General features: G+C 65.7%; 47 protein-coding genes (1 of these 47 running past the window's edge). 16 read left to right on the forward strand and 31 right to left on the reverse strand.

What is annotated here, in order from left to right; translation table 11 throughout:
• Positions 1–191: 191 nt before the first annotated feature.
• The gene (locus AC07X4_RS09875; protein ID WP_056640097.1) at positions 192–758 is read right to left on the reverse strand and encodes a carboxymuconolactone decarboxylase family protein; all 567 of its coding nucleotides are present in this window, start codon (positions 756–758) and stop codon (positions 192–194) included.
• A gap of 131 nt (positions 759–889) precedes the next feature.
• Between AC07X4_RS09875 and AC07X4_RS09880 the strand changes: the two genes are divergently transcribed.
• Positions 890–1,783 carry an AraC family transcriptional regulator gene (locus AC07X4_RS09880; protein ID WP_494739965.1) on the forward strand — a complete coding sequence of 298 codons (894 nt, stop codon included), beginning with the start codon at positions 890–892 and terminating at the stop codon, positions 1,781–1,783.
• Between the two features lie 164 nt (positions 1,784–1,947).
• Here AC07X4_RS09880 and AC07X4_RS09885 read toward each other — a convergent pair whose 3' ends face one another.
• The 3 genes from AC07X4_RS09885 to AC07X4_RS09895 all read right to left on the reverse strand — a co-directional run bounded on the left by AC07X4_RS09885 (position 1,948) and on the right by AC07X4_RS09895 (position 6,471).
• A complete protein-coding gene (locus AC07X4_RS09885; RefSeq protein WP_440595741.1) occupies positions 1,948–3,594 on the reverse strand; it encodes an acyl-CoA synthetase in 1,647 nt (548 codons plus the stop codon).
• Between the two features lie 102 nt (positions 3,595–3,696).
• On the reverse strand, positions 3,697–5,364 hold the full coding sequence (locus AC07X4_RS09890) for a diguanylate cyclase domain-containing protein (protein ID WP_494739966.1): 1,668 nt from the start codon (positions 5,362–5,364) through the stop codon (positions 3,697–3,699).
• Between the two features lie 3 nt (positions 5,365–5,367).
• Positions 5,368–6,471, reverse strand: coding sequence for an ABC transporter substrate-binding protein (locus tag AC07X4_RS09895; RefSeq protein ID WP_369816963.1), 1,104 nt, complete (start codon positions 6,469–6,471; stop codon positions 5,368–5,370).
• Positions 6,472–6,529: 58 nt separating this feature from the next.
• On the opposite strand from AC07X4_RS09895, the gene dnaG reads away from it, so the two are divergent.
• The 4 genes from dnaG to AC07X4_RS09915 all read left to right on the forward strand — a co-directional run bounded on the left by dnaG (position 6,530) and on the right by AC07X4_RS09915 (position 14,248).
• Positions 6,530–8,587 carry a DNA primase gene (gene dnaG / locus AC07X4_RS09900; RefSeq protein WP_494739967.1) on the forward strand — a complete coding sequence of 686 codons (2,058 nt, stop codon included), beginning with the start codon at positions 6,530–6,532 and terminating at the stop codon, positions 8,585–8,587.
• Positions 8,588–8,853: 266 nt separating this feature from the next.
• Positions 8,854–11,232: an RNA polymerase sigma factor RpoD gene (rpoD, locus tag AC07X4_RS09905; protein ID WP_056061911.1), complete on the forward strand. Its 2,379-nt coding sequence runs from the start codon at positions 8,854–8,856 to the stop codon at positions 11,230–11,232.
• Positions 11,233–11,567: 335 nt separating this feature from the next.
• On the forward strand, positions 11,568–12,596 hold the full coding sequence (locus AC07X4_RS09910) for a Bug family tripartite tricarboxylate transporter substrate binding protein (RefSeq protein WP_108498251.1): 1,029 nt from the start codon (positions 11,568–11,570) through the stop codon (positions 12,594–12,596).
• A gap of 77 nt (positions 12,597–12,673) precedes the next feature.
• Entirely contained in the window at positions 12,674–14,248 is a 1,575-nt protein-coding gene (locus AC07X4_RS09915) for a methyl-accepting chemotaxis protein (protein WP_494739968.1), read from the forward strand.
• Between the two features lie 203 nt (positions 14,249–14,451).
• Here AC07X4_RS09915 and AC07X4_RS09920 read toward each other — a convergent pair whose 3' ends face one another.
• From AC07X4_RS09920 to AC07X4_RS09930, 3 genes are all read right to left on the reverse strand, one after another.
• Positions 14,452–15,462 carry a tripartite tricarboxylate transporter substrate binding protein gene (locus AC07X4_RS09920; protein ID WP_494739999.1) on the reverse strand — a complete coding sequence of 337 codons (1,011 nt, stop codon included), beginning with the start codon at positions 15,460–15,462 and terminating at the stop codon, positions 14,452–14,454.
• A gap of 105 nt (positions 15,463–15,567) precedes the next feature.
• Entirely contained in the window at positions 15,568–16,782 is a 1,215-nt protein-coding gene (locus tag AC07X4_RS09925; protein WP_056743319.1) for a CaiB/BaiF CoA transferase family protein, read from the reverse strand.
• A gap of 23 nt (positions 16,783–16,805) precedes the next feature.
• On the reverse strand, positions 16,806–17,783 hold the full coding sequence (locus tag AC07X4_RS09930) for a hydroxymethylglutaryl-CoA lyase (RefSeq protein ID WP_494739969.1): 978 nt from the start codon (positions 17,781–17,783) through the stop codon (positions 16,806–16,808).
• A gap of 118 nt (positions 17,784–17,901) precedes the next feature.
• On the opposite strand from AC07X4_RS09930, the gene AC07X4_RS09935 reads away from it, so the two are divergent.
• From AC07X4_RS09935 to AC07X4_RS09945, 3 genes are all read left to right on the forward strand, one after another.
• The gene (locus AC07X4_RS09935; RefSeq protein ID WP_494739970.1) at positions 17,902–18,804 is read left to right on the forward strand and encodes a LysR family transcriptional regulator; all 903 of its coding nucleotides are present in this window, start codon (positions 17,902–17,904) and stop codon (positions 18,802–18,804) included.
• A gap of 205 nt (positions 18,805–19,009) precedes the next feature.
• Complete coding sequence (locus tag AC07X4_RS09940) at positions 19,010–19,318, forward strand: winged helix-turn-helix transcriptional regulator (protein ID WP_015013381.1); 309 nt, start codon at positions 19,010–19,012, stop codon at positions 19,316–19,318.
• A 157-nt stretch (positions 19,319–19,475) separates the two neighbouring features.
• Complete coding sequence (locus AC07X4_RS09945; protein WP_056061897.1) at positions 19,476–19,835, forward strand: FKBP-type peptidyl-prolyl cis-trans isomerase; 360 nt, start codon at positions 19,476–19,478, stop codon at positions 19,833–19,835.
• Between the two features lie 143 nt (positions 19,836–19,978).
• Here the strand turns inward: AC07X4_RS09945 and AC07X4_RS09950 are convergent, their stop codons facing one another.
• From AC07X4_RS09950 to ppsA, 4 genes are all read right to left on the reverse strand, one after another.
• Positions 19,979–20,503: a hypothetical protein gene (locus AC07X4_RS09950; protein WP_494739971.1), complete on the reverse strand. Its 525-nt coding sequence runs from the start codon at positions 20,501–20,503 to the stop codon at positions 19,979–19,981.
• 124 nt (positions 20,504–20,627) lie between these two features.
• The gene (locus AC07X4_RS09955) at positions 20,628–22,724 is read right to left on the reverse strand and encodes a VC_2705 family sodium/solute symporter (RefSeq protein WP_056743323.1); all 2,097 of its coding nucleotides are present in this window, start codon (positions 22,722–22,724) and stop codon (positions 20,628–20,630) included.
• Positions 22,717–23,061 (reverse strand): DUF4212 domain-containing protein, encoded by a 345-nt coding sequence (locus AC07X4_RS09960; RefSeq protein WP_056061890.1) that lies wholly within the window; start codon positions 23,059–23,061, stop codon positions 22,717–22,719. Before AC07X4_RS09960 ends, AC07X4_RS09955 begins: the two co-directional genes overlap by 8 nt.
• Positions 23,062–23,128: 67 nt before the next feature.
• The gene (gene ppsA / locus AC07X4_RS09965) at positions 23,129–25,519 is read right to left on the reverse strand and encodes a phosphoenolpyruvate synthase (protein ID WP_494739972.1); all 2,391 of its coding nucleotides are present in this window, start codon (positions 25,517–25,519) and stop codon (positions 23,129–23,131) included.
• A 265-nt stretch (positions 25,520–25,784) separates the two neighbouring features.
• Here ppsA and ppsR point away from each other — a divergent pair, with 265 nt between their 5' ends.
• Positions 25,785–26,606, forward strand: a complete 822-nt coding sequence (ppsR, locus tag AC07X4_RS09970; protein ID WP_056061884.1) for a posphoenolpyruvate synthetase regulatory kinase/phosphorylase PpsR — start codon at positions 25,785–25,787, stop codon at positions 26,604–26,606.
• 185 nt (positions 26,607–26,791) lie between these two features.
• Here the strand turns inward: ppsR and AC07X4_RS09975 are convergent, their stop codons facing one another.
• Positions 26,792–27,721: a LysR family transcriptional regulator gene (locus AC07X4_RS09975; protein ID WP_494739973.1), complete on the reverse strand. Its 930-nt coding sequence runs from the start codon at positions 27,719–27,721 to the stop codon at positions 26,792–26,794.
• Between the two features lie 109 nt (positions 27,722–27,830).
• On the opposite strand from AC07X4_RS09975, the gene AC07X4_RS09980 reads away from it, so the two are divergent.
• Positions 27,831–28,817, forward strand: coding sequence for a 2Fe-2S iron-sulfur cluster-binding protein (locus AC07X4_RS09980; RefSeq protein ID WP_494739974.1), 987 nt, complete (start codon positions 27,831–27,833; stop codon positions 28,815–28,817).
• A gap of 178 nt (positions 28,818–28,995) precedes the next feature.
• On the opposite strand, the gene maiA is transcribed toward AC07X4_RS09980, so the two are convergent.
• The 16 genes from maiA to AC07X4_RS10060 all read right to left on the reverse strand — a co-directional run bounded on the left by maiA (position 28,996) and on the right by AC07X4_RS10060 (position 47,556).
• Positions 28,996–29,634 (reverse strand): maleylacetoacetate isomerase, encoded by a 639-nt coding sequence (gene maiA, locus AC07X4_RS09985; protein ID WP_494739975.1) that lies wholly within the window; start codon positions 29,632–29,634, stop codon positions 28,996–28,998.
• A gap of 14 nt (positions 29,635–29,648) precedes the next feature.
• On the reverse strand, positions 29,649–30,650 hold the full coding sequence (locus AC07X4_RS09990) for a Bug family tripartite tricarboxylate transporter substrate binding protein (protein WP_494739976.1): 1,002 nt from the start codon (positions 30,648–30,650) through the stop codon (positions 29,649–29,651).
• Between the two features lie 52 nt (positions 30,651–30,702).
• Complete coding sequence (locus AC07X4_RS09995; RefSeq protein ID WP_494739977.1) at positions 30,703–31,827, reverse strand: cupin domain-containing protein; 1,125 nt, start codon at positions 31,825–31,827, stop codon at positions 30,703–30,705.
• A gap of 31 nt (positions 31,828–31,858) precedes the next feature.
• A complete protein-coding gene (locus AC07X4_RS10000) occupies positions 31,859–32,575 on the reverse strand; it encodes a fumarylacetoacetate hydrolase family protein (RefSeq protein ID WP_494739978.1) in 717 nt (238 codons plus the stop codon).
• Positions 32,576–32,804: 229 nt separating this feature from the next.
• A complete protein-coding gene (locus AC07X4_RS10005) occupies positions 32,805–34,100 on the reverse strand; it encodes an NAD(P)/FAD-dependent oxidoreductase (RefSeq protein ID WP_494739979.1) in 1,296 nt (431 codons plus the stop codon).
• Positions 34,101–34,119: 19 nt separating this feature from the next.
• Positions 34,120–34,443 (reverse strand): non-heme iron oxygenase ferredoxin subunit, encoded by a 324-nt coding sequence (locus tag AC07X4_RS10010; RefSeq protein WP_494739980.1) that lies wholly within the window; start codon positions 34,441–34,443, stop codon positions 34,120–34,122.
• A 9-nt stretch (positions 34,444–34,452) separates the two neighbouring features.
• Positions 34,453–34,926: an aromatic-ring-hydroxylating dioxygenase subunit beta gene (locus AC07X4_RS10015; RefSeq protein ID WP_108499844.1), complete on the reverse strand. Its 474-nt coding sequence runs from the start codon at positions 34,924–34,926 to the stop codon at positions 34,453–34,455.
• Between the two features lie 2 nt (positions 34,927–34,928).
• Complete coding sequence (locus tag AC07X4_RS10020; RefSeq protein ID WP_494739981.1) at positions 34,929–36,254, reverse strand: aromatic ring-hydroxylating dioxygenase subunit alpha; 1,326 nt, start codon at positions 36,252–36,254, stop codon at positions 34,929–34,931.
• A 619-nt stretch (positions 36,255–36,873) separates the two neighbouring features.
• The gene (locus AC07X4_RS10025) at positions 36,874–38,742 is read right to left on the reverse strand and encodes a hypothetical protein (RefSeq protein ID WP_494739982.1); all 1,869 of its coding nucleotides are present in this window, start codon (positions 38,740–38,742) and stop codon (positions 36,874–36,876) included.
• Positions 38,739–39,227, reverse strand: a complete 489-nt coding sequence (locus tag AC07X4_RS10030; RefSeq protein ID WP_121729233.1) for an ABC-three component system middle component 2 — start codon at positions 39,225–39,227, stop codon at positions 38,739–38,741. The genes AC07X4_RS10025 and AC07X4_RS10030 overlap by 4 nt, the downstream gene beginning before the upstream one ends.
• Positions 39,224–40,300 (reverse strand): ABC-three component system protein, encoded by a 1,077-nt coding sequence (locus AC07X4_RS10035; protein WP_494739983.1) that lies wholly within the window; start codon positions 40,298–40,300, stop codon positions 39,224–39,226. The genes AC07X4_RS10030 and AC07X4_RS10035 overlap by 4 nt, the downstream gene beginning before the upstream one ends.
• Positions 40,301–40,868: 568 nt before the next feature.
• Entirely contained in the window at positions 40,869–41,267 is a 399-nt protein-coding gene (locus tag AC07X4_RS10040; protein ID WP_494739984.1) for a hypothetical protein, read from the reverse strand.
• Positions 41,268–41,403: 136 nt separating this feature from the next.
• Positions 41,404–44,523, reverse strand: coding sequence for an efflux RND transporter permease subunit (locus AC07X4_RS10045; RefSeq protein ID WP_494739985.1), 3,120 nt, complete (start codon positions 44,521–44,523; stop codon positions 41,404–41,406).
• A 9-nt stretch (positions 44,524–44,532) separates the two neighbouring features.
• Positions 44,533–45,654, reverse strand: coding sequence for an efflux RND transporter periplasmic adaptor subunit (locus tag AC07X4_RS10050; RefSeq protein ID WP_494739986.1), 1,122 nt, complete (start codon positions 45,652–45,654; stop codon positions 44,533–44,535).
• Positions 45,651–46,223 (reverse strand): hypothetical protein, encoded by a 573-nt coding sequence (locus AC07X4_RS10055; RefSeq protein WP_494739987.1) that lies wholly within the window; start codon positions 46,221–46,223, stop codon positions 45,651–45,653. The genes AC07X4_RS10050 and AC07X4_RS10055 overlap by 4 nt, the downstream gene beginning before the upstream one ends.
• Positions 46,224–46,260: 37 nt before the next feature.
• The gene (locus tag AC07X4_RS10060; RefSeq protein ID WP_494739988.1) at positions 46,261–47,556 is read right to left on the reverse strand and encodes a TolC family protein; all 1,296 of its coding nucleotides are present in this window, start codon (positions 47,554–47,556) and stop codon (positions 46,261–46,263) included.
• A gap of 495 nt (positions 47,557–48,051) precedes the next feature.
• Here AC07X4_RS10060 and AC07X4_RS10065 point away from each other — a divergent pair, with 495 nt between their 5' ends.
• Entirely contained in the window at positions 48,052–48,198 is a 147-nt protein-coding gene (locus AC07X4_RS10065; protein ID WP_494739989.1) for a hypothetical protein, read from the forward strand.
• A 79-nt stretch (positions 48,199–48,277) separates the two neighbouring features.
• Here AC07X4_RS10065 and ahpF read toward each other — a convergent pair whose 3' ends face one another.
• From ahpF to AC07X4_RS10080, 3 genes are all read right to left on the reverse strand, one after another.
• Positions 48,278–49,891: an alkyl hydroperoxide reductase subunit F gene (ahpF, locus tag AC07X4_RS10070; protein ID WP_494739990.1), complete on the reverse strand. Its 1,614-nt coding sequence runs from the start codon at positions 49,889–49,891 to the stop codon at positions 48,278–48,280.
• Between the two features lie 154 nt (positions 49,892–50,045).
• Complete coding sequence (gene ahpC, locus AC07X4_RS10075; protein WP_015013373.1) at positions 50,046–50,621, reverse strand: alkyl hydroperoxide reductase subunit C; 576 nt, start codon at positions 50,619–50,621, stop codon at positions 50,046–50,048.
• Between the two features lie 553 nt (positions 50,622–51,174).
• On the reverse strand, positions 51,175–52,272 hold the full coding sequence (locus tag AC07X4_RS10080; protein WP_494739991.1) for a hypothetical protein: 1,098 nt from the start codon (positions 52,270–52,272) through the stop codon (positions 51,175–51,177).
• Between the two features lie 271 nt (positions 52,273–52,543).
• Between AC07X4_RS10080 and bfr the strand changes: the two genes are divergently transcribed.
• From bfr to AC07X4_RS10105, 5 genes are all read left to right on the forward strand, one after another.
• Positions 52,544–53,020, forward strand: coding sequence for a bacterioferritin (gene bfr / locus AC07X4_RS10085; RefSeq protein WP_099729799.1), 477 nt, complete (start codon positions 52,544–52,546; stop codon positions 53,018–53,020).
• Positions 53,021–53,446: 426 nt separating this feature from the next.
• Positions 53,447–53,755, forward strand: a complete 309-nt coding sequence (locus AC07X4_RS10090) for a DUF3649 domain-containing protein (RefSeq protein ID WP_494739992.1) — start codon at positions 53,447–53,449, stop codon at positions 53,753–53,755.
• Positions 53,752–55,596: a PepSY domain-containing protein gene (locus AC07X4_RS10095; protein ID WP_494739993.1), complete on the forward strand. Its 1,845-nt coding sequence runs from the start codon at positions 53,752–53,754 to the stop codon at positions 55,594–55,596. Before AC07X4_RS10090 ends, AC07X4_RS10095 begins: the two co-directional genes overlap by 4 nt.
• 3 nt (positions 55,597–55,599) lie before the next feature.
• Complete coding sequence (locus AC07X4_RS10100) at positions 55,600–55,935, forward strand: DUF3325 domain-containing protein (RefSeq protein ID WP_306555691.1); 336 nt, start codon at positions 55,600–55,602, stop codon at positions 55,933–55,935.
• Positions 55,936–56,107: 172 nt separating this feature from the next.
• Positions 56,108–57,515, forward strand: the 5' portion of a protein-coding gene (locus AC07X4_RS10105; protein WP_494739994.1) for a TonB-dependent receptor. The gene runs 770 nt beyond the window's last position; only the first 1,408 of its 2,178 coding nucleotides appear in the window; it begins with the start codon at positions 56,108–56,110; its stop codon lies off the right edge, out of view.

Below are 57,515 nucleotides of genomic sequence, written 5' to 3' on the forward strand. Positions count from 1 at the left end.
GGGCAAGGGAGTGGCCATGGTGCAGCAGGCCTGCCGCGCTGACAAACGACTTTGCAGCCAGTCATGCGTGCAAAAAATGCACGCATGGGTTTGGCGAAGGACTGCCTGCGATGGCTTCGCCACAGGACCGCGCCAGCAAAAAGAAGCGGCGCGCACCCAGCCCATCGGCCAGACGCGCGCCGCCCCATCGTTCAGCGCGCCGGGCGCAGCTTGACGCCGGGGAAGTCCACCGGCACGGCCAGCGCCACGTTCACGTAGTTGGTGAACAGGTTGAGCGCCACATGGGCCACGATCTCTACGATCTGCTCGTCGTTCACGCCCTGGTCGCGCAGGGCCTGCACATCGGCCGCATCGACCTGGCCGCGTTCGTTGACCAGTTGCAGCACAAAGCGCAGCACGGCGGCCGTGCGCGGGTCGGCGGATTCGCCCGCCTGCGCGGCGGCCAGGGCCTCGCCACTCACGCCCGCCTTGCGGCCCAGTGCGGTGTGGGCGGCCAGGCAGTAGTCGCAGGCATTGCGGTTGGCCACGGCCACGGCGATCTGCTCGCCCAACGCGGCGCCGATCACGCCGCCGCCCAACGCGCCAAACGCACCCCACATGCTTTGCAGCGCAGCGGGCGAGTTGGCCACGGCGCGGAACATGTTGGGCGTGGCGCCAAAGGCTCCGTGGACCTGGTCGAGCACGGCGCGCACAGTGCCGGTGGCGGCAGTGCGGTCAACGAGGGGGACGCGGGCGACGGAAGAAGAAGTAGCGGACATGGTGTGTTCCTTGAAGGTCATGAAGGGTGGGTGAGAACTTGTGCCTGTTCTCGGCACCCCTGCAGTGTCCGGCGCCAGCGTGTACCATTGGGCACATAAAATCCACAATTCATACCAAATCATCCAAAACCATGCCACCAAGCGTTCCTACACCCGCGCAGGCCTCCACCCCGCTCGACCGGTTGTCGCCGCTGCTGGAGCGGTTTCGGGTGCGGGCGCACCTGTTCCACAACGGGCCGCTGTGTGGCGTGACGCACTTTGCGGCGGCGCCGGGCCGGGGCTTTTTGCATGTGCTGCGCCAGGGCGAGATGGTGGTCACGCACCAGCCCCAGGCGGGCCCGCCCGAGCGGCTTCAGGTGTGCGAGCCCAGCCTGCTGTTCTATGCCCGACCGCTGGAGCACTTCTTTCACAACGCGCCCACCGAGGGCTCGGACTTCACCTGCGCCGCACTGGACTTTGACGGCGGTGCCAGCCACCCGCTGGCCCGCGCCCTGCCCCCGCTGGTGGTGCTGCCGCTGGGCGCGGTGGACGGGCTGCAGCAGTCGCTGGACCTGCTGTTTGCCGAAACCGACCGCCTGCGCTGCGGCCACCGCGTGCTGGCCGACCGCCTGTTTGAAGTGGTGCTGCTGCAGTTGCTGCGCTGGCTGCTGGATCACCCGGAGCAGGCGCAGATGCCCCCCGGCCTGCTGACGGGTCTGGCCGACCCGCAACTGTCGCGCACGCTCACGGCCCTGCACGAGGCACCCGGCGAGCCGTGGAGCCTGGCGCAGATGGCGCAGCAGGCGGGCATGTCGCGCAGCGCGTTTGCCGCCCGCTTCAAGGCCGTGGTGGGGGACACGCCAGCCGACTACCTGGCGCACTGGCGGCTCACGCTGGCGCAGGCGCATTTGCGTGCGGGCCGGTCGCTCAAGTCCATCGCCCATGAACTGGGCTACGCCAACCCCTCGGCGCTGTCGCGCGTGTTTGCGCAAAAGCTGGGGATGTCAGCGCGGGACTGGCGGGAGGCGGTGGACGAAGGGCGTTGACACCCAGCCCGGGCAGCGCCGCAGGGGCACCCAGGAGCCCCTGGCCCCGGTTTTCAAACCAAAAGCGGCGGATGCGCTAGTGGAATATGCACCAGCAGCTATTAATTACATAGCAAATAGCCACCCACCGCGCGCGCCCCCTCCACGAGGCGCGTCACGCCTTCTCAGACGTTGATGGCCGCTGCCGACCCGGCCTGCTTGCGCAGCTCAAACTTCTGGATCTTGCCGGTGCTGGTCTTGGGCAGCTCGCCAAACACCACGGCGCGTGGCACCTTGAAGCCCGCCAGATGCTTCTTGCAGTGCGCCACGATGTCTTCGGGCGTGGTCTGCGCGCCGGCCTTCAGCTCGACAAAGGCGCAAGGCGTCTCGCCCCACTTGGGGTCGGGCTTGGCCACCACGGCGGCGGCCAGCACGTCGGGATGGCGGTAGAGCACGTCTTCTACCTCGATGGACGAGATGTTCTCACCGCCCGAGATGATGATGTCCTTGCTGCGGTCCTTGATCTTGATGTAGCCGTCGGGGTACTGCACGGCCAGATCGCCGCTGTGGAACCAGCCGCCCGCAAAGGCCTCGTCGGTGGCCTTGGGGTTCTTGAGGTAGCCCTTCATGGCGATGTTGCCCTTGAACATGATCTCGCCCATGGTTTCGCCGTCCTGCGGCACGGGCAGCATGGTCTCGGGGTCGAGCACGCGCACGTCGCGCTCCAGGTGGTAGCGCACGCCCTGGCGGGCGTTGAGGCGGGCACGCTCGCCGATGTCCAGGGCATCCCAGGCCTCGTGTTTGGCGCACACGGTGGCCGGGCCGTACACCTCGGTCAGGCCGTACACATGGGTCAGGTCAAACCCCATTTTTTCCATGCCTTCGATCATCGACGCCGGTGGCGCCGCGCCTGCCACCATGGCCTTGACGCCAGATGGCACACCCGCCTTCATCGCCTCGGGCGCGTTGACCAGCAGCCCGTGCACGATGGGCGCGCCGCAGTAGTGCGTGACGCCGTGCGTGCGAATGGCGTCGAAGATGGCCTGCGCGTCCACGCGGCGCAGGCACACGTTGACACCCGCACGCGCTGCGATGGTCCACGGAAAGCACCAGCCGTTGCAGTGGAACATGGGCAGCGTCCACAGGTACACCGCGTGCTTGGGCATGTCCCACTCCAACACGTTGCTGATGGCGTTGGTGGCGGCGCCCCGGTGGTGGTAGACCACGCCTTTGGGGTTGCCGGTGGTGCCGCTGGTGTAGTTGAGCGCAATCGCATCCCACTCATCGGCGGGCAGGCTCCAGGCAAAGGCCGCGTCGCCGCTGGCCACAAAGGCTTCGTAGTCGGTGCCGCCCAGGCTTTGAACGGCGGGGCCATAAAGCGCGTCCTGCACCTCGATCACGCGGATGGGCGTGGTGCCCGTGCGCAGGGCCAGTGCCTTGGCCATGGTGCCGGTGAACTCCGGGTCCACGATCACGGCCTTGGCCTCGCCGTGGTCGAGCATGAAGGCGATGGCCTCCGGGTCGAGCCGGGTGTTGAGGGTGTTGAGCACCGCGCCCGCCATGGGCACGCCAAAGTGCGCCTCCACCATCGGCGGCGTGTTGGGCAGCATCACGGCCACGGTGTCGTTCTTGCCGATGCCGGCCTGGGTCAGCGCGCTGGCCAGCTGGCGGCAGCGCGCGTAGGTCTGGGCCCAGGTCTGGCGCAGCGTGCCGTGCACGATGGCCAGGCGGTCGGGGTAGACCTCGGCCGTGCGTTCGATGAACGACAGGGGCGACAGGGCGGCAAAGTTGGCTTCGTTGCGGGGCAGGTGCTGGTCAAAGATGGAGGTCATGGGTCGGTGCAAGAAGGTGAACTACACACAGCCTAGCGCCGCAGGCTGACACGAAAGCAACACGGGCCGGCGCAGGCGCGGTGTGGACTGCGGTGCGCAGCCTCACAACCTTCGCTTGTGGCTCTGCTTGATGCGGTACATGGCCGCGTCGGCGCTGGCCATGAGTGTGCGCGCATCCTGCGCGTCGCGGGGGAACAGGCTCAGGCCGATGCTGGCGCGCACGGCCAGGGGTTCGCCGTCGATGTCCAGTGGCGGCTCGAACGCGTGCTGCAGCTTGGTCACGATCTGCAGCGCGGCCTCTTCGGAATCCACGTTTTCGCACAGCACCGTGAACTCGTCCCCGGCGAGCCGGGCCACGGTGTCCACCTGCCGCACGGCGCCGACGATGGTGCGTGCCACCGCCTGCAGCACCAGGTCGCCCACAGCATGCCCGCGCGCGTCGTTGATGGCTTTGAACTCATCCAGGTCCACGAACAAGAGGGCACAGCTGCGGCCGCTGCGGCGCGACAGCTCCAGCACCTGGGCCAGGCGCTGCTCGAACATGCGGCGGTTAGGCAGGCCGGTGAGTGCGTCGTGGTGCGCCAGGTGGGCCATGGCGTCACGGCTCAGGTTCAGCTCGGCCAGCTGGCGGCTGATCTGCTGCTCCATGTCCTGGAAGCTGCGGGCCAGCTCGCCCACCTCGTCGCCCCGGTGCACCGGCAGCGCGCCGTGGGCCTCCCCACGCGAAAACGCCTGCGCCGCCTTCACCATGGCCTGCAGCGGCTGAGTCACCAGGCGCGATACCCCGGCCGCCAGGGCCACACCCACCACGCTGAGCACCAGCAGGATCTTGAGGATGCTGCGGCCCAGGTCCAGCACCTCGCCCTGCACCACGGCCAGCGGCTGCGAGAGCCCCACGACCATGAAACGCCCCTCGTCCGCGTTGCCAAAGGGCATGCGCACAAAGGCGAAAACACGCGCCTCCTCGTCGTCGGTGCCGGACTGGCTGAGTACCGCCTCTTCGGCACGGCCGTCGACCAGCGCGGCCACCTGCGGGAACGACTCCTGGATCAGGATGCGCTGGCCCCGGTCAAAGCCAAAGGTCTGCGCGGCGTCCGGGTGCACCAGAAAGTCACCCCAACGGTTGCTCAGATAAAACCCGTAAGGGGTCGGCAGCGCCGCATTGAAGTTGTGCAGGAACGGCGCGGCCGCCACCCGCACCACCACCACGCCCCGCAGCTGGCCCCCCTGCACCACAGGCGACGCCATGTTGAACACGGGCACGGCCGCCTCCTGCGCGGCGTCTTCATGGTTGATGCCGAACTCGGACACATACACCTCCCCATCGGGCAGGCTGAGGGCCTCGAACACAAACGGAAAGTGCGACTTCTCCTGCAGCTGGTCATCGGGCACGCGCACCAGCTTGTCGCCCTGGCGGTCGATGCGCACCAGCTCCAGCCCGTAGTCGCTGGCGCTGATGAAGCGGATCTGCAAATAGGCGGGATGGGCCTGCAGGTTGGCCTTGAACAGGTCGGCCAGCCGTCCCTGGTCTTGTTCGACGGCAGCGGCGTCGGCCAGAAAGGCTGTGTCGCGCGCCACCGTGCCAAAGCCCGCCTGCATGTGGCGCGCCAGCACCTGCGTGGTGGCCAGCAGCGAGCGCTCGGCCCGCCCCTGCAGGCGTTCGCGGCTCGAGTCAAAGGTGTAGTAGCCCGCCAGAATGGCCGCGAACACACTGAACGAGGCCAGCAGGGCCCCCAGCCTCAGCGCGATGCTCCATTTCACGCGTGCCATCGGTCAGAACCGGTTGGGTCGGTCGCCCGACACGATGCGTTGCCAGAGGCGGGCGCGCAGGGCTTCGTCTTCCACCGGCTCCAGCCACACAATGGGGCCCATGGTCCCCCCGGGCACATCGCCCGCCAGCGCCGGCGGCTCGTCCAGGGTGTTGGCCAAACCCTGGCGCCGCGTGAACTCGCGGCTCACGGCCGGGTCGAGCATGTAGTTGATCCACTCGGCAGCCAGCGCGACCTGGGTGGAGCGGCGGGTGATGGCCCAGCAATCCAGCCAGGCCAGCGCGCCCTCCTTGGGCACCACGTAGCCCACATCCAGCCCCGCATCGCGCAGCTGCTTGAGCTGCTGCTGGCCGTAGTTGGCGTGCATTACCGCCACCTTGTGCTTGCGAAACAGCTCCACCGACTCCTCGGGCAGGCTGTAGAACGACCGCACATTGCGCCGCAGGGCCACCAGGTCCTTGGCCAGCGGGCTGAAACGGGCGGGGTCGATGCGAAACGGCGGCAGGCCCCGGCGCATGGCGGCCAGCGAAAAACCGTGGCTGCTGCCGTCAAACGCCAGCACCTTGCCCTGCCAGCGTGGGTCCCACAGCACGGCGATCGACTGCGGTGGCGTGCTGAACTGCTGGCGGTCGTACACCAGCCCCATCTCGGAATAGGTGAAGGGCATGGCATAGACCTCGCCCCGCCAGCCAATGCCCGAGATGGTGTGCAGCTGGCGAAACCGGGGCAACTGCCCAGCAGTGTTGCGGATGTTGCCGAGCGGCAACGGCGCGAGCTTGTCATGGAGGATCAGCCGCGCAATTTCCGCCGTGTTGGCAGCCACCAGGTCAAAACCCGGCCCGTCGGTGCTGTCCATCTTGGCGCGCAAGACGTCGTCCGATGCCACGATGGTGATCTCCACCTTGACCCCATGGCGCTTCTCGAACACCGCGACAAAGTCCGGGTCGGCATAACCCGGCCAGGCCAGCACCCTGAGGACCGTCGCGGCCTGCGAGGCCCCCGGCAGCCATGCGAGCCCCGCCAGCGCGAACAGCAGCACGGGCAGGCTGGCGCGCCACCCGTGCAGCGCCCTACCCGCCAACGCCCGCCCACATGCCGCGAACCCCATGCCAAAAGCCTTTCCAGCAATAACTGGTTACAAAGAGTTTACGCGGACAATAGGGCGCGTGACGATCCCTCAGTCTTTCATTCAGGAACTGCTCACCCGTGTGGACGTGGTGGACATCGTGGGGCGCTACGTCCAGCTGAAAAAAGGTGGCGCCAATTTCATGGGGCTGTGCCCCTTTCACGGAGAGAAGTCGCCCTCTTTCAGCGTCAGCCCCGCCAAGCAGTTCTATCACTGCTTTGGCTGCGGCAAGAACGGCAATGCCATCAGCTTTCTGATGGACCACGCGGGCATGGGGTTTGTCGAGGCCGTCCAGGACCTGGCCCAGAGCGTGGGCCTGCAGGTGCCCGATGACGACATCTCCCCGCAGGAAAAGGAACGCGCCGCCGCCGCGCGACAGAAACAAGCCACGCTGAACGAGGTGCTGGAGAAAGCCGCCGACGCCTACCGCCGCCACCTGCGCGAGTCGCAGCGCGCCATTGGGTATTTCAAGGGCCGGGGTGTCTCGGGCGCAGTGGCCAAGCGCTACGGCCTGGGCTACGCGCCCGAAGGCTGGCGCAGCCTGGCCAGCGTGTTTCCGAGCTACGACGACCCGCTGCTGGAGGAAAGCGGCCTGGTCATCGTCAACGACGAAGACGGTGGCAAGCGCTATGACCGGTTCCGCGACCGGGTGATGTTCCCCATCCGCAACGTCAAGGGCGAGTACATCGGCTTTGGTGGCCGGGTGCTGGGGGACGACAAGCCCAAGTACCTCAACTCCCCCGAAACCCCGGTGTTCCACAAGGGGCGCGAGCTGTACGGCCTGTTCGAGGCCCGCACGCCCATCCGGGAGGCAGGCTACGCGCTGGTCACCGAGGGCTATATGGACGTGGTGGCCCTGGCGCAGCTGGGTTTTCCGAACGCGGTGGCCACACTGGGCACGGCGTGCACGCCAGAGCATGTGCAAAAGCTGCTGCGGTTTACCGACGCGGTGGTGTTCAGCTTTGACGGCGACAACGCCGGGCGGCGCGCCGCGCGCAAGGCCCTGGACGGCGCCCTGCCCCACGCTACCGACACGCGCAGCATCAAGTTTTTGTTCCTGCCCGCAGAGCACGACCCGGACAGCTTCATCCGCGATCATGGCACCGACGCCTTTGCGCGCCATGTGAGCGACGCCATGCCGCTGAGCCGCTTCCTGGTCGAGTCGGCCAGCGAGGGCTGCGACCTGGCCACCGCCGAAGGCCGCGCGCACATGGCCAGCAATGCACGCCCGCTGTGGACGGCGCTGCCCGACGGCGTGCTCAAGCGCCAGCTGCTGGGCGAGCTGGCCGAGCTGACCCAGCTCAATTCCCGCGACCTGTCCGACCTGTGGGGCCAGGCCGCCGCCCGCGACGGCCTGCGCGCTGCACACCATGCCCCCCCGCAGCGCCACCCGCCCCGTACCGCCCCTGATGACGCCCCCAGTTGGGATGCCCCGCCCGACACCGATGGCTGGCAACCCCACAGCGAGTCGACAGGCACGGCCTACGACCCCGGCTACGGCAGTTACGGCAACCAGGGAGGCTACGGAGGCCAAAATGGCTATGGCAGCGGCGGCAAGCCTCCGTTCCGCAAGGGAGGCGACTGGAAAAGCGGCGGGGGCTGGAAAAAACGCGACAAGGACGCTCCCTGGCCGCCCCAGCCCCGTTTGCCCCGCACGCCGGCCATGGGCCGGGCGGACCACGCGGCGCGGCTGCTGCTGTCGCACATGGCGTTTCTGGAAGAGCTGACGCACGACGACCACACCACACTGGCGGCCCAGCCTGCGCCCCATGGGCCACTGTTTGCGTGGCTGGAGGCGCAGTTCCACGAACATGGCCCCCTGGCCTGGGCCGTGCTGCGCGAAAGCCTGCGCGATCACGAGTGCGAAGAGCTGGCCGTCAAGGTGATGACCGGCTCGCATGCGCAGACCGAGGGCGAACTGCACGAATTGCGGCTGGAGCTGCGCGACCTGCTCACCCGCATGCAGATCGAAGAGATCAAGGAGCAGCAAAAAGTGCTGGTGCTGCAGGTGGCACAAGACCCCTCTGCCCTGGAGCGTTACCGGGCGCTGGCCGAAAAGCGCAAGGAACTGGAGCAAATAGCGCCAAAAACCACTTGAATAGGGTCTGGGCGGTATAATATAAGGTTAGTTATTGGCAAGAGCGACAGCAGCACCTCCGAGCCGGGCCACCGTGACAAACGCGCACCTATGCGCTGATGGGCCCACTTATCGCAAGGACTGCACACCAAATGATCGCCCAGACATCTTGCCGCTGAGGGCTCCCCCTCAAGCGCAAAGCCCTCGTTGCTTTGCGTTGCCACCCGCGCCGGGATCTGAGGCGCTTGCGTTTTCTTTGTGTCCGTTTTTGATTCTGAGGTTGCTCCATGCCCGCTCAAAAGTCCGCGAAGTCGCCCAAGTCTGCCTCAGGCACCGCCGCAAAGGCTGTCTCCAAAACCGCGGCCAAAGCGCCGGCCAAGGCGGCCCCCAAAAAGGCCGCTGCCGCCGCGCCCGCCCCGGTCGCCAAGAAAGTGAAAACTGTGCCCGTGAAAAGTACCGCCGAGCTGATCAAAGCTGCCGATGAGTTGCTGAAGAAGAAACCTGCCCGCGCAAAGGCCGTCGCCGCAGCCGCCGACGACGAAGAAGCGCCCAAGAAAAAGCCTGGCCGCCCCGCCAAGGCCGCTGGTGCCGCCGAAGCCAAAGCCCCCGCCAAGCGCGGCCGCAAGCCCAAGGCAGCCGCCGGCGGTGATGAGAGCGTGGACGACACCGACCTGTCGGACATCGAAGCCGACCTCGAAGGCGAGATCGAAGAGACCCCTGAGGCAGCCGCCACGGTCGAGAAGGTCAAGCCCCTGCGCATGAAGATCAGCAAGGCGAAGGAACGCGCCTTGATGAAGGAATTCGGCCTGGACGAAACCGTCCTGTCCGAAGAAGACATGCAAAAGCGCCGCCAGCGCCTCAAGGCCCTGATCAAGCTGGGCAAGACCCGCGGCTACCTCACGCACGTGGAAATCAACGACCACTTGCCCGACAAGCTGGTCGATGCCGAAACCCTCGAAGCCGTCATCACCACCCTGAACGACCTGGGCGTGGCGGTGTACGAGCAGACGCCCGATGCCGAAGCGCTGATCATCACGGACAACGCTCCCGCTGGCGCCACCGAGGAAGAAGCCGAAGAAGCCGCCGAAGCCGCGCTGTCCACCGTGGACTCGGAATTCGGCCGTACCACCGACCCCGTGCGCATGTACATGCGCGAAATGGGCACCGTGGAGCTGCTGACCCGCGAAGGCGAAATCGAAATCGCTAAGCGCATCGAAGGCGGCCTGATGGCCATGATGGAGGCGATCAGCGCATCGCCCGCCACCATCGCCGAGATCCTCAACATGGGCGAGGAGATCCGCGAAGGCAAGGTCGTCATCTCGACCATCGTGGACGGCTTCTCCAACCCCAACGAGGCCGACGACTATGTGGCCGAAGAAGACTTTGATGAATTCGACGAGGCCGATGACGACGACGGCAAGGGCGGCTCCAAGGCGCTGACCAAGAAACTCGAAGAACTCAAGAAGCAGGCACTGGAGCGCTTCGACAAGCTGCGCGAGCTGTTCGAAAAAGTGCACAAGGTCTACGACAAGGAAGGCTACGGCACACCCGCCTATGTCAAAGCACAAGCCGCTTTGTCGGCCGAGCTGATGACCATCCGCTTTACCGCCAAGACCATCGAGAAGCTGTGCGACATGGTGCGCGGCCAGGTGGACGACGTGCGCAAGAAGGAACGTGAGCTGCGCCGCATCATCGTGGACAAGTGCGGCATGCCCCAGGAGACCTTCATCAAGGACTTCCCACCCAACCTGCTGAACCTGCAGTGGGTCGAGAAGCAGGCCACCGCCGGCAAGCCCTGGTCGGCAGTAATTGCGCGCAACATCCCGCCCATCCAGGACCTGCAACAGAAGCTGATCGACCTGCAGTCGCGCGTGGTCGTGCCGTTGGCCGAACTCAAAGGCATCAACAAGCGCATGAACGAAGGTGAAGCCACCTCGCGCGATGCCAAGAAGGAAATGATCGAGGCCAACCTGCGCCTCGTGATCTCGATCGCCAAGAAGTACACCAACCGTGGCCTGCAGTTCCTCGATTTGATCCAGGAAGGCAACATCGGCCTGATGAAGGCGGTGGACAAGTTCGAATACCGCCGGGGCTACAAGTTCTCGACGTACGCCACCTGGTGGATTCGCCAGGCCATCACCCGCTCGATCGCCGACCAGGCGCGCACCATCCGTATCCCGGTGCACATGATCGAGACGATCAACAAGATGAACCGCATCAGCCGCCAGCACTTGCAAGAGTTTGGTTTTGAGCCCGATGCGTCCATCCTGGCGGCCAAGATGGAGATCCCCGAGGACAAGATTCGCAAGATCATGAAGATCGCCAAAGAGCCGATCTCCATGGAAACGCCGATCGGCGACGACGACGACAGCCACCTGGGCGATTTCATCGAGGACGGTGCCAACACCGCGCCTATCGAAGCCGCCATGCAGGCCGGCCTGCGCGACGTGGTCAAGGACATCCTGGACGGCCTCACGCCGCGCGAAGCCAAGGTGCTGCGCATGCGCTTCGGTATCGAGATGACCAGCGACCACACGCTGGAAGAAGTGGGCAAGCAGTTCGACGTGACCCGCGAGCGCATTCGCCAAATAGAAGCCAAGGCGCTGCGCAAGCTCAAGCACCCCAGCCGCTCTGACAAGCTGCGCAGCTTCATCGACTCGCTGTAAGCCTCGCGACCCAGCCTTTACTGGCTCCAACGCCCTGCCCCGCACCTGCGGCGCAGGGCGTTTTTCATGGTGCGCTGATCGACGCACCGCTCTGTACCGGGACATAAACCCCGCGTTTACCCTGATGCCAGCGACAGCAGACTGACAGCTTGGCTGGCGACCATTGCGCGCAGCCTAGGTGGTGCGCAGGTCCCTTCCCTGTGCATACCGCCACAGGCTGACTGCGTTGCTTCGGCGTGGCAACGCGCAAGCAACCCAGTCAGGGCGCTCCCGCAGCGGCCTGAGATCTGGTTCCCGATGCCCTTCCTGCCTTCCCTCTTGTCAAAGGACTTTCCATGTCTGCAGCCATCGACCGCCGCCGTGCCCTTGCCCAATCCGTTGCGACCGCCCTGGCCTGGACTGCGCTCGGCCCCTCCGCCTGGGCGCAGAGCGCTGCGACAGCAGCCCGTCCTGCCCCTGCAGCCGCCAAGCCTGCCAAGCTGGCGGGCACCGTGCGCATCGTGATCCCTGCCAATGCCGGTGGCGGCTGGGACCAGACAGGCCGAGCCCTCGGAGCAGCCATGGTCGCAGCCGGCGCTGCGGACCAGGTGGAATACGAAAACATCGGTGGCAAGGGCGGCACCATCGGCCTGGCCAAATACGCCGAAAAGTACAGCAACGACCCCAACACGCTGCTGATGGGTGGCATGGTGATGGTGGGCGCCGTGGCACTGCAAAAGCCTGCAGTGGACATGACACAGATCCAGCCCCTGGCGCGGCTCACCAGCGACTATCTGGTGGCCGCAGTGGCCGCCAACTCGCCCATCAAGACCACCAAGGACCTCGCCGATGCGCTGCGTGCCGACCTCAAGGCCGTGCCGATTGCCGGCGGTTCGGCCGGTGGTGTGGACCACATCTACGCAGGCGTGCTGGCCCGCGCCGCCAAGGCCAACCCGGAGGGGCTGGTCTACAAACCCTTCCCTGGCGGTGCCGAGGTGGTCGAGGCCGTGCTGTCGGGCAACGCGGCCCTGGGTTTGTCGGGCTACAGCGAGTTCAACGATGCCATTGCCAGCGGCAAGCTGCGCGCCGTGGGCGTGTCGTCGCGCCGCAGCGTCTTTGGCCTGCCGTCGTTCCGCGAACAAGGGCTGGATGCCGTGATGGCGAACTGGCGCGGTGTGTTCACCGGCAAGGGCGTGTCCGCCGCACGCACGGCGGAGATGCTGGCCGCCGTTGAGGCCGCCACCCGCCACGAATCCTGGCTGCGCACGCTCAAGCAGAACCGGTGGGAACCCTCTTGGCTCACCGGCAAGGATTTGGCAGAGTTCATGGAACTGGACCTCACGACCGCCCGCGTGATGGTGTACCTGCTCAAGCTGAAGGCCTGAGAAGGTCTGAACACCCCCGCCGCAAGCGCCTCTGAGCACCAGCCGACCGGCCTGCTGCAGAACCTTTGGAGCCTCTGATGAAAATGTCCAACTACTCCATCGGCGCACGCATGGCCACGGCCCTGGGCCTGGTGCTGGCCCTGTTGCTGGGGGCCGCGCTGTTCGGCATTGCCGCCCTGTACCGAACGCTGGGCACCTACGACACCACGGTGCAACAGCGCGTGGCGCAGGAGCGCGCCGTGAGCCGCATGGAAAGCGAGTTCAAGACCCAGGTGCTGGAGTGGAAGAACACCCTGCTGCGTGGCGAGGACTCGCGCAAGCGCGAGTTGCACTGGAACGCTTTCCAGGCCAGTGAAAAACGGGTGGCCGATGCGGCCAAGGCGCTGGAGCCCCAGCTGACCGACGCGCAGGAAAAGGCGGCGCTGCAAAAGTTCACCCAGGCCCACGCCCAGATGGCGCAGGGCTACCGCAAGGGCTTTGAGGTGTTCCAGTCGCTGGGCTTTGTGCCCTCGGCGGGCGATGCGGACGTGGCCGACATCGACCAGGGCCCGGCCAAGCTGCTCACCGAGCTGAGCCAGCAGGTGGCCGCCAGCAGTGCAGCCATCGCCCAGGAGGCTGCGCAGGACGCCCGGCGCGCACTGTTCAGCAGCCTGGTGGCACTCGCGCTGGTCACGGCGCTAGGCGCCTGCGCGGGCTGGCTGCTCACCCGCTCGGTGGTGCGCCCCCTGGGGGTGGCGGTGTCGGTGGCGCACAAGGTGGCGGCGGGCGATCTCACCACCCGAATCGAGGTCGAGGGCAAGGATGAACCCGCGCGCCTGCTGGAGGCGTTGCGCGCCATGCAGGACAACCTGGAAAACGTGGTCTCTGGCGTGCGCAGCAATGCCGAGGGCGTAGCCAGCGCCAGTGCTGAAATCGCGCAGGGCAATGCCGACCTGAGCATGCGCACCGAAGAGCAGGCATCGTCGCTGGACGAAACCACCTCGTCCATGCAGCAGCTGCAATCCACGGTGCAGCAGAACGCCTCCAACGCCCAGCGCGCGAACGAACTGGCGCGCAACGGCGCCACTGTGGCGCAGAGGGGGGGTGACGTGGTCACGCAGATGGTGGAGGTGGTCCAGGGCATCCAGGACAGCTCGCGCCGCATTGCCGACATCATTGGCGTCATCGACGGCATCGCATTCCAGACCAACATCCTCGCGCTCAATGCCGCCGTCGAGGCCGCGCGCGCCGGTGAACAAGGCCGGGGCTTTGCCGTGGTGGCCAGCGAGGTGCGCAACCTCGCCACCCGCAGCGCCAGCGCCGCGCGCGAGATCAAGCAGCTCATCCAGACCAGCGTGGAGCGCGTGCAGGCCGGCTCGGACCTGGCGCGCAACGCAGGCACCACCATGGCCGAGGTGGTGTCGTCCATCCAGGGTGTGAGCGCGCTGATGGAAGAGATCAGCCAGGCCAGCGCCGCGCAGACCAGCGACATGCTGCGCGTGACGCAGGCCATCGTGCGCATGGACGAGGCGACACAGCAGAACGCCGCCCTGGTCGAAGAAAGCGCCGCTGCCGCAGGCAGCCTGAGCGGGCAAGCGCAGCAACTGGTGGAGGCCGTGGAGGTGTTCCGCCTGCGCCACGCCCATCCCGCGCTCCCCGCGCCGCGCGCCTGATACCGGGTACCGCAAGGCAGTTGCACATCACACCGCCCCCGCGGTGGCACCGCAGCCCTGCGGGCGCAGGGCCACGGCGGCCATGCAAATGCTATCAATACAATAGCTACTCAGGCATATTGCACTAGCGCAAGCGCCCGAAAATCCTCAAAACCTGCCTGCTGCTGCGCAAAAGCACGCTGCAGGCAGCCCCCTGCGCTGCGTCAGTCGATCTTCACGTTCGCGTTCTTCACCACCTGCGCCATGCGCGCTGCTTCGCTGCGGAAGAAGGCGGCGGCTGGCTCGGGCGGCGTGAGCTTGATCTCGTAGCCCTGCGCAATCAGCGCCTCACGGGCCTCGGGCATCTCCATGGCGGCCTTGAAGCCGTTGTACAGCCGCGCCAGCTCGGCCTTGGGCAGGCCCGCAGGCGCCACGGGGGCGATCCACCCATCCAGCTCATAGCCCGGCAGGCCTTGCTCGGCAATGGTGGGCACGCCCGGCAGTGCCGCCACGCGGGTGGCCGTGGTCACCCCCAGGGCCCGCAAGGCGCCTGCCTTGATGTGCGCAGCCGCGGGTGCCACTGCCACCACCCCCAGCTGCACCTGCCCGCCCAGGATGTCGTTCATCAGCGGGCCCATGCCCCGGTAGGGAATGTGCTTGATGTCGATCTTGGCCTGATCCACGAACATGGCCGCGCCCAGGTGCAGGATGGTGCCGTTGCCCGACGAGCCATAGTTGAGCACGCCGGGTTTGGACTTGGCCAGCGCGATCAGCTCCTGCACCGTCTTGGCGGGCACCGCAGGGTGCGCGACCAGCACAAACGGCGTGGCACCGAGGATAGTGATGGGGGTGATATCGGCCAGCGAGTCGAACGGAATGTTCTTGTACACGCTGGGGTTGACCACGTGGTTGTTGGACACCACGCCGATCACCGAGCCGTCCTTGGGTGCGCGCACGATTTGCGTGGTGCCGGTGATGCCGCCCGCGCCCGGCAGGTTCTCGATGACGATGGGCTGGCCCAGCGCCTTGGCCAGGCTGCTGCTGATGGCTCGGATGGCGCCGTCGGCCCCTGAGCCCGCCGACAGCGGCAGGATCACGCGCAGCGGCTTGCCATCACCCTGGGCACGGGCCAGGCGGGGCAGGCCCCAGGCGGCGGCGCCCAGCGCGGCCGCGCCGGTGGCCAGCGCCTGGCGGCGCGTGAGCACGCCATGGCGGGCGGGCGCGATGCGGTGCATGTCAAAAGCAGGGGTGGGCTGGGGCACGGTTGTCTCCGGTAGTGGGGTTGGAATCCGGGGCCTGCGGTCTGCGCCGCGTGGGCTGCCCCGGTCGTCAAGGAAAAATCAGGCAATGGCCCCGGTGGCCTGCAGCGCGGTCACCTCATCGGCCGTATAGCCCAGGCCCTGCAGCAGCTCCGCCGTGTGCTGACCCAGGCGCGGCGGGTCGCAGCGCACATCCAGGCGCTGGCCGTCCATGCGCAGCGGCATCAGCGTGATCTGTGCGGTCTGCCCGGCACGTTCGCCATCGGGCAGCGTGATGTCGGCGAGGCCCCCCGTGGCTTGCAGGTGCGGGTCGTCAAACAGTTCTTCGGGCCGGCGGATGGGTGCAAACGGCAGGCCGTGGCGCTCGAAGATGGCGGCCAGTTCGTCGGCCGTGTGCTGCGCCAGCCGCTCGCGCAGCACCGGCATCAGCGTGGGGCGGGCGCGCACGCGGTCGTTGTTGGTGGCCAGGCCGGTGTCGGCCTTCAGGTCGGCATAGCCCATGGCGTCGCAGAAGGTCTGCCACTGCGCATCGCTCACGGCGGCCAAAAAGATCTGCCCGCCGTCCTTCACGCTGAACACGTCGTACACGGCCCAGGACGAGATGCGGTCGGGCATGGGGGCCGCCGGTTTTCCGGTGACGGCGTACTGCATCATGTGCTGGCCGACCAGGAACACGTTGTTCTCGAACAGGGCCGAGTCCACCTCCTGCCCGCGCCCGGTGATGCCGCGCTGCATCAGCGCCGCCATGGCACCGATCGCGCCGAACATGCCGCCCATGATGTCGTTCACGCTGCTGCCTGCGCGCAGCGGGTCGCCAGGGCGTCCGGTCATGTAGGCCAGGCCGCCCATCATCTGCACCACTTCGTCCAGCGCCGTGCGGTGCTCGTACGGGCCGGGCAAAAAGCCGGTGTGGTTGACGTAGATGAGGCGCGGGTTGACCTGGCTCAGCGCGGCATAGTCCAGGCCGTATTTGGTCATCACGCCAGGCTTGAAGTTCTGCGCCACCACGTCGGCCGATGCGGCCAGCTTGCGCGCCACCGCCAGGCCCTCGGGGCTCCGCAGGTCGAGCGCAATGCTCTTCTTGTTGCGGTTGAACATGGGGAAGAAGCCCGCGCCCGCGCCCAGCAGGTGGCGCGTGCGGTCGCCGTCCACGGGCTCGACCTTGATGACCTCGGCCCCCAGGTCGGCCAGCACCATGCCGCAGGTGGGGCCCATGACCATGTGGGTGAACTCCACCACGCGCAGGCCTTCCAGCGGCAGGCGGGGGGACGAGAGAGGGGCGGATGTGTCGTGCATGTTCAGAGCGTTCAGAAAGGGGTTCAGGCCGTTGCTGCTTCACGCAGCACGGCGGGTGCGGCATTCTGCGGCAGCCCGGCCTGCCAGAGGGTGCCATGCAGGGTCTCGCCCGCCAGCCATCCGGCCACGCGCTGGCGCAGCGCGAGCAGCGCAGTCACATCGATGCCGGTGGCGATGCCCATGCGCTCCAGCATGAACACGAGGTCTTCGGTGGTGACATTGCCGCTGGCGCCCGGCGCGTGCGGACAGCCGCCGATGCCCGCCAGGCAGGCATCAAAGCGCGTGATGCCTGCCTGCCAGGCGGCATAGACGTTAGCCAGGCCCATGCCGCGCGTGTCGTGGAAATGCGCGCAGGCCAGGCGGTCGCCCACCAGCGCACGCGCTTTGCCAAACAGGCGGGCGACCGCAGCCGGGTCAGCATAGCCCACGGTGTCGGCCAGGCTCACGCGGTCAGCGCCCGCATCCAGCAGCGCTTGCATCAGGCGCAGCACTTCGCTCTCAGCCACCTCGCCCTGCAGGGTGCAGCCAAAGGCCGTGCCCACGCCGCCCTCAATCAGGGTGCGGCTGCCGCTCGCGTCGCGCAGTGATCGGATGCGCGCGACCTCGGCCACCACCTCGTCGGGGGTCTTGCGTAGGTTGGCCAGGCTGTGGGCGCGGCTGGCGGACAGGGGCACGATCATCAGGTCAGCACCCTGCTCCAGCGCGCGCTCGGCGCCTTTGATGTTGGGCACCAGCACTGAGGCCACCAGGCCGGGCAGCGTTTTGGCGTGGGCCAGCACCTCGGCCGTGTCGGCCAGCTGGGGCAGCAGCCGGGCGGGCACAAAGGAGCCCACCTCGATCTCGCGCTGGCCGGCGGCGTAGGCAGCGTTGATCCATTCGATCTTGTGCGCAGTGGACACCACCGTGGCGATGCTTTGCAGGCCGTCGCGCAGGCCAACTTCGCGGACGATGGCGCGGACCACCGGGGGCTGCAGGTCGGATGGGATCAGTGAGGTGTGCACGGGATGTCTCTTTCGGGTAGGTCTGGGCAAGATTCTAAAAATTCCCGAATGAATCAGAAAATACATCTCGGAAGCCGTAACATTCCCAAACGGCATATCACAACCATGGAGGTTTGCCATGCGCGACCTGGACTTGCAGACCCTGCGCCTCTTTGCCGCCGTGTGCGAGCAGCGCAGCATCGCGCGTGTGGCCGAGCAGGAGTCCATCGTGGGCTCGGCCATCAGCAAGCGGCTGGCGCAGCTGGAAGACACGGTGGGCACACCGCTGCTGCTGCGCAAGCGCCGGGGCGTGGTGCCAACGCCTGCCGGCGAGACCCTGCTGGAGCATGCCCGCACCATGCTGGCCAGCGTAGGGCAGATCGAGCGCGACATGGCGGCCTACGCCACCGGCACCCGGGGCCATGTGCGCATGCTGGTCACGGCCTCGGTCATGGCCGAGTCGCTGGCCGACGATGTGGCGGCCTTTCTGCAAGACCCGGCACACCGCAACATCCAGATCAGCCTGGAGGAACGCGTGAGCCCGGACGTGGTGCAAGGCGTGCGCGACGGCAGCGCGTCCATCGGCATCTGCTGGGACGCAGCCGACCTGTCGGGCCTGGAAACCAGCGCCTACCGCAGCGACCACCTGGCTGTGGTGGCACACGAGTCGCACCCCGTGGCCCAGCTGCAGAGCGTGCGGTTTGCCGACGTGCTGGAGCACGAATTCGTCAGCATGCCCGCGCTCAGTGCAGTGCAGGTGCTGCTGGCGCGGGCCGCTGCGGTGGAGGGAAAAATGCTGGCCCACCGCGTGCTGGTGTCCAACTTTGACGCCGCGCTGCGGGTGGTGCGCGCCAACCTCGCCATCAGCGTGGTGCCGCGCGAAGTAGCCCAGCCGTTTGCCCAGTTGGCACCGGTGCGCATCGTCCCGCTGAGCGACCCCTGGGCCCAGCGGCGCTTTGCCATCTGCTACCGCAGCGCCCAGTGGCTGCCCCCCGCGGCCCAGTTGCTGGTCGCGCAACTGGCGGGGCTGGGGCGCAGCTGACAGGGGCCGAAAACCGTGGCCCTGTCGCAACAGTTTGATACGCAACATTGTATTTTTCGCCACTAGCGCATGTGTGCTGTGCGTTCTGAGCTACTAAACTTGTAGCAACATGGGTTCCGCGCTATAGTCTCAGCGCATCAGCGGGCCCGGTTGACGGCCACCCGCACTGAATCCAGATCCAACACTTGCGCGAGGAGAAGCGTCCATGAGCTCCAAAGAAAATGCTTCCATCAACCAGCTTTTCGAGAAACTTGAATGCCGCTATGCGCTGCGCGTGCTGTGGGCCCTGAAGGACGGCCACCCCCAGACGTTCCGCCTGCTGCAGGACAGCGTGGGTGGTATCACCCCCAACACGCTCAACACCCGCATCAAAGAGCTGCGCGAAGCCGGTTTTGTGGACCATGGCAGCGACGGCTACACCGTCACCCCCTCGGGCGCTGACCTGCTCAAGCGCCTGTCGGACGTGCAGGCCTTTGCCACCCGCTGGGTCGCAGGCCGCGCCAAGAAGGCCTGAGCCCTCTTCCGTCCCCCCTGCTCGCCCCTGCCCCGCAGGGAAAAGCCCCGCCGGACCTCCGCGCGGGGCTTTCGTTAAAATAGGGGTCAAAATAGCTTCAAGCGCAATCAAAACATGCGTCTGAAGCTATATTTTTAATAGCATACAAGGAACTCCCATGGCACTGACCACCACTGCATCCGGCCTGCAATACGAAGACACCACCGTGGGCGAAGGCGCCGAAGCCACCAAGGGCCAGAACGTGTCGGTGCACTACACCGGCTGGCTGTACAACAACGGTGAGCAAGGTGCCAAGTTCGACTCCAGCCGCGACCGCAACGACCCTTTTGAATTTGCACTGGGCGCCGGTATGGTCATCAAGGGCTGGGACGAAGGCGTACAGGGCATGAAGATCGGCGGCCAGCGCACGCTGATCATCCCCGCCGCCCTGGGCTACGGTGCGCGCGGTGCGGGCGGCGTGATCCCCCCGAACGCCACGCTCAAGTTCGACGTGGAACTGCTCAAGGTGGGCCGCTGATCTCAGCCCCCTTCCGGTCTACATCGGCATAACAAAAGCGGCCCTCGGGCCGCTTTTTTCATGCCCGCGCATCTTGCAAACGGGCTTTGGCTGGGGAGCCCTCAGGCTCCTATCCATCAAGACCAGTCCGGAACCCCGGGGCCTCAATCAAACAGCGCCTTGTCCAGCCGCTCGAACTTGGGATCACCCACCGCTTCCCGGATTTTGGGGGCCAGTGCCGCCAGGTCTTCAAAACTGCCTGCGCCCTCCACCGCGAGGTTCAAGCGAAACCCGCGCAAGCCCAGCGCCGCCGTCAGCTCCGTGGCGATGGGATATGCCGCCTGGTAGCGCTCCATGGGCGAACGCCCCGAGCCTTCGACGGGCGACGCCACCGTGCCCAGATCGGTGGCGGGAGCTTCTGCCAGCGTGGCGGGTGCAGGCGATGCACTGGCAGCGACGGAGCCCACGACCGCAGCAGCCGTCTGCCCCCCCACCGGCGCCAACAGCCCCTGGGCGATCATGGCCTGCACATCGTCCTGCGTGATGCCCATGGCCGCCGTGGCCGCCAAAATCTCCCCCGTGGTGCGCTTGCCGTCAAAAAGAATGAAGGCCGAGCGCTGGCGCGAGCTCAGGCTGCCGTGACGGTCCTTGAGTGCTTCCTGGCCTGCGGGGGTTTTGACGAGAACCATGAGTCTCCTAGTAGTGAGCAGTCGCGGGGGACGCCGCAAGGCTATCACCTGCGAACCAGAATCCCATGTTTTGGCACCTCTGCAAATCGGGGTTTACACATAACCCCCACGCGGCGCCAACCCCTCACATCTCCGAGCGAATGCGTGGCAGCGGAGGTGCAGGCCGGGTGATCCAGCTGACCACCAAGGTAACGAGCAGGCCACAGGGCACACCAAACACCCCGGCCGAAATGGGCTGGATGCCGAACCACAACCCATCGGCCAGCAGCCAGCGCGGCAGCGCCTGCATGGCGGGCACATGCGACAGCATGTAGTACACCGTGATGGCCAGCCCGCCCAACATGCCGGCCACCGCGCCTTGCCGCGTGGTACCCCGCCAGAAGATGCCCAGCACCATCACCGGCACAAACGCCGACGCCGCCAGCGAGAAGGACGCCGACACCATGGGCAGGATTTCAGACGGCTTGAGCGCCGCCACAAACGCAGCCGACAAGGCCACGGCCAGCAGCGTGAACTTGGTCAGAATCACCCGCTGCTCGGGCGACGCCTGGCGGCGCGTGTCCTGGAAATACAGGTCGCGCACGAGCGCATTGCTGATTGTGAGCAGCAAGCCGTCGGCCGTGGACAGCGCCGCTGCCAGGCCCCCTGCCGCCACCAGGCCCGACACTACATACGGCAGCCCACCCAGTTCGGGCGTGGCCAACATGATGAGGTCGGCCCCCAGCCGGATCTCGCCAAACTGGATCAGGCCATCGCCATTCACGTCTTCCACCGACAGTAACGAGCTGTCCACCCGCGCCCACTGCGCCATCCAGGTGGGCAGGGCCTCAAAACTGCTGCCTACCAGGTTCTGCATGACCTCGAACTTCACCAGCACCGCCAGCGCGGGCGCACTGAGGTACAGCAGCGCAATGAAAAACAGCGACCAGCCCACCGACGCACGGGCCGCAGACACCGTGGGCGATGTGTAGTAGCGGGTCAACAGGTGGGGCAGCCCGGCGGTGCCCACCATCAGGCAGAACATCAGCGCCAGAAAATTACGGCGCGTGAGCTCGTAGTCGCGTTGCTCCTCGGGGGTGCCGTGGGGGTCGCCGGCATAGGCCTGGCTGTGGGGCGGCAGCCCGCCCAAAGGACGCGCGCGCTCGTAGTTCTCGCGCATTTCGCGGGTCCAGCGCTCGCGGGCAGCTGCCGCATCGCGGGGCAGCGCCGCCAGCTCGCGGCTGGCGGAGACGATCAGGCCCACATCAGCGTTCTGCGCACGCAGGGCCCGGATGCGCTCACGGCCCTTTTCGCGTTCCCGCTCCAGGGCCGCATCCACATCCTGCAGGCGCGCTTCGAAGTCCTTGGCCCGCTGCAGGTAAGCCTGCACCACCTGGTGTTCGGCCGGGGAGTCGAGCAGCTGCGCCTCCAGGTCGGCAATCTTGCTGATCTGCGCGCCATATACCAATGGCGCCAGCGGGTTGCCCAGCTGCTTGTACGCCAGCCACGACACCGGGATCATGAACGCCAGCAGCAGCACGACATACTGCGCCACCTGCGTCCAGGTGATTGCCCGCATGCCGCCCAGGAACGAGCACAACAACACCCCGCCCAGGCCCAGCATGATGCCGATCTCGAACTGCACGCCGGTGAGGCGCGACGCAATCAGCCCCACGCCGTAGATCTGCGCCACCACGTAAGTGAACGAGCACAACACGGCCGCCAGTGCGGCAATGACACGCGGCCAGCGCCCGCCAAAACGCACGTGAAAAAAGTCGGGCACGGTGTACAGGCCCATGGCGCGCAGGTGTGGGGCGATGAGCATGGCCACCAGGCAAAAGCCCCCCGTCCACCCCAGCAGATAAGCCAGGCCACCGGCCTGCCCCGGCGTGCCCGAAAAGCCCTGCAGGTACAGCGCGCCCGACAGACTGATGAACGAGGCCGCACTCATCCAGTCGGCCGCCGTCGCCATGCCGTTGTACATGGGCGGAATGCGCCGCCCTGCCACGTAGTAGTCCTCAGGGTCCGTCGTGCGGCCGTACACGCCGATGCCGGCATACACCATGACGGTGAGGAACAGAAAAATCGGGCCGATCCAGTGGCGCGACAGCCCCTGGTGCTCAGCCCAGGTCATCAGTGCCAGAAAGCCCAGCACCCCCGCCACGTACAGCGCCAGGATGCGGTGCAGCCGCCACAGATAGGCGCGGTCCGCCTCGGCGCTGCCCGGCTTGCGCTCAGCCATGGGCGCGGTCTTCTGCGGGAGGGGCGGAAAGCTCCAACGCCTCGCGTTGCTGCTGGTCCTGCCGCTCAAAGTGGTTCATGGCCCAGCCGTAGGCGACCACGATGGCGATGAACACCAGCACAGCGCCCTGCGCCGCAATCCAGTAGCCCAGAGGCCAGCCCCCCACCACCAGTACCTGCAGGTCCCGGGCGAAGTAGGTGGCACCAAAAGACACCAGGGCCCACAGTAGGAGCAAACCTGCTTTGAGCCACAGGTGGCGCACGTCGTGCAAGTCGGGGGGAAACGGCCCCGCCATCTCGGCGTCGGCGGGGCGGGTAGCGGGCTGCTGCAACGGCATCACTGGCGCGGCATCACGGACGCGATGGCGGGTGGTGCAGTTGGCACATGGCAGCCCGGTCGGTGCGTCAGCCTGCCAGTTGCTGCCAGGTGGCAATCACGCTGTCGGGGTTGAGCGAAATCGACGAGATGCCTTCCTTGGCCAGCCACTGCGCAAAGTCAGGGTGGTCGCTGGGGCCCTGGCCGCAGATGCCGATGTACTTGCCCTGGGCCAGGCAGGCCTTGATGGCCTGGTGGATCAGCGCCTCGACAGCAGGGTCGCGTTCGTCAAAGTCCTGCGCCAGCAGCTCCAGGCCCGAGTCGCGGTCCAGGCCCAGCGTGAGCTGGGTCAGGTCGTTGGAGCCGATGGAGAAGCCGTCGAAGAACTCCAGGAAACGCTCTGCCAGGATGGCGTTGCTGGGCACCTCGCACATCATGATGACCTTGAGGTCGTCCTTGCCACGCTGCAGGCCATGGCTGGCCAGCAGCTTGGTCACGCGCTCGGCCTGGCCCAGCGTGCGCACAAAAGGCACCATCACCTGCACGTTGGTGAGGCCCATATCGTTGCGCACGCGCTTCAAGGCTTCACATTCCATCGCAAAGGCTTCACCGAAGTCTTCGCTGATATAGCGGGCGGCGCCACGGAAGCCGAGCATCGGGTTTTCTTCCTCGGGCTCGTAGCGGCTGCCGCCGATCAGCTTGCGGTACTCGTTGGACTTGAAGTCCGACAGGCGCACGATGACGGGCTTGGGCCAGAAGGCGGCGGCAATGGTGGCCACGCCTTCAGCGACCTTGTCCACGTAGAACGCGCGGGGCGATGCATGGCCACGGGCCACGGATTCCACGGCCTTCTTCAGGTCGGCATCAATCTGGGGGTAGTCCAGGATCGCCTTGGGGTGCACACCAATGTTGTTGTTGATGATGAACTCGAGCCGCGCCAGGCCCACGCCTTCGTTGGGCAGCTGGGCAAAATCAAACGCCAGCTGGGGGTTGCCCACGTTCATCATGATCTTGGTCTTGATGGGGGGCATCGCGCCGCGCTGCACTTCGGTGACTTCGGTTTCGAGCAGGCCGTCATAGATCTTGCCCGTGTCGCCCTCGGAGCAGCTCACCGTGACCAGCGTGCCGTCCTTCAGGCGCTCGGTCGCGTCGCCGCAGCCCACAACGGCCGGAATGCCCAGCTCGCGCGCAATGATGGCGGCGTGGCAGGTGCGGCCGCCCCGGTTCGTGACGATGGCGCTGGCGCGCTTCATCACGGGTTCCCAGTTGGGGTCGGTCATGTCGGTGACCAGCACATCGCCGGGCTGGACCTTGTCCATCTCGGAGATGTTGTGCACCAGGCGCACCGGGCCGGTGCCGATCTTCTGGCCAATGGCGCGGCCCTCGGCCAGCACGGTGCCATGGCCCTTGAGCTTGTAGCGCAGCTCGGCCTGGCCCTTGGCCTGGCTCTTCACGGTTTCAGGGCGGGCCTGCAGGATGTAAAGCTGGCCGTCGGTGCCGTCCTTGCCCCACTCGATGTCCATGGGGCGCCCGTAGTGCTGCTCGATCACCAGCGCGTAGCGCGCCAGTTGCTCCACGTCGGCGTCGGTCAGCGAGTAGCGGTTGCGCTGCTCGGTGGGCACATCAATGGTCTTGACGAGCTTGCCGCTGGCGGCCTTTTCCTCAGGCGTGGAGAACACCATCTGGATCAGCTTGCTGCCCAGGTTGCGGCGGATCAGCGCCTTCTTGCCTGCCTGGAGCATGGGCTTGTGCACGTAGAACTCGTCGGGGTTCACGGCGCCCTGCACCACCGTCTCCCCCAGGCCGTAGCTGCTGGTGACGAAGACCACGTCCTCAAAGCCGGATTCGGTATCGATGGTGAACATCACGCCGGCGGCGCCCAGGTCGGAGCGCACCATGCGCTGCACACCGGCCGACAGGGCCACCACATCGTGCTCAAAGCCCTTGTGCACACGGTAGGAAATGGCGCGGTCGTTGTACAGCGACGCAAACACTTCCTTCATCTTGTGCATGACTTCGTCGATGCCCACCACGTTCAGGAAGGTTTCTTGCTGGCCTGCAAACGAAGCGTCGGGCAAGTCCTCTGCCGTGGCCGACGAGCGCACGGCAAACGAGGCGGCGGGGTTGCCTGCGCTCAGCTTGGCAAATTCGTCGGCAATGGCCTTTTGCAGGTCGGCCGGGAAGGGCTGGGCCTCAACCATGGCGCGAATCTCGGCACCGACCTGTGCGAGGGCGCGCACGTCCTCGGTATCCAGGCTTTTGAGCTTGGCGCTGATGCGGTCGGCCAGGCCGTCGTAGGCCAGGAACTCGCGGAACGCATGGGCGGTGGTGGCAAAGCCCGTGGGCACGCGCACGCCCTGCGGCAGCTGGGAGATCATCTCGCCGAGGCTGGCGTTTTTACCGCCAACGGCCTCGACATCGGTCATTCTCAGGTTTTCAAACGGTACGACCAGGGCGGTCGGGCTGAAAAGTGCAGACATGGGAAAGCTCCAGAAGTTGAAACCGGGTCTGCGCGCCTGCCCCCTGAGAGCGATGGGCGAGCGGCCATGCACAGGCTGCAGCTTTGTCGTTGTGGTTGTAGGCCGACGGTGTGCATGGTGAGAATTGGATAATTGTGACAATTGTAGGCCCGCGCATCTGGCAACGGGCTGACGCTTTCACGCGACTGACGCAAATCGGGGAATTGCCACTTCTTTGTGGTGTCCACCCGGCTGGCGCAAGCCGCATCCAAAAAAAAGGGGCTCCATGCACTCGCGCACCGTATTTTTTGTCTCTGACGGCACCGGCATCACCGCCGAAACCTTCGGCAACGCCATCCTGGCCCAGTTCGAGATGAAGCCGCGCCATGTGCGCCTGCCCTTCATTGACACCGTGGACAAGGCGCACCAGGCGGTGCGGCAGATCAACCACACCGCAGAGGTCGAGGGTAAAAAGCCCATCGTTTTCACCACGCTGGTCAACATGGACGTGCTCAAGGTCATCCAGGAGGGCTGCAAGGGCATGCTGCTGGACATGTTCGGCACCTTTGTGCACCCGCTGGAGGAAGAGCTTGGCATCAAGTCGCACCACCGCGTGGGGCGCTTCAGCGACGTGAGCCGCAGCAAGGAGTACACGGACCGCATTGAAGCCATCAACTTCAGCCTGGCCCATGACGACGGCCAGAGCAACCGCGACCTGGCGGGGGCCGATGTGATCCTGGTGGGCGTGAGCCGCAGCGGCAAAACCCCTACCAGCCTGTACCTGGCCATGCAATGTGGCCTGAAAGCCGCCAACTACCCCCTGATCCCCGAGGATTTCGAGCGCCGCCAGCTGCCCCCGGCCCTGGTGCCGTTTCGCAGCAAGATCTTTGGCCTGACCATCAGCCCCGACCGCCTGGCCGAGATCCGCGCCGAGCGTCGCCCCAACTCCAAATACGCCAGCATCGAAAACTGCCGCGCCGAAGTGGCCGAGGCCGAAGCCATGATGCGCCGCGCGGGCATCCGGTGGCTGTCCACCACTACCAAATCGATTGAAGAGATTGCGACGACCATCCTGCAGGAGGTGCGGCCGGAGCGGCTGGTGTATTGAACAGCGTTGGGTGACAACGCTGCCACCAACCGACAACCACCAACCCCTCGGAGTGGCGATCAGAATGTTGAATAAAAACCGGGGCTACCGCTTTACTTAAAAGAAAAACAAGCTATAAATAACATAGCAATCTCTATGAGAGCCAACGGCGCAACCTGGCATGCGCCGCTGGCTCAACCCACAGATCACGGTAACCCACCGCCAACGGTACCGTCGCCCCCAAACAGCTCAAACACCATACCGCGCAGCCACTGATTGACGGGTTCACGGTGCACCTTGGCGTGCCAGAACACGCTGATGGGCGCGTCAGGCAGTTTGACGGGGTGCGTTCGCAGCACCAAGCCAAAGGGTTCGACCAGCTTGAGCGCCAGCCGCTCGGGCACCGTCGCCACCAGCGCCGTGCTTTGGAGGATGTGGCCCACGCTCACAAAGTGCGGCACGCTCAGCCGCACCAGGCGGTCGATGCCGGCCTTCTGGATCAGCTGGTCCACCTTGCCGTGCCCCGTGCCTGCAGACACGATCACCAGGTGCTCTGCCGCCTTGTAGTCCGACAGCAGCAGCTTGGGCCGGTCCAGCGCGTGGCCCTTTCGGAACAGGCACACATAACGCTGGCGGAACAAGCGCCGCTGGAAAAACCCCGCTTTCAGCTGCGGCAGCAGGCCAATGGCCAGGTCCACTTTTCCTGCCTCCATGTCTTCGCGCAGATGGGCGGCGTTGTTGCGCACGGTGTTCAGCGTGACGCCCGGAGCCTCCCGTCCCAGGCGCTCCAGCAGCGCGGGCAAAAAGACGATCTCGCCAATGTCCGTCATGCCGATGGTGATAGTGCGCTTGAGCGTTGCGGGCGTGAACTGTGTGCGCTGGTTCAGCCCGCTGTGGATCATGCCCAGCGCATACCCCACGGACTCGCCCAATTGCTCGGCAAAAGGCGTGGGCACCATGCCACCCGAGGTGCGCAAGAACAGCTCGTCGCCAAAAATGCGCCGCAGCTTGGCCAGCGCGTTGCTGACGGCAGGCTGTGTCAGCCCCAGGTTGTCGGCCACCTTCGACACGCGCCGTTCGACCATGAGTTGCTGAAACAGCACCAGCAGGTTCAGGTCGATATCCGATAGCTCCATCGCCACTCCATCAGCTCGGGTGATATGAAGTGGCGATGGTATTGCAGCCAGTGATTCGCAGGCGCTTTAGTGGGCACAATGGGCTGGATGAAATCGAACGCCGCCCGCCATGGACATCCTCGTTCAGCCGCTTAACCGCGTGATCCGCGCCGAGCCCGGCGTGAACCTGCTCGACGCCCTGCGCGCGGCGCAGGTTCCGATGTCGTATTCATGCCTGTCGGGCCGCTGCGGCATCTGCCGCTGCCGGGTGCTGTCTGGTGAGGTGCTCGATGGCGGGCGCGAGCAGCAGCGCCCGCTGGACGGCGTGGACGGCGCCGTGCTGGCTTGCCAGACCTATGTGACCGAGCCCTGCACCATCGAAGTGCCCGCCCCCGGCGAAGCCGTGGTGCACCGTGCGCGCGTGGCCAAGGCCACCGTGGTGGCCATCGAGCCGCTGGCGGCAGACATCCGGCGCCTGCTGCTCAAGGTGGCAAAACCCATTGCGTTTTCACCGGGGCAGTACATGCAGCTGGGGTTCACGCCAACGCATGTGCGCCCCTACTCCATGGCAAACCTGCCGGGCGAACCGCTGCTGGAGTTTCATGTGCAACTCATGCCCCAGGGCCGGGTCAGCGGCTACATCGCCGGGCAGCTGAAGGTGGGGGACAAGGTCAAGGTCAGTGGGCCGCTGGGCGCGGCCTATTTGCGCCAGCAGCACACGGGGCCCATGCTGTGCGTGGCCGGGGGCACCGGGCTGGCGTCAGTGCTGTCGGTGGTGCGCGGCGCGGTGGCTGCGGGCATGCGCAACCCCATTCACCTGTACTTCGGCCTGCGCTCACCGCGCGAGCTGTATGGCCTAGCGTGGCTGGACCATTTGCGCAGCGTGCACCCGGCGCTGCAAGTGCATGTGGTGGTGGCCTCAGGTGCCGACCCTGCCACACAGCGGCGCGGGCTGGTGACCCAGGCCATCGAGCAGGACCACGCGAGCCTGCAAGGCTGGCAGGCGTATCTGTGCGGCTCGCCGCCGATGGTGGAAACCACCACACTGCTGGCGCTGGGCAAAGGCCTGGAGGTGGCCCACCTCCATGCCGAGGCTTTTTACATGCAGGGCGACTGATTCCGTCTCCAAATCATCCGTGTCGTTGTTGCTTCGCCTTGCCGTGCTACAGCACTGTCTGCGGCTTCGCGCCTAGACACGAATGATTTGGAAACGGAATGAGGTTTTTGGAGTCGTCAGAATCCACTTAAACCGCTCACTCAGCGCGGTCGAAGCGCCGCGAGGGGCTTCGACAGGCTCAGCCCGCATCCGGCTGCGCGCTGGGCGCCGCCTTGCGAAACGCCTCCAGCTGCGCGCAGGCCGCGTCCACCGCCTGCACCAGCGGCCAGCGCGACAAGTCCACCTTGAAGCGGCGCGCGCTCTCCACCTGCGGCACCAGGTACACATCGGCCAGCGTGGGGCTGCTGCCAAAGCAGAAGTCACCGCGCTGCGGGTCCTTCGACAGCAGCGCCTCAATGGCATCAAAGCCCGCGCTGATCCAGGTGCCGCACCAGTCGTTCACAGCAGCCTCGTCGGCACCAAAGCGATGGCGCAGCGCCTCCAGAATGCGGCGGTTGTTGATGGGGTGGATGTCGCAGCCCACGATGGCGGCCAAGGCGCGCACCTGGGCGCGATCGCCTGCATCGGCGGGCAGCAGCGGTGGGGTGGGATAGCGCTCCTCGAGCCACTCGATGATGGCGGGCGACTGGATCATCAGGCGCTCGTCGGCCTCCAGCACGGGCACCAACTGCTGCGGGTTGATGGCCTTGAAGGTATCGCCCAGATGTTCCTCGCGCCGCAAATCAACCGCCACCTGCTCGTAGGCCAGCGCCTTGAGATTGAGCGCAATGCGCAAGCGGTGGGAGGTTCCGCTGCGGAAGAAGGAATAGAGCTTCATGGTCAGTCCCTGTGTCAGTCCAGGGCAATCTTGGCGCGCTTGACGACTTCACCAAACGTGCGCGAATCGCGTTCGATGGCCTTGGTGAGTTCAGCGGGCGGGCCAATGTAGGGCTCAAACCCGAAGGTCGCCAGGCGCTCCTTGACCTCCGAGGTGGCCAGCACCTTGCCCACGTCGGCATTGATCTTCTCGATGGCTGCCTTCGGCGTGCCTGCGGGCGCAAACAGGCCCACCCAGGTCTTCACTTCAAACCCGGCCGGGCCGCCCGCTTCGCCCATGGTCGGAATGTCGGAGAAACCCGCCAGACGCTGGGGCGCAGCCAGGGCCAGAAACTTCACCTTCTTGGCCTGGTACATGGGCCCGGCCGTCGCTGCCGTGCCAAACGCCCACTTGATGTCGCCCGTGGCCACAGAGGTGTAGACGCTGCCCATGTCCTTGTACGGCACATGCATCATCTTTGTGCCCGTTGCTGCCTCCAGACTCGCCGCGCCCACATGGGCCACGCTGCCGATGCCCCAGGAGCCGTAGGTGATGTCGCCCGGCGCCGCCTTGGCCGCCTTGATCAGATCGCCCACATCCTTCCAGGGCGAGTTGGCCGCCACCACCACAAAGAAGTTCGTGAAATACACCGGAGCGACTGGCTCGAAATCTTTGATCGGGTCATAGGGCAGTTGCTTGAACACATGCGGCTGCAGGGCCATGTGCGTGTTGTCCACCTGCAGCAGGGTGTACCCGTCGGGTGCAGCGCGCTTGGCATCGCCGATGGCGATGAACCCATTGGCGCCGGGCTTGTTGTCGATGACAAGTTGCTGCCCCCAGTTGCGCGACAGGCGCTCGCTGAGGATGCGCATCACCGCATCGGGGCCGCTGCCGGGCGAATACGGCGCGACGGACCGGACGGGCTTGGAGGGGAAGGTCTGGGCTACTGCATGTGGCACGCTCGCAGCGGCCGCAAGAGCCAGCGCGCAGAGCGCCAGGGCAGGTCTCAAAATCTGTGAATGAATGGCGGTCAGCATGGGGGTGTCTCCTTGGTTTTATGAAAGCCGAATCCGGCTGGTGAGTGATGGATCAAACAGTGACTTGCGCACGGTGGCTGTGCAGCGCCTCAAAAATCGGCGCGTCGCTGAAGCGGAACAGGTCGAGCGCGCCAGCGGCAGATGCCTGGGCCGAGAAGGGTTGCCACGACGGGACCACAAACAAGTCGCCCCGCGCCACCTGCCAGGTGCGCTCACCCACCGTGACGGTGCCGCTGCCGTCAAACACCTGGAACACGGACGAGCCCACCTCACGCTGAACCCGCGTTCCGCCGCCTGCGCGCACGCGGTGCATTTCGGTCCGCATCGTGGGCAATACATCGGCGCCGGTGGTGGGGTTGGTAAAGCGCACCGCCGCATGCCCAGGGCTCAGCGTGCCCGGCTGGCCTTCGTCTTCCAGCGCCAGCTGATCGGCCAGTGCACGGTCGGTATCCACCCAGCGGTAAGCCAGCAGGGGCGTGGCGGGCTGGGCCTGCACCATCGATACCGGGCGCAGGCCCGGGTGGCCCCACAGCCTTTCGGAATAAGAACGCTCGGCGGTGGTGCGCTCGGCGGGTGGAAGCTTCTCGCGCCCCACTTCGAAGAACTGGCTCTCGGTGTAGTACGAGAACGGAATGTCCAGGCCGTCGATCCAGGCCATGGGCTCGGTGGCAGCGTTGTGGTGGGCATGCCAGTTCCAGCCGGCCTGGGGCAGAAAGTCGCCGCGCGACATGCGCACGGCATCGCCATTGACCACGGTCCACACGCCCTCGCCTTCCACCACAAAACGAAACGCGTGCTGCGTGTGCCGGTGCTCGGGGGCGTCTTCGCCGGGCATCAGGTACTGGATGGCGGCCCACAGCGTGGGCGTGGCAAAGGGGCGCCCACCCAGCGCCGGGTTGGCCAGCGCAATCGCACGGCGCTCCCCGCCACGGCCCACGGGCACGATGGCGCCCGCCTGTGCGGCCAGGGCTTTCAAGCGGTCCCAGCGCCACAAGTGCGGCACGGCCTTGGATTGGGGCTGGCGGGGCATCAGGTCGCCAATCTGCGTCCAGAGCGGTACCAGCAGCTCTTGCTCAAAGCCCCGGTACAGCTGCTCCAGCTCGGGCGTGGGCTCGGGCTGGCCTTTGCCCGCAACGGCGTGCAGCCGCACGGGGGAAGGCGTGAGGTCGGTGGTCATGGTGGGGTTGTCTCCTGGATGTGGTTTTTTCTTATTCCGCCGGGCCAACGTGGAGCACGATGCTGCCCACGCCTTCAATGTGGCCTTCAATGCGGTCGCCTGCCAGCACGGGGCCTACGCCCTCGGGCGTGCCGGTAAAGATCAGGTCACCCGGCTGCAGGTGGTAGAACTTGGACAGGTCGGCAATCAGCTCGGGGATGTTCCAGATCAGCTTGGACAGATCGGACTTCTGGCGCACGGTGCCATTGACCGACAGCTCCAGCTCGCCCTGGCCCAGCACCACCTGCGGCATGGGCACGATCTCGGAGACCACGGAGGACTGCTCCACATCCTTGCCCAGGTCCCACGGCCGGCCCTTATCCCGCGCCACCAGTTGCAGGTCGCGGCGCGTCATGTCCAGGCCGCAGGCATAGCCATAGACAAGGCGGGGCGCATCCGCCTCGCTCACTCGAAAACCGGGCGCACCAATGGCCAGCACCAGTTCCATTTCGTGGTGGTAGTTCTGTGTGCCGGGTGGGTAGGCCACGGTCGCGCCAGACTCGACCAGCGTGGACGGCGCCTTGGTGAAATAGAACGGCACTTCCACCGCCTTGTCCACCGGGCGCCCCATCTCAACCGCATGCGCGTGGTAGTTGCGGCCCACAAAGAACAGCCGGTGGATGGGCAGGCGCTCGCTGCGGCCACGCACAGGCAGCGAATAGACGGGGGGCGGGGTCCAGAGGTAAGTGGTTGACGTGGTTGCGGTCATCGGTGGTTTCCTTTTGCTGTTTCTATTGCTGGTAGTGGTGCTGCAGGTTCGGCATTCATCTGCTTAAGCCGTTCACGCTGAGCGCAGTCGAAGCGCCGCGCAAGGCTTCGACAAGCTCAGCCCGAACGGATGTTTCAAGAACGGACATTTCAAATTCAGTGACGCTCCATCAAATTCATTCCCCTGAGCCGTTCACGCTGAGCACCGTCGAAGCGCTGCGCGGGCTGTGTCACAGCTTTGCCATCGGCGTGTTCAGGTCGGCCAGCCGCTCGGCATCCACCGGCTTGCGCTGCTCGATCAGCCTGCGGGCAAAGCGCAGGTCGCGCGCTGCGTTGGCCCCTACAGCGGCTTGCACCACATCGCCCGCCAGGTAGAACAGCACAAAGCTGCCGCTGGCCGGGTCGCCGCGCTGCACCACGCGGTGCGCAGGCGTGGGCATGCCGTAGATCTGCAGGTTCATGCCGTACTGGTCAGACCAGAACCAGGGCAGCGGCTGGTAGTCCACCGCCTGGCCCAGGGCCGAGCGAGCAGCGGCCATGCCCTGCTCTTGCGCGTTCTGCCACGATTCAAGCCGCAGGCTGCGGCCCGCCCAGGGGTTGGGTGCCACGGCCACATCGCCTGCGGCCAAGATGTGGGGGTCGGACGTGCGGCACTGGGCATCGACCCGCACGCCGCCGTCGCAGGCCAGGCCCGCCGCGCGCGCCAGCTCGTCGTTGGGCACCAGGCCAACACCCAGCACGATGGTGTCGCACGCCAGCGCGCTGCCATCGGCCAGCAAGACCTCCGAGCGAATATCTGAGCCGTCTGCGCCATCTGCAGCGCGGGCAAAGCCCCGCACCCCCGCGCCCAGCAGCACGCGCACGCCCTGGGCGCGGTGCAGCGCCAGCAGATACGCCGACACCTCGGCGGGCACGGTGCGTTCGCACAAGCGGCTTTGCGTCTCCACCACCACCACTTCCGCGCCCTGCTGGCGTGCGGTGGCCGCCACCTCCAGGCCGATCCAGCCACCGCCCACCACCACCACGCGGCGGCCAGGCCGAAGGGCCGGGGACAGCGCCCGCGCATCTTCAATGGTGCGCAGCGTGTGCAGCGGCACCTGGTCTACCCCCGGCAAGGCAAGCCGGCGAGCGCGCCCCCCGGTGCACAGGATGAGCTTGTCGTAGGGCTGTGCTGTGCCATCCGACAGCAGCACCTGCTTGGCAGCGCGGTCAATGCGGTGCACCTGCATGCCGGGCCGCCATTGCACCGCCAGTGCGTCAAAGGCCTCGGGCTTCATCAGCCGCGTGCTCTCCGGCGCCGCGGCGCCCGAGAGCACGGCCTTCGACAGCGGTGGCCGCTCGTGCGGCGGGTGGGCTTCGTCACCGATCAGCACCACGCGGCCCGCAAAACCTTCGCTGCGCAGCGTTTGCGCCGCCCAGCCGCCCGCCTGGCCTGCACCGACGATCACGATGGTGTGGGCCGAGTGGGCGTTAGCGCCTTCATGCGGCAATGCAGCGGCCTCGACCTCAGGTCGTTCGGCAGTCATGGGGGTCTCCTTGAGAGGTTCAGTCCAGGGCCAGCCACACGCGGCCGCCCTCGATCTTCACGGGGTAGCTGCGAAGCGGCTCGGTGACGGGCGCGCAGGTGGGTTTGCCGTTGCGCACATCAAACTTGCCCTGGTGCAGCGGGCATTCAATTTCGTGCCCTTCCAGAAACCCATCGCACAGACGCGCGTTGCCATGGGTGCAGATGTTGTCGGTGGCAAACACCTCGCCACCCACGCCATACAGCGCAATGTCGCGCCCGGCCACAGCCAGGCCGATCACGTCATCCTCGGGCACATCGCCGTGCGCAGCAGCGTCAATCCAGTTCGTTGTCATCGTCGTCATGGCGGCTCCTCAGATGGGGTAGATCAGCGAGTTGGGGATCATCTCGCTGTCGTAAACGACCAGGCGCGACGCGAACTTCAGGCCCTCGGGCGTGGGCACCACTTCATCGAGCGTGCGTCCCACGTTGAACACCGTCGATTCCTTCGAAAGGCGCGTGCGCAGCACCGCATAGTTGGCCTCGCAGTGGATGCGGCCATCGGCATCCACCTTGTGCACCAGCGGCGCACCCACCACATGGCGCTGGTAGTAGGGGTCGTGGAACAGCGTCTCGCGAATGCCGTAGACGCGGTCCTTCAGCATGCCCTTGCTGTCAAACGCCAGTGTGGCCAGCGGAAACCCGCGCTCGTGGTTCTCGCGGGGCTGCAGCTTGTACACGCAGTGGTCAATGAAAAACTCTGGCCACGCCTCCCAGTCCGCCGCGTCGAGTGCGCGGGCGTAGCGGGCGTAGAGCTGGTTCAGTTCGAAGTAGGTCTGGAAGTCCATGGTCAAGCCTCCGCCTCCATTACCTTGCGCCAGTATTCGTACATGCCCCGGATCAGCGTCTCGGTCACCATGTGGTCTGTGTCGCCCACATCGCGCCCGCCCAGCTCGGCCAGCGTGCGGTGCGCGGGCTTGGTCTCAAAGCCTTCTTGCGACCACTCGATCACCTCTCCATCGTCGGCCGACACAAAGCCTGCCGGGCCGAACAGATTGGCTTGGCGCAGGCGGCGCTGCGTCATTGCTTCGCTGTCGTCCTCAAACCCGAAATGCGTCCACACAAAATCAAAAGCGCCCTTGCCATCCGGCTGGATGTGGCGCGTGGAAACGCTGTTGACCTGCTGCTGAAAGATCACGCTGGGGAACACGGTCATCATCACCGCCGTGGGCACCGATGCCCCCGCGCTCGGCGCCGCAGCGCCCTCCCCGCTGGCTGCGGGGGGTGGGCCCGCCCACCAGTCCTCCTGCGCAATGTCGAGAAAGCGCGGGTCGTTCAGCTCCATGCCCGCCTTGAAGCTGGACACCTGCGTCACGTCCGCCGCCTTGCCTGCTGCGCCGCGTGTAGACACCATGGCCGCATGGCGGTGCTGCGCGTCCATCAGCAGTTGCGACTTGTTGTCGGCACGCCAGAGCCCAAAGGTAACGAACCAGGTGTGCAGCAGGCCGGGGTGGTACGGGTCCTTGATGTTCTCTTGCATCAGCTTCCAGTTGCCCGGAATGCGCTGGCGGTTGTAGCCCAGGATGGTGAGCTTGCGGCCATTGAACAGCCGGTCAAAGTAGCCCAGGATGGTGGGGCCCAAAAACTCCTCCAGCGGCTCCACGCTGTGGTCAAACGACGCAAACACCACGCCGCCACGGGTGGCCACCTTGAGCTTGGTCAGCCCATGCTCTGCCGGGTTGAAGTCCGCAGGCATGCCGCCATTGACCTTGCCATCCTGCTTCACGCCACGCCGAAACGGCACGCCCTGCAAGTCGCCAGACAGGGTGTAGTTCCACTGGTGGTACGGGCAGGTCAGGCTCTCGCGGTTGCCATGCCGCTCGCGGCAAAACGCCATGCCACGGTGGGCGCAGACGTTTTCCACCACATGGATCGAAGCATCCTTGTCACGCACCAGCAGCACCGAGCGCTCGCCAATCACCGTGCGCTTGAAATCCCCCGCGTTGGGAATCTCCGCCTCCAGGCCGACATAGCACCAGTGCCCGTTGTAGAACAAACGGTCCAGCTCCTTGCGGTACAGCGCCTCATCGGTATAGGCCTGAAAAGGAATGCGGCTGGTGCCATCCGTCTCCCAGCGGATCTGCTGCGGGAATACGGTCACGGGGCATTCATGCATGGGCGTCTCCTTTGTTTTTTGTCATTGCCAATCAATCAGTCGATCCATCGATCCATCAGTCTTTCGGGGCCGGTGCGGATGCACCCAGCGCCTGGGGACCGATCATTCGCGCTGCAGCAATATCAGTCAATGGAACGCTGGTGATGTTTCACATCACTCAGGTGAATATGACTTTGATGGCGGCGCGGGAGATTGCGGCGCCATGCGGCGGTGCAAGGCGCGCAAGGCCACGCTGCATGCGGGTGGCATGAGCGAGTCGAACGAGAGTGGGTACCGGGGCAATCGGCCGAGCACTTCTACCGATGGGTCTGGGCCGGGCGGACAGCCTGCGTGGCAGGGAGGCCGTTGGGGACAATGCTCAGCCGAAGGGTGGCTTGGCCAAGCAAGGGAATTTCAAATCAGCTCAGATCAGCAGAGGCTGCATTGCAGCGGTTGCGGTCTGTCGCTTCGTCGAACTGAGCCCCCAGAAGCAGCCGTTCAGTCCCCCGTATCGAACTCTCACGGGGGCAGAAGCGTGGCGACTTCAACGACTGAGACTCCACCGACCTCGGCTGGCCTACGTCTAATGGTGGCGCGCGCTGGTCAGCTGGCGTCGTGGATCGGGAGCGCGAGTGGCGACTTACGCAAGATCGTCGAAATCGGCCCCGTCGCTCGGCCCTGGCGGCGGAGCAATCATCGGTCTGGGCGGATAGAACCCTTGCCGTCCGCGGGCGTAGTCGTCGGTGAACTCGATAGCGTCCAAAGCGCGGGCCGTGACCGGATCCACCGGTTCGTTTTCCAGAACGACGATTTGGCCGGGGCCTTGGAAGCGGGAAAGCCAAGCGTAAAAGCTCGTGTTCACCGTGGCTGTGGGGATCTCCCGGTCCTTGTCCGGCGACTCTTTCTGGGCGTAGGCTTTCAGCGGTGAATCCAGCACGACGACGCCGAGGTGAGGGTGCCCACTTCTTAGAGCATGCTGCATCAAGGCTATCGTCATAGCGGACAGGAACAGGCCACGCTTGCCCGCGCCATAGCTTAGGCGTCTGCGGCCATCGATGACCAGGTCGCAGGCCTTCGGGTCGACGTATACAGACTGGATGGACGTGAACCCCCAGTCGTTGAGCATCTGGCGTGCGATCGCCCCGACGTCGTCGCCGTGCTGTCCAATGTTTCGAACGAGGGCCGTCTGCTTCTGTTTCGTGGCTTCCTTGAGGTGGTCGATTGCCGCCGTCAGCCGAACGGTCTCATCAAATGCGTCGATGAGTGATGACAACCGCGTATGGGACTCGGCGAGTTCCCGTGGGTCTGAGTCGAATTCCAGCGATGCACTACGAAGCACGGCCTTCTCCTGTTCCTCCAATGCCTTCAGCGATGTCGTAAGCCGTTGCACATCAGCAGTTGCGGCGGCGAGACGCGTCTGTTCTTGGGCCAGGGATGGCTGCAGTCCGCGACGGAGTGCGCGGATCTTTTCCGCCTCGGCCGCGATCGCGTCGCGGTACTTTGTTGGCGCCCGGGGCTTCAGGTTTCCGGGATCGACGTGCTGTTCTACCGACGTGCCGCAGAGTGGACAGGGAGTCTCCGTCAAGGCCTCGAAGAACTGGATGCCTTCGTCCGTGGCTCCGAGCCGGGCAAGGTCGCTCGAATACTTCAGGTCCAGCAGCGTGAAGCGTTCGCGCATCGACGTTGCACTGGCCTGTTGTGTCATCGCGGTACTCAGGGCTTCTCCCTCCGCAAATATCTGCTGCCGCAGCTCCTTCAGAACAGAAGAACGCGCCTGGAGTTGCGTGGCAAACATGTCCAGCCGCTCATCGACTTGCGCCAAGGCTGCAACGGCGGATGCTCGATCTGTGTCCGCTGGAATCACTCCCTGAAGGCGAGCCAGTTCCGCCTCGGCCGCCGCCAATCTTCCCTTGGCCTGGTCTTTTTCGGAAGCGGTCTTATAGAGCTCGACCGCGGAGTCATCGAGGCCGCTCAGGAACAGCGAGAAGGACGAGACATGCTTGTCCTTGCCATGACCCTTACCCTTCGTCGCGTCCTCGGAAATCATTCCGGGCTGGGAGAGGAGCGCCCAATGCCGCAGGTCGTCACCAGTGATGGGGCCTTTTTCACTTCGCTTGCGAAGCACCTGTTTGCCTGCAGCGCCAGACAGCTGGACGAGCAGCTCGCCAAGATCCTGATTGACGTCTTCGAGCGGGTTCGGGGTACCGTCCCGAACCCAAAGATCGTCCAATCGCACCAGAACTCGCGCGGCACCGCCAGACATCGCCTTACGAACAAGGTATTCATGCTCACCATGCAGGAAGGCGAGCTCCAGCGAGTCGTATCCCTGCGACTCCGGAAACTGTTCGAGTGTCGCGGTGCCGCCCAGTAGGAACCAAATGCATTTCCAGATGTGCGACTTACCTGTATCACTCGGGCCGCGGATGAGGGTGCGTCGACCATCAAAGGCGACAACGGCGGGCAAGAGGCCCGGACCATGAACCGACAGGTGCTTCAGCGTTATTGTCATTGGTGCTCCCTCGCGGCGGCACCTTCAAATTCGGCCCCCCACAGATAGCCTTGTTGGGCGAATCTCTCGGTCATGTCTCTCGAACTTAGGGTGGCGAAGGTGGTGGCCGCCCAGCGGCACCGGCCTTCCAACTCACGCAGGTAGGGTGACGTCAACGCGCCGACCATGCTTCTAGCGGTGTCACCGGCGAAGTAGGTGATGCCGGCCTCATCCATGACCACGGCGACGAGACCGCGGGTGCTCATCAGGTAGAGGCCTTGTGCGATGAGGTCACGGCGACTCATGTATTCGCTGCCGCGGTAGGGCACAGGCGTGTGAAGGCTAGGTGGCCCACCGAGATCGTCTGAATACACGATGGCGTAGTCGAGCAGGACCAGTTTTTGGAGGTCGGCGCCGGCCGGCTGCAAGGAATTGAGCAGATACACCATCCGAACGCCCAGTTCGAACGGCGAGTTGAAAGCGGCGAGAGGCTTGGACTTTTTCACTTGACCCACTTCAGCCTACCGGCGTTGGCGAGGTGATGGCAGGTCCCGGGCAGGTCCCCCCCACGAAGCTGGAGAGACAGACGGCTCTCCTGGACCTGCAGCGTCGACGCCTTTTCTACGGCAGCGTCGACCCGTTCCATACCCGTCTTTAGGCGGAGTTGGGCGACCGTGGGGCGGACGCCCGCATGGACCATGTCTAACAGCCGCTCGAACTCGGGCTCGTTGGGGTATATGTCGCGACTGAATCGTTGCAGTCCTTCAGCGCAATAGAAGACTTGTCGATGCGCATCGAAGTGGTCTTCGTACTCGCTGCCCTGGAGGTCAGCAAGGGCGACGGGCGATGCATTGTGCTCGCTGTAGACGCGCAAGAGTTCGTCGACGTATACGCTCTCGTGCCCAGCGGGCTGGGCTGGCATCGGATCATCGTCGCCGCGTGCCGGCACGATTCCGAACTGTTGATAGTGGGCGGCCTTGTCGAGCGCGTGCCAGGCCAACAGGTCATGCACCGGGCACTCGATGAAGCGGTCAAAGTCGAAATCGTCGATTGCCGCCTGGACTTCCTTGGTCAACTCGGCGGCTCTGCCCTTCATGCCTGTGTTCTCGTTCTTCCATGCATCGATGAACTTTGCCTTGAAGGCAGCGGCCCCAGAGGCCATCGTGTTGTGTAGCTCGTTGCCCACCGCATGCGGGCAGCAGAAGTAGTAGAAATTTGGACGCGGGTAGGTCTTCAAGGCCAACTGCTTGAAGAACTTCGCCATCTCCGGAAATGCGTCGCTCTGCGTCAGCCCCTGCTTGTAGTGCTTGGCCTGGTACAAGTCCCACCCATCACGCACCAACGCCGGACCATACCGCGCCTCGATGTCGCGGCCGCCGTCGCCCGCCCCGCCTAGCCGCTTGATCGCCGCATATTGGGCGCCGCCTGAATGCACTCGCTGGCGCGCGGCTGCCAAAATGAACTCCTCCCACTGATCAGGATTCAGCAGAAGAACTTGCGAGGATGGCGGGATGACACCGCCTGCGGTTACATGCTGGGTCTTCCGCGACTTGCGAGTCGTGCCTGGTTTTGGTGGCATGGATTTGGACTTGTCCCTGGTGCGATTTTTTAGCGATCACGCAAGCTCGGATTTTGCCAGGGTGGCGGTAGTGTGGGCACCATCCGCCGGCACTTGTTGAAGGGGTACAGAGATAGTCGCATCGCGCAGGAACTACGGGCCCATGCCGAGGTCGCGACAACCATCATCAACAGTCACGTGTTACGGATGGGCGGTGGCGTGCAGGCGTGGACTAGTTATCCAGCACCTAGGTGCAGCAAAGCAGACGCAGGCGAACGTCCGCAACCAGCCTAAAACTGCCAGACACTCCACCCAAAAAATCTGCCTATTCCCGCCCACGGAAGCTCAGCACCTTGCGCCCGGCATCAATCACATCACTACTAATTTGATAGCTATAAGCGCTTGATAGACAGGCGGTAGAGCCCAATTTTCTTCAAATTTCAGCACACCGCATCACCGAAACCACGCACGAACCCATCTCGCCGGTGCCCAAGGCGCGCTGCCACTGAAACAGACAACACACCGCCACGCCAGCAAAAGCCAGTGCGGCGGCGCGTCGAGCACAACGCTTGCCCTCTTCAGCAGCGGCTTACTTCACCGCAAACCGCACATTCGCCGCCTTCTTACCCGGCAGCGTCACCAGCGCCACCACCTTGGTGCCTGCTGCGACCTTGAAGATGCCTTTGGTTTCGAGCCTGCCCTCGCCTGCCGGTACAAGCACAGCCTCGGATTTTTCGGTGCCGTTGAGCAGGGTGAGCTTGGCGCTCACGCCCTCGGTCTTGGCGGGTTTGCCGTGGTCGCGCAGGTGCAGGGTCAGGGTGTCGGGCTTGGCGACGAGTTCGTAGTCCATGTCGTTGGCTTCGGCCACGATGCCGCCGTGTTGGGGCTTGTGGTCGTGGCCTGCGCCGTGGTCGCCTGCGGCGTGGGCGGCGGTGGTGGCCACAGCGGCGAGGGCCAGGGCGGCGAAAAATTGGCGGGTGGTTTTCATGAGAGTCCTTTCAGGGGGTGGAAAAAAATGGGGCCGTTCAGGCTGAACGGATCGGAGCACCGTGCAGGGCTTCGACAGGCTCAGCCCGAACGGGTTGGATGGGGACGGAAAGAGCACAAAAAAGCGCATACAAAGCTCAGAACGCCTCGGCGTTCTTGTCGTCAAGCAGGCGTTCGGCATCCTTGCGGCCAAACAGCCAGAACAGGGCCGGGGTGAGGAAGGTGTCGAGCAGCGTGGAGCTGATGAGGCCACTGAAGATGACCACGGCCACGGGGTGCAGGATTTCGGTGCCGGGGCGCTCGGCCTCCAGCAGCAGCGGGGCCAGGGCAAAGGCGGTGACCAGGGCGGTCATCAGCACGGGGCTCAGGCGCTCCAGCGAGCCGCGCACGATCATCGCGGTGTCAAAGCGCTCACCCTCCACGCGCATCAGGTTGAGGTAGTGGCTCACCTTCAAAATGCCGTTGCGCACCGAGATGCCCGCCAGCGTGATAAAGCCGATCAGCGCCGCCACCGACAGCGGCTGGCCCGACACCCACAGCCCCAGCACCGCACCCACCAGCGCCAACGGTATGTTGGCCATGATGAGGGCCGAGAGCGTGGCCGAGCGGTAGCGCGTGTACAGCACCACAAACATCAGCACCAGCGAGACGATGGCCAGCAGGCCCACCAGGCGGCTGGCTTCTTCCTGCGCCTGGAACTGGCCGCCCAGGGTGATGAAGTAGCCCTCGGGCAGGCGCGTTTCAGCCACGGCCTGGCGGATGTCGGCCACCACGTCGGACAGCGCCCTGCCCTGCGCGTTGGCCGACAGCACGATGCGGCGCTTGCCGTCGTCGCGGCTGATTTGGTTAGGGCCGTCGCCCTCTTCGATGGTGGCCAGGCGCGACAGGGGCACGGGGCCACGGGGCGTGTCGATCAGCACACGCGCCAGGCCGTCGATGGAGCGTGCGCTGTCGGGCAGGCGCACCACCAGCGCAAAGCGGCGGCTGCCTTCCACCACCTGGGCCACTTTCTCGCCCTCCACCAGCGTCTGCAGCGCTGCCAGCACCTGGGGCGCGGGCACGCCCATTTGGGCAGCGGCGGCGTAGTCCACGCGCACGGTGATCTGCGGCGCCAGCACCTGCTTTTCCACCTCCAGGTCGGCCAGGCCGGGGATGGCCGCCAGCCGTGCGCGCAGGGCTTCGGCCTGGCCGCGCAGGGTGTCCAGGTCGTCACCAAAGAGCTTGATGGCGATCTGCGAGCGCACGCCCGAGAGCATGTGGTCGATGCGGTGCGAGATGGGCTGGCCGATGGCGATGGCGGCAGGCAGGTGCGCGAGGCGGCTGCGGATGTCGGCCTGCACCTCGGCCATGCTGCGCTTGAGCTCGGCCGCAGGCAGCAGGCCCACGTCCAGCTCGCTCACGTGCACGCCTTCGGCATGTTCGTCCAGCTCGGCGCGGCCGCTGCGCCGGCCCACGTGCGTGACCTCGGGCACCTGGCGCACCAGCACCTCGGCCTGGCGGGCCAGCGCGCTCGATTCGGCCAGCGTCACACCGGGGTTGAGCCGCATGCCGATGAGCAGCGTGCCTTCGTTGAACGGCGGCAGAAAGGTGGTGGGGAAGAACGGCACCGCCGCTGCCGACAGCGCCACCGCCACCGCGCTCACGGCCAGGGCCATGCGCGGGCGCGCCAGCACGGCCGAGAGCCCGCTGCGGTAGTGCGCCTTGAGCCAGGCCACCACACGCGTGTCGCCATGGTCGAGGTTCTTCATGCGCGGCAGCAGATAGAAGGCCAGCACCGGCGTGACGGTGACCGACACCAGCAGCGATGCCAGCGTGGACACGATGAACGCAATGCCCAGCGGCACAAACAGCCGCCCCTCGATGCCCGGCAGTGCAAACAGCGGCAAGAACACCAGCACGATGATGGCCGTGGCGTAGAGGATGCCGGAGCGCACTTCCATGGACGCGAGCTTGACCACCTCGATGGGATGCAGGCGGTGGTTCGGGTGCTTGGCGCGGTCCATCTTCAGGCGGCGCAGCACGTTTTCCACATCCACCACCGCGTCGTCCACCAGGCCGCCAATGGCAATGGCCAGGCCGCCCAGCGTCATGGTGTTGATCGACAGGCCGAAGTACTTGAACACCAGCGCCGTGATGAAGATGGACACCGGGATGGCCGTGAGCGCAATCACCGTGGGCCTGAGCGTGCCGAGGAACACGAACAAAATCACCGCCACAAACACCGAGGCGCCCATGAGCTTGCCCTGCAGCGTGGTGACCGAGGCCTCGATGAAGCTTGCCTGGCGGAAGGTGACGCGCGGCGCCTCCATGCCTGCGGGCAGCGAGTTCTTCAGGTCCACCAGCGCGGTCTCGATGCTGCGCGTGAGCCCGATGGTGTCGGCCGTGGGCTGCTTCTGGATGCCGAGGATGACGGCGCCCTGCCCTTCAAAGCCCGCGTCGCCACGTTTGGTGGCGGCGGCAAAAGTGGCATCGGCCACCTGGCGCAGCAGCACGCTCTGGCCGTTTTTGGCGGTGAGGGCCAGGTTCTGCAGGTCTTCGAGCCGCGAGGTGCGGCCCAGGTGGCGGATGAGGTATTCGCGCCCGCCCAGCTCCAAGAACCCGCCCGAGGTGTTGGCCGCAAAGCCCTTGAGCGCGCCCGTGAGCTGCTCGTGCGTAATGCCCAGCGCCGCCATGCGCGCCGTGTCGGGCAGCACCTGGAACTGGCGCACCTCGCCACCGATGGGTATCACCTGCGCCACGCCGGGGATGGCCATGAGGCGCGGGCGCAGCACCCAGTCGGCGTACTCGCGCACGGCCATGGGCGTGGACTTGGCCGCGTCGATGGGTATGGCCACCTGCATGATCTCGCCCATGATGGAGCTGATGGGCCCCATGCGCGGCGTGATGCCGCTGGGCAGGCCCTCTTCCATGGACGACAGGCGTTCGGACACCATCTGGCGCGCGCGGTAGATCTCGGTGCTCCAGTCAAAGGTGACGTAGATGAACGACAGGCCCGCACTGGAGGTGGAGCGCACGCTCTCCACACCGGGCAGGCCGTTCATCGTGGTCTCCAGCGGGAAGGTGATGAGCTGCTCCACCTCTTCAGCGGCCATGCCGCCCGCCTCGGTCATGAGGGTGACGGTGGGTTTGTTGAGGTCAGGGAACACGTCCACCGGCGTGCGCGAGAGCGTGAAGGCGCCATAGGCCATAAGCACGGCGGCGGCGATGAGCACCAGCAGCCGGTTGACCAGGCTGTTTTCGAGAAGCCACTTGAACATAGCGACTCCTTAGCGGACCTGGTTGATGAGCGTGGCGCCCTGCGTGGCCACGCGGTCGCCGGGCTGCAGGCCCGAGGTGATGGCCACCGTGGTGCCATCGAGCGGCACCGCTGTGACCACACGCGGCGCAAAGCGCTCGGGCGACTCCTTGACCCAGACGATGGTCTGGTTGGCCGGGTTGCGCAGCAGCGCGGCGGCGGGCACCTGCACGCCATCGACCTTGTCGGTGGACTGCACGAACACGCGCACGGGCTGGCCCAAGGCAAGGGTGCCCAACGCGGCCGAGTCGCCCGCAAACTGCAGCGGCTGCGCCTGGTCGCGCAGGCTGCGCGCCGCGCCCACAAAGCGCAGCGGCACGCGCTGCCCGCCCACGGCCAGCGTGGCACCGGCCACGTTGTGCGCCTGGGCCGGGTCGTAGGCCAGGGCCTCGATGCGCAGGCGCGATGGGTCTACCACCTCAAACACCAGCTCCCGCGCATCCACCACCTGCCCGGCCACGGCATTGGCTGAGGCGATGACGCCCGACACCGGGGCCACCAGCGCATCGCGGGTGGCCAGGCCCGCGCCCACGGCGCCCAGGCGCTGGGTGAGGCTGTGCAGCTCGCTCTCGGCGGCCTCGATGTCCTTGCGCGGCACGGTGTCGGACAGCTCGGTCAAGCGTGCCACGCGCCGTGCAGCTAGGTCGCGGGCGGCGCGCAGCTCGGCCTGCTGGGCCAGTTGGTTGGATCGCTCGATAGCGCCCGCCGTGGGCACCACATAGGCCAGCACCTCGCCCTTGCGCACGGCCTGGCCCACGCCAGGCAGGCCCTTGGGCCCGGCCTCCAGCCGCCCGGCCAGCACGGCCTGCACCTTGCCGCCAGCGTTGGGGTCCATCACCACGGTGCCTGCCAGTTCAAAGGCCTTGGCGTGCTGCCCGGTGGCGGCCACCAGGGTGCGCACGCCCAGCTGGCGCTGCGCGGGCTTGGGCAGAAACACGCTGCCATCGGGCTGGCGGCTGGGGCCGTTGCCGGTGGGCGCGGGCGGCGCGTCGCCATGGTCGTGGCCGGGGCCTGCCAGGGCTGGCAGGGGGGCGCTGAGCGCGGCGGCCATCAGCAGGGCCAGCCAAGAGGGCATGGGGTGGAAGCGCTTCATGCTGCACCTCCCACGCGTTGGGTGTTGCCCATGCGGGCAGCACGGCCCCGGCGCAGTCCCCAAACGGCGACCAGCGCCAACAGCACGGCGGCCACGGCGCCCGCGATCAGCATAGTGCGGCGGGCCAGCCCTGCGGGTGCGTCATCGGTGTGGGCGGCGGGCTGCAAGTCGATCTCGCCTGCGAGCAGGTCGGTGTCACTGCCTGCGGCCACGGTGGCGGTGACAGGGCTCACACCCTCGGCCAGCGGGGCGGCCAGGGTGGCCTGGAACTCGCCCTCAGCCACGCGGGTGACGGGCACGCTGGTGCCCGCAATGTCCAGCTCCAGCCGGGCGTCTTTCACGGGGCTGTTGTCGCCCGCGTGGTCCAGGTAGAGCGCGATTTTTTGCCCGTCGAGCACGCCCACGAGTTCAAACAGGTCCGAGGTGGCGGCAAAGCGCGGCAGGGCCGTGCCCGTTGCGGCGGCGGGGGCTTCGCCATGGTCGTGGCCATCACCGGCCAGCGCTGTCGGCGGTAGCAAACCCAGCAGCAGGGCCAGGCCCAGTGTGGAGAAAGTGGAAGAGAGTGTCATGGTTGTCTTGAAGAATTTGTCGGAATTCACAGCGAGTTCATTGCGGCAGCAGGCCCAGGGCCTGGCGCAGATGGGAGATGGCGGCGGCCGCATCGATGCGGGCGCGGGCCAACTGGCGTTCGGCCTGGGCGGCCTCCAGCTCCACACGCAGGCGCGTGGGGCCGTCGGCTTCGCCCAATCGGAAGGCCTTGTCGATAAAGCCGCGTGTGCCCTGCGCCAGCGCCGCGTGGCGCGCAAAGGCGTCGCGCTGGGCCTGCGTGGCCTTCACGCGGGCCAGGGCGGCGACGATGTCGGCGGCCAGGCGCCTCTGCTCCACGGCAGCACGCGCCTCGGCATCGATGGCATCGGCGCGTGCTGTAGCCTGCTTCGCCTGCGCACGGTCGCCCCCGCCCAGGGGTATGCGCAGGCCCACGGTGAAGGTCTGTTGGTAGCGGTCGCCCGCCTGCTCGCGGCCGCGCGTGGCGGCCAGCGTCAGTTCGGGGTTGGCGCGGGTTTGCACGGCAGCCAGGTCGGCAGCGCGGCGGGCTACCTCGGCCTGGTCCTGCCAGTCGGCCGCCGCAGGGTGCTGGGTAGCGGCTGCCGTGGCATCGGGCACCGGGGGCTCGGGCTCCGCCCCGTCCGCCAGCGCCAGGGTGGGCGCGGCCTGCACGCCCCAGGCAACCAGTGCGGCCTGCGCTGCGTCCCGTGCGCCCTGGGCCTCGGCCATGGCAGCTTCGGCCTGGGCCACGGCGCCGTCGGCCTGGGCCTGGTCGGCGCGCGACAAGTCTCCCGCGCGCACGCGGCGCGCCACGTCGGCGGCCAGGCGCTGGGCGTTCAGCAGCCGGCCTTGAGCCAGTGCCTGATCGGCCTGCGCGCCCTGCGCGGCCCACCACGCTTCGCGCACGGTGGCGGCCAGTTGCAGCTGCGCGGCGCGCTGACGGCTGTTAAGCGCCTGCACTTCGGCATCGGCCAGCGCGGCCTTGCGGGCGCGCTCGCCGGGCAGCCACAGTGGCAGGGCCAGGCCCACTTCTGCTTCGCGGCTGCCCTGGTTGCTACCGGGGCGGTCGGTTTTGGTGGACAGCTCCAGTGCCACGGGCTCGGCCGTCCAGGCCGTTGCGGCGCTGCGTGTGGCCTGCGCAGCCTCGCGCCGCAAAGCTGCAGACTGCGCTTCGGGCTGGCGTTGCCAGGCCTGCTCGAACAGGGCCTGGAGCGTGAGCGGCGCTGTGCCGGGGTTGGGGGTCTGGGCCTGTGCGGCAGTGCCCAGAAGTGCCAAGCCCAGCGCCATAGCCGCTACGGCGGCGGCGGCGGCGGCGGCGGCGGCGGGCGCATGGTGTCGTTGTTTCGTTGATTGCATCCGATTCCTCTGCAGTGGCCAGGAGCCACAGGTTGAAATCGGCGAGGCGCGATGGGAGGAAGAGCCGATCAGCAGCACACGCAGGCGTCAGCGCGCGCGTCGCGACTGCCTCAAAAGGCAGCTCTTCAACACCATCAACAAAATGGAAACGGGACAGCCCAGAGCCCCCGCCTCGCCGCTCAGGCGAGGAAGGGCCAATTGGGGCGTTCGGGGCGTGAAAGCGGCGCTGGCGGCCAGGTTGATGCAGCCTGGCCCGGCGGGCGTGCCGCAGTCACCACGAGGGCGTGGTCACCGGGACTGTGCGCGAGACCGCTGCCCGCGCCATGGCAGGCGTGACAGTCCATGTCCGCCGGGGTGGCACTGGACGTCTTGGCTGGATGGACAGGAGACTCATCGGCCACATGATCGTGCGCATGGTGGCCAAAGTGCGAGGCTTGCGGCGCCGTTTCATGCCCGCAATACGGCGAAGCAGCCGCCCAGATGGACTGGAGCGGCATGAACACCAACAAGAAGAGCAACAGCAATCGGCGCATGGGCAGCCGGATTCTAGGGAGGTTTGTAGAACCCCTACAAAAACAGCGGATCGCCCAGACCGGGTTGAAGGACTTTGCGTGGTTGAGTGGCAAAAGGCCCAAGGCCTGAATCCGCAGCTGGATTCACGCTTCGGGCCGCCCTGCCTGCAGGGACGAGGGCAGCATCCGCCCCCATCCCCTGCACGACATCAAGCAGCAACGGCCTCGGGCTGCGCTGCCTGCGCCTTGGCCCCTTCGGCCACCACGGGCATGCGGATCAGGTGGTCAAAGGCGCTCAGCGCTGCCTTGGAGCCATCGCCCGCTGCAATCACGATCTGCTTGAAAGGCACGGTGGTGCAATCGCCCGCCGCAAACACGCCGGGGATGTTGGTGCGACCGTGCGAATCGACAATGATTTCGCCGAAGCGCGACAGCTCCACCGTGCCCTTGAGCCATTCGGTATTGGGCACCAGGCCGATCTGCACGAACACGCCTTCAAGCGGCACCAGGTGCTCCACGTTGGTGGCGCGGTCCTTGTACTTGAGGCCGTTGACCTTGCCGTCGGCGCCGGTGATTTCGGTGGTCTGCGCGTTGGTGTGGATGGTCACGTTGGGCAGGCTCTTGAGCTTGTTGACCAGCACGGCGTCGGCCTTGAGCTGGTCGGCAAACTCGACGAGCGTGACGTGGGCCACGATGCCGGCCAGATCGATGGCAGCCTCGACACCCGAGTTGCCGCCGCCGATGACCGCCGTGCGCTTGCCCTTGAACAGCGGTCCGTCGCAGTGCGGGCAGTAGGCCACGCCCTTGTTCTTGTACTCGGCTTCGCCGGGCACGTTGACATTGCGCCAGCGGGCGCCGGTGGACAGGATCACCGTCTTGGCCTTGAGCGAGCCGCCGTTGGCCAGCTGCACTTCGATCAAACCACCGGGCTGCGCGGCGGGGATGAGCTTGTCGGCGCGCTGCAGGTTCATGATGTCCACACCATAGGCGCGGGTGTGGGCTTCGAGCGCGGCAGCGAACTTGGGGCCGTCGGTTTCGAGCACCGAGATGTAGTTCTCGATGGCCAGCGTGTCATTCACCTGGCCGCCAAAACGCTCGGCCGCCACGCCGGTGCGGATGCCCTTGCGGGCGGCATACACGGCGGCCGCCGCGCCAGCGGGGCCACCGCCGACGATCAGCACGTCATACGGATCCTTGGCGCTCAGCTTGGCGGCTTCGCGGGCGGCAGAGCCGGTGTCGAGCTTGGCGACGATCTCTTCGATGGTCATGCGGCCCGAGCCGAACACCTGGCCGTTCAGGAACACCATGGGCACGGCCATGATTTCGCGGTCGTTCACTTCCTTCTGGAAGGCGCCGCCTTCGATCACAGTGGTCTTGACCTTGGGGTTGACGATGGCCATGAGCGACAGCGCCTGCACCACGTCCGGGCAGTTGTGGCAGGTCAGGCTCATGTAGACCTCGAAGTTGAAGTCTCCATCCAGCGCCTTGATGGAGTCGATCACATCCTGCTCGACCTTGGGTGGGTGGCCACCCGTCCACAACAGGGCCAGCACCAGCGAGGTGAATTCATGGCCCAAGGGCAGGCCGGCAAAGCGCAGGCTGTTGGTGGCGCCCACGCGCTGCAGGCTGAAGGATGGCTTGCGTGCATCGTTGCCGTCGGTGCGCAGGGTGATCTTGTCGCTGCGCAGCGATTGGATGGTCGTCAGCAGCTCGCGCATGTCGCGCGCCGTCTCGCTGTCGTCCAGGGAAGCCACCAGCTCAAACGGCTGCTGCACGCGCTCCAGGTAGGCGGCGAGTTGGGTCTTGAGTTGTTCGTCGAGCATGGTGGTGTCCTTTGAAATTCGAGTTGTGGTGTCTGGGAGGGTGACGCCAAAAAGGCTGCAGTTCAAGCCTGCTTGTCAACGTCCGGGCGTAAAAAAGCCGGACGGCATGGCGCGATGGCGCCATGACGCTGTCCGGCTTTGGAGGAGCCGTGGATTAGATCTTGCCAACCAGGTCCAGCGAAGGCGTCAGCGTCTTGGCGCCTTCCTTCCACTTGGCGGGGCAGACTTGGCCAGGGTTGGCGGCGGTGAACTGGGCAGCCTTGAGCTTGCGCAGGGTTTCCGACACGTCGCGGGCGATTTCGTTGGAGTGGATTTCCAGGGTCTTGATCACACCATCGGGGTTGATCACGAACGTGCCGCGCAGTGCCAAGCCCTCTTCAGGAATGTGCACGCCGAAAGCGTTGGTCAGCTGGTGCGTTGGGTCGCCGACCAGGGGGAACTTGGCCTTGCCCACGGCGTCGGACGTTTCGTGCCACACCTTGTGCGAGAAGTGGGTGTCGGTGGTCACGATGTAAACCTCGGCACCGGCCTTTTGGAATTCAGCGTAGTTGTCGGCAGCGTCTTCGATTTCGGTGGGGCAGTTGAAGGTGAAGGCTGCAGGCATGAAGATCAGCACGGACCACTTGCCCTTGAGGGACTGCTCGGTCACTTCGATGAATTCACCCTTGCCGCCACGGTTGACAAAAGCGGTGGTCTTGAAGGGCTGAACTTGCGTATTGATCAGGGACATTGCTGTTTCCTTTGTGGTTGGTTGCTGAACAGGACTGAAGTTTAGGCATTTCCAAGTCATCAATCCAATTAATTGATTACATCGAATCAATTGCCAATTACTATACAACGCCCTGTGCGACCTCCCGATGACAACCCTGGTGCGCCGCGGGGCACACAGGATGTGAACGCGAACGCCTCTCAGCATCACACGCAGCCCGCGCCACAGCAGGGGCTTGCCTTGCGCTCCAAGATATTGGTCAAAGACGGCTATCGCGCTTTAACGAATAGCGCCGAAAGCTCACTAATTCATAGCAAAGGCCTGATTCACAAGCTCCAAACACTGCTGATTTGCTCCGTGAAGAGCTCTAGACCCCGCCAGTGGTGACGATTGCCACGCTTTGCCTGCGCAACACCGTGCGCCTGCACCTGCTGATGCCGCTGGATGCGGGTGTGGGCTGCCCTGCTATAGCTTTCGCTCGTACGGGAGCGGCGCGGTAGTGCGGGTGACGAACGCGTAGAGCCACAGGATTCAGCGCTGCGCGAACGCCGCGCGTTGGAGCCGGACCCACCGATTAGTTGTGACTGGCAAGCCCACCAATCGCCTTGTTCACATCCACGCTCAGGATGCGCGGGTCCCGTTGAGCAAACAGCTTTTCAAGCTGTGGCCTGGTGATAAAAAGGTACACCAGCCCCATGTGCGCATCGACCTCTGAAAGCACGGGCAACGCCTCCACACCGGCAGCTTTGAGAATCTCGTCCAACGCGCGGGTGTTGGCATCCATCTGGTAGCGGCGCGCCTTGGGGCTTTGGTGAGGCAAGTGTGTGTAAGTCACGCCACCTCGCAGAAGGATATGGATTTCCGCACGGCCTTCACGCGCCGCAACGCGCAGCGCGTCCTCATGCCAGATGGCCGACGGCTCGCGCACAAAACCACGCGGCCGCACCGCCCGCACATGCACGCTTTCCACCAATCCAAAAAACGCCACCCGATCAATTTTGGCCTGCACCACAGGCGCGAGCTGGGGGTTCTGCCTGCGGTCGATACCCTTGATGTGCTGCGCAAACGGCTCGGTAAGCAGGCGGTCCAGCACTTCGTTCACTTCCGAGGGGCCGTCAAAGCGGGTGCTGCCGTCGGGCAGCAGGGTATACGGCGGCTCTTCGGTGGCCAGTACCAAGTCCACCTCTACGGTGGGTGAGGCGACGAGCGCATCGTCGATCGCTTCGAAGCTGCCATCACCGGCACGTTCACGCCCCCAGCTCCGGCCCGTTGGATCAATGGAAAACTTTTCGGCCAATGCGGTGCGTGAAAGCATGGCGATGCCCGCCGAGTCGGTATAAAACCCAATCCACCCCAATCCGTTGTTCCTGCGGCCAGTGGGAAAAGCGGAATCGCCCAATTCCGCATACAGCCGATCGGCCAAGGCCTGCAGCCGCAATGTCTGTTCTTCTGACCGCGTGCGCCAGGCGCTGCGATCGAGGGTCACCATGACCCGCACCCAGCCGGTACGCTGAACTTGCTGTTGAAGCATTGCAAGTTCATAGGGATGAATCTCCGCCGCAGTGGCTTGGAAAGCCACTGCGGCCAGGGCCGCCAACAGGCTTGCGGCGCGCCCCCGGATGCGTGCCATGCCAACCGAAGGGAAATAGGGGAAATGGATTGGTGGTGCCATGTTGTGCTCCCGAATTGCGCCGCTTGCTCAGTGCCACATATGTCGAACGGTGTGGCGTCTTGCAAATGAGCCACGTTTGCACTGGTGCAACAACCATTTTTTGACCATTGAGTGCGCATACACAGGCGGCACCATGCTTCTTCCTGAACGCGAACACCTCTCAACATCAAACGCAGCCATTGCGTAACCGCAGGGGTTTACCTTGCGTGGGTTGATGCAGGTCACGACAATGCGTGTCGCATCAATTCACAAACCAGAACAAGGAGTCCCCATGAAAGGTGACGCACAGGTCATTGGCCATCTGCAGGCCCAGCTCAAGAACGAACTCACCGCCATCAACCAGTACTTCCTGCACTACCGCATGCTCAAGCACTGGGGCTTCGACAAGCTGGCGAAGAAGGAGTATTCGGAATCCATCGGCGAGATGAAGCATGCCGACTGGCTCATGGACCGCATCTTCACGCTGGACGGCCTGCCCAACCTGCAGGACCTGGCCAAGATTCAGGTCGGCGAAGACGTGCCAGAGATCCTGGCCTGCGACCTGCGCGCCGAACAAGGCGCCCAAGCCACCATCAAGGATGGGATCGCCCACTGCGAAAGCGTGCGTGACTATGTATCGCGCGACCTGCTGCAAAAGATCCTGGACGACACCGAGGAGCACATCGACTTCCTCGAAACCCAGATTGATCTGATCGGCAAAGTGGGTCTGCAGAATTACCTGCAGTCGCAGATGGGCGATGTGGAGTAAGGCCACGGATCGCCAGATCGGTCCACGAAAGCGGGCAGAAAAATCAAAACGGGCTTCGGCCCGTTTTTTTGTGCCTGCGCGCTGCAGCTTGGAAAATATTTCTCCCCGATAGCAATGCCCCCTGCGATCACGGGTTGTTGCAAGTGCACATCAACGGAAGAAAATTCCCGCAACACAAATGCGAATGCTTCTCAACAAAAGTAGAATGTCAGCCTACCACCAGCGGCCGGGTTCAGTGACACCCTGATTCCCGAGCCCGCCAGCAAGCCAGTCAGCCCGGCTCCAGCCGCCCGTTGCAGCCAGCGTTTGTGCGTTTTGTACCCACACACCTGTCTGGAGCTCTTTGCTGATGCCGCACCGTACGACCCGCCCCTGCCTTGCGGGGCCCTTGCCCACATACACCCCCGGGTCTCCCCGGGCCCTGCCATGAAGGCCACCCGCGTCAATGGACGCTACCGGCTGGCCATCACCTCCCGCGCCGTGGCGGCGATAGGGGGCGGCTACGCACTGGCGGCAGGCTTCTCGGCGGCGCTGTCGCTCCTGCTAGCGCAATGCATGCCCCGCGTGGAGGCTGTGCTCACGGCCACCATGCTCTCGTGGGTGGTGTATGCCACCGCCGCTGGCTGGGCTTTTTACACACGCACCGCCTGGGGCGCCTGGGGTGGCACGCTGCTGCCCGCACTGGTGCTGGGCGCCTGCGCCGCGGCACCGCATTGGATGAAGGCCGCGGCATGACCAGCGGCACACTCCTCTCCCGTCCACCGGCAGAACGTGCCCCCGCAGCCACCGTGGCCAACACTGCGTCTGAAGCAGCACGCTCAACCAAGAAGCCCAAGGCGCCCAACGACCGCGAAGGATTCCGCCAGGCCATGTCTTGGCTGCACACCTGGGCCGGATTGATCCTGGGCTGGCTGCTATTTGCAATCTTCCTGACCGGCACGCTGTCGTTCTTCAAGAACGAGTTCAACCTGTGGATGCGCCCCGAGATGCATGGGCTGCAGCCGGTGGATGCCACCGATCCGCAGGTGGCGCAAAAGGCCCTGGACGCGCTGGTACTCAGGGTGCCCAACGTCACGCAGTGGATCATGCACCTGCCCGACGACCGCGACCCTGCCGTCAACATCCTGTGGCGCGACACGGGCAATGGCCGCTTCGAGACGCTGCGCATGAACCCGCAGACCGGCGAGGCCATCGACGCGCGCCAGACCATGGGCGGCGACTTCTTCTACCGCTTCCACTTCGAGCTGCGTACCGCGCAAAAGGGCCGCTGGACTATCCAAGGCCGCTGGGTGGTGGGCGTGGCCACGATGCTGATGTTTGTGGCGCTGATCACTGGCGTGATCACACACCGCCGCATCTTCAAGGACTTCTTCACCTTCCGCCCTACCAAGGGCGGGCAGCGTGCCTGGCTGGATGCGCACAACATCAGCGGCGTGCTGGTGCTGCCGTTCTATCTGATGATCACCTTCAGCGGGCTGATGATCTTCCACACGCTGTACATGCCTGCGGGCATTGCCGCCAACTACAAGAACGAGAAAGGCGTGGACTCCAACGCGTACTTTGCCGACCTGCAGGGCGAGAAGCCCGAAAGCCGTCCCCGCCGGGGTGCGGGCGACAAGGTGGAACCCCTGCCCGCCATCAACCTGCAGCCCATCATCGACGCGGCCACCACCCGCTGGCAGGGCGGGCGCATCGGCAGCGTGCAGGCGCGCCGCGATGCCAACGGCCGGGCCGTGGTGGAGGTAACGCGCCACGAAGGCGACCGCCTGCAGTACCGCCCACCGCGCCTGCTGTTTGATGCCACCACCGGCCAATGGCTGGACCAGGCCGATGCCACCGGCCCCGCCGTCAAGACCTATGGTGTGCTGTATGGCCTGCACATGGCGCGGTTTGCCGATGTGGGCCTGCGTTGGGCGCTGTTCGGTTTTGGGGTGCTGGGCAGCCTGATGATTGCCACGGGCATGGTGCTGTGGTCGGTCAAGCGCAGCCTCAAGTCGCAGACACAGGCCAGCCGCCAAGGGGCGGCCAAAACGACCAGTAACATAACCAGCACCGCGCCCGCTGCGCACCCCAGAGCGCCGTTTGGCGAGCGCCTGGTGGCTGGCATCAACATCGCGACGCTGGCCGGGCTGCCGCTGGCGTGTGGCGTGTACCTGGCCGCCAACCGCCTGATCCCTGTGGGCATCGAGGGCCGAGCGGATGCAGAGCTGGCCTGGTTCTTCAGCGCCTGGGGCATCACGCTGCTGTGGGCGCTGGCCTGCGCGGTGGTGCGCCCGCACCGCCTGGGCTGGACGGTGCCGCTGGCCGCTGCGGGCCTGGTGTGGGTCGCGCTGCCGCTGATCAACGCGCTGACCACACACACCCACCTGGGCGTGAGCCTGCCCGCGCGCGAATGGGTGTGGGCCAGCATGGACCTGTCGTTTTTGGCCACCGGGCTGCTGCTGGGCTGGCTGGCGTGGCGTGTGCGCCCTGGTCGCACGCCCCGGCGCGGTGCACCTGCACGGAGTGCGCGACCCGCGCGGCCCGCCCCGTCGGTGCCCGTGGCGCCCGCCGAAACCTCCACCTCGGGAGCCTGAGCCATGTCTGCCTTTCTTCTGTGCTTTGCCGCCTGGTCGGCCATTGCGCTGGGCATGGATCGCCACCACGAAGACGCCCTGGGCCAGGAAGGCGCCGCGCGCCGCCTGGTGGCGTTGCGCCGCTCGGGCTGGCTGCTGCTGGTGCTTTCGCTGTGGCTGGCAGCAGCGCACCCTCCGGGGGGCGTGCCTGCATCCCTGGGCGTAACGGCATGGACCGTGGCCCTGTCGGTGGCCGCCGTGGCGGTCACGGCCACCGTCACCTGGCAGCCCCGGCGCACGCCTGAACTGGCTGGCGCCGCCCTGCTGGCGGGCCTGCTGGCGCGGGCGCTGGGGTGGTGATGGCCAGGCTCCACGCTCCCGCAGCCTTGCGCTGAGCCCGCTCGGGCTCGATCTCGCTTTTCTGTTTTCACGGCCCCACCACATCCCAGACAGCCGGCCTTTGCGGCGCGCGCCAGGCCACGAGGTGCAAGGGCTTTTCGCCAACCGCGTTGCGCTCACTCCAAGGAAAACCATGCACGCTTACACACCAACCCCCTATCGCCTCCACCCGCTGGTGGCCGCCCTGCTTGCCACGCTGTGTGGCACGGCACTGGCGCAGACGACGGCGCCGCCCGCTGCAGTTGCGCAGACCACGCCGCAGACGCTGGGCGAGGTCACCGTGCAATCCAGCGCGGACGACGACGGCTATTCGCCCGCCGCCGCCAGCACGGCCACCAAGGGCAGCGCGCCGCTGCGCGATGTGCCCCAGGCCGTGAACGTTGTGCCCGCGCAGCTCCTGCGCGACCAGGGTGCGCGTTCCATGGAAGACGCGCTGCGCAACGTGCCCGGCGTGGCCATGAGCCACGGCGACGGCCAGCGCGACCAGGTGGTGATACGCGGCTTTACCGCCATCGCCGACCAGTTTGTGGATGGCGTGCGCGACGATGCGCTGTACTTCCGTGACCTGGCCGACATCGAGCGTATGGAAGTGCTCAAGGGCCCTGCCGCCGTGCTGTACGGGCGCGGATCGTCGGGTGGCCTGATCAACCGCGTGACCAAGAAGCCCAAGTTTGGCGAGACCTCGGGCGAGGCATCGCTGGGCCTGGGCAATTTCGACTACCGCCGCGCCACGGCCGACGTGAATGTGGGCATCAGCGACACCGCCGCCTTCCGCATCAACGCCGCCGTCGAAGACTCGGGCAGCTACCGCGACCAGCAGTTCGTCAAGCGCCACAATTTCGCGCCGTCGCTCGCGCTCAAGCTCGCGGCGCAGACCGACCTGCTGCTGCAGTACACCAACGCGCGCGACAAGCGCCTGACGGACTTCGGCATTCCCGCACTCAATGGCCGCCCCGTCAACGTGCCCACGAGCACCTACTACGGCTCCAGCAACGCCGCGCAGGACGACACCACCACCAGCACCATGCAGTCGTTCGCGGCCACGCTGAACCACCGCTTCAACGACGACTGGTCGGTGCGCAACGTCACGCGCCTGTACGACTACACGCTGGACCGTTACAACACCTTACCCGGCGGCACCACCGACCCGGTGAACCTGACGGTGGGCCGCACGCGCTCGTTCATCCTGCGCGATGAAAAAGGCTTCTTCAACCAGACCGACGTCACCTGGCGCAACCAGCTCGGCGGCTTGAAGCAGGAGTGGCTGATGGGTGTGGAACTGGGCCAGCAAAAGAAACGCTCCGAGTCCGTCACCGGTGGCGCAGACCGCGTGCCACTCCTCAACCCCGGCAACCGCCCTGCTCCCGCCATCCCAGCGGCCAACTACAACGCCGACAGCGCCATCCCCAGCCACACCACGCAAGACACGGCCGCGCTGTACTGGCAAAACCAGATCACGCTGGCGCCCCAATGGAAGGCGCTGGTGGGCGCCCGCTACGACGTCTTCGGGCAAGAGACCACGTTCGACCGCAAGCTCGCAA

Source organism: Acidovorax sp. GW460-11-11-14-LB4, assembly GCF_059423685.1.

Bases quoted from the DNA above. Each gene is read 5' to 3' on its own strand.
- AC07X4_RS10090 (WP_494739992.1), top strand. From the start codon at position 53,447: ATGAAGGCCACCCGCGTCAATGGACGCTACCGGCTGGCCATCACCTCC.
- AC07X4_RS10050 (WP_494739986.1), bottom strand. From the start codon at position 45,654: ATGAAGCGCTTCCACCCCATGCCCTCTTGGCTGGCCCTGCTGATGGCC.
- AC07X4_RS09910 (WP_108498251.1), top strand. From the start codon at position 11,568: ATGTCTGCAGCCATCGACCGCCGCCGTGCCCTTGCCCAATCCGTTGCG.
- bfr (WP_099729799.1), top strand. From the start codon at position 52,544: ATGAAAGGTGACGCACAGGTCATTGGCCATCTGCAGGCCCAGCTCAAG.
- ahpC (WP_015013373.1), bottom strand. From the start codon at position 50,621: ATGTCCCTGATCAATACGCAAGTTCAGCCCTTCAAGACCACCGCTTTT.
- AC07X4_RS10035 (WP_494739983.1), bottom strand. From the start codon at position 40,300: ATGCCACCAAAACCAGGCACGACTCGCAAGTCGCGGAAGACCCAGCAT.
- ppsR (WP_056061884.1), top strand. From the start codon at position 25,785: ATGCACTCGCGCACCGTATTTTTTGTCTCTGACGGCACCGGCATCACC.
- maiA (WP_494739975.1), bottom strand. From the start codon at position 29,634: ATGAAGCTCTATTCCTTCTTCCGCAGCGGAACCTCCCACCGCTTGCGC.
- ppsA (WP_494739972.1), bottom strand. From the start codon at position 25,519: ATGTCTGCACTTTTCAGCCCGACCGCCCTGGTCGTACCGTTTGAAAAC.
- AC07X4_RS09960 (WP_056061890.1), bottom strand. From the start codon at position 23,061: ATGCCGTTGCAGCAGCCCGCTACCCGCCCCGCCGACGCCGAGATGGCG.
- AC07X4_RS09925 (WP_056743319.1), bottom strand. From the start codon at position 16,782: ATGCACGACACATCCGCCCCTCTCTCGTCCCCCCGCCTGCCGCTGGAA.
- AC07X4_RS09915 (WP_494739968.1), top strand. From the start codon at position 12,674: ATGAAAATGTCCAACTACTCCATCGGCGCACGCATGGCCACGGCCCTG.
- AC07X4_RS09955 (WP_056743323.1), bottom strand. From the start codon at position 22,724: ATGGCTGAGCGCAAGCCGGGCAGCGCCGAGGCGGACCGCGCCTATCTG.
- AC07X4_RS10100 (WP_306555691.1), top strand. From the start codon at position 55,600: ATGTCTGCCTTTCTTCTGTGCTTTGCCGCCTGGTCGGCCATTGCGCTG.
- AC07X4_RS09880 (WP_494739965.1), top strand. From the start codon at position 890: ATGCCACCAAGCGTTCCTACACCCGCGCAGGCCTCCACCCCGCTCGAC.
- AC07X4_RS10010 (WP_494739980.1), bottom strand. From the start codon at position 34,443: ATGACGACGATGACAACGAACTGGATTGACGCTGCTGCGCACGGCGAT.
- AC07X4_RS09920 (WP_494739999.1), bottom strand. From the start codon at position 15,462: ATGCACCGCATCGCGCCCGCCCGCCATGGCGTGCTCACGCGCCGCCAG.
- AC07X4_RS09935 (WP_494739970.1), top strand. From the start codon at position 17,902: ATGCGCGACCTGGACTTGCAGACCCTGCGCCTCTTTGCCGCCGTGTGC.
- AC07X4_RS10055 (WP_494739987.1), bottom strand. From the start codon at position 46,223: ATGACACTCTCTTCCACTTTCTCCACACTGGGCCTGGCCCTGCTGCTG.
- AC07X4_RS09950 (WP_494739971.1), bottom strand. From the start codon at position 20,503: ATGGTTCTCGTCAAAACCCCCGCAGGCCAGGAAGCACTCAAGGACCGT.
- AC07X4_RS09945 (WP_056061897.1), top strand. From the start codon at position 19,476: ATGGCACTGACCACCACTGCATCCGGCCTGCAATACGAAGACACCACC.
- AC07X4_RS10095 (WP_494739993.1), top strand. From the start codon at position 53,752: ATGACCAGCGGCACACTCCTCTCCCGTCCACCGGCAGAACGTGCCCCC.
- AC07X4_RS09995 (WP_494739977.1), bottom strand. From the start codon at position 31,827: ATGACCACCGACCTCACGCCTTCCCCCGTGCGGCTGCACGCCGTTGCG.
- AC07X4_RS09890 (WP_494739966.1), bottom strand. From the start codon at position 5,364: ATGGCACGCGTGAAATGGAGCATCGCGCTGAGGCTGGGGGCCCTGCTG.
- rpoD (WP_056061911.1), top strand. From the start codon at position 8,854: ATGCCCGCTCAAAAGTCCGCGAAGTCGCCCAAGTCTGCCTCAGGCACC.
- AC07X4_RS10000 (WP_494739978.1), bottom strand. From the start codon at position 32,575: ATGACCGCAACCACGTCAACCACTTACCTCTGGACCCCGCCCCCCGTC.
- AC07X4_RS09980 (WP_494739974.1), top strand. From the start codon at position 27,831: ATGGACATCCTCGTTCAGCCGCTTAACCGCGTGATCCGCGCCGAGCCC.
- AC07X4_RS10045 (WP_494739985.1), bottom strand. From the start codon at position 44,523: ATGTTCAAGTGGCTTCTCGAAAACAGCCTGGTCAACCGGCTGCTGGTG.
- AC07X4_RS09975 (WP_494739973.1), bottom strand. From the start codon at position 27,721: ATGGAGCTATCGGATATCGACCTGAACCTGCTGGTGCTGTTTCAGCAA.
- AC07X4_RS09940 (WP_015013381.1), top strand. From the start codon at position 19,010: ATGAGCTCCAAAGAAAATGCTTCCATCAACCAGCTTTTCGAGAAACTT.
- AC07X4_RS10080 (WP_494739991.1), bottom strand. From the start codon at position 52,272: ATGGCACCACCAATCCATTTCCCCTATTTCCCTTCGGTTGGCATGGCA.
- AC07X4_RS10005 (WP_494739979.1), bottom strand. From the start codon at position 34,100: ATGACTGCCGAACGACCTGAGGTCGAGGCCGCTGCATTGCCGCATGAA.
- AC07X4_RS10015 (WP_108499844.1), bottom strand. From the start codon at position 34,926: ATGGACTTCCAGACCTACTTCGAACTGAACCAGCTCTACGCCCGCTAC.
- AC07X4_RS10060 (WP_494739988.1), bottom strand. From the start codon at position 47,556: ATGCAATCAACGAAACAACGACACCATGCGCCCGCCGCCGCCGCCGCC.
- ahpF (WP_494739990.1), bottom strand. From the start codon at position 49,891: ATGCTCGACGAACAACTCAAGACCCAACTCGCCGCCTACCTGGAGCGC.
- AC07X4_RS10025 (WP_494739982.1), bottom strand. From the start codon at position 38,742: ATGACAATAACGCTGAAGCACCTGTCGGTTCATGGTCCGGGCCTCTTG.
- AC07X4_RS09875 (WP_056640097.1), bottom strand. From the start codon at position 758: ATGTCCGCTACTTCTTCTTCCGTCGCCCGCGTCCCCCTCGTTGACCGC.
- AC07X4_RS09885 (WP_440595741.1), bottom strand. From the start codon at position 3,594: ATGACCTCCATCTTTGACCAGCACCTGCCCCGCAACGAAGCCAACTTT.
- AC07X4_RS09990 (WP_494739976.1), bottom strand. From the start codon at position 30,650: ATGCTGACCGCCATTCATTCACAGATTTTGAGACCTGCCCTGGCGCTC.
- AC07X4_RS10020 (WP_494739981.1), bottom strand. From the start codon at position 36,254: ATGCATGAATGCCCCGTGACCGTATTCCCGCAGCAGATCCGCTGGGAG.
- AC07X4_RS10065 (WP_494739989.1), top strand. From the start codon at position 48,052: ATGAACACCAACAAGAAGAGCAACAGCAATCGGCGCATGGGCAGCCGG.
- AC07X4_RS09895 (WP_369816963.1), bottom strand. From the start codon at position 6,471: ATGGGGTTCGCGGCATGTGGGCGGGCGTTGGCGGGTAGGGCGCTGCAC.
- AC07X4_RS10040 (WP_494739984.1), bottom strand. From the start codon at position 41,267: ATGAAAACCACCCGCCAATTTTTCGCCGCCCTGGCCCTCGCCGCTGTG.